Origin of the sequence: Pigmentiphaga sp. NML030171, from assembly GCF_002188635.1 — a bacterium.
Lineage (GTDB): Bacteria > Pseudomonadota > Gammaproteobacteria > Burkholderiales > Burkholderiaceae_B > Pigmentiphaga > Pigmentiphaga daeguensis.
On sequence record NZ_NINX01000015.1, the window covers coordinates 111,938 to 167,202 of the forward strand.

Consider the following 55,265-nt stretch of genomic DNA (forward strand, 5'->3'; position numbering starts at 1 on the left):
CGAGCTTCTCCAGCCCCGCCAGCGCGAACTCGTCGGTGCCGTGCGGCACGTTCAGCGAAGTCTGGTTCATCGCCTCGCGCAGGTCCCAGGTGACCAGGTTGGCGACGAATTCCCCGGTGGCGCGGACGTTGGCCAGCGTGTCCTTCTCCGGGCGGTCGCCCGCGGCGTTGCACGAGAAGATCAGCACCGGCGGCGCGGTGGAGACGAGATTGAAATGCGAGAACGGGGCGAGGTTGGCCACGCCCGTGGCGCTGAGGGAGCTGATCCAGCCTATCGGCCGCGGCGCGACGATGGCGTTGAACAGGCTGCGCTTGAAACCGGGTGCGGTCTCGGGATCGAGAAACATGGCGGCGGGATGGGGGTAGCGGGTGACGGGCGCAGCGGCGACGGTCCGCCGCGTGCGGTTCGCGAAAAATATACGAACCCGCGCGGCACGCTGTCCATCGACATTTCCCGACTTTTCTCCCAGTGGAAAGCTCGGCCGCCGCCGGGCCTTCCCCAGGCGCGGCCGCTCAGGCGGTGCCGCCCACCGTCAACCCTTCCATCCGCAGCGTGGGCTGCCCCACCCCCACCGGCACGCTCTGTCCATCCTTGCCGCAGGTACCCACGCCGGAATCGAGCTTCATGTCGTTGCCGATCATGCCGACCCGGGTCATGGCATCCGGGCCGTTGCCGATCAGCGTCGCGCCCTTGACCGGATAGGTGATCCGGCCGTCCTCGATCATGTAGGCCTCGGAGGTCGAGAAGACGAACTTGCCGTTGGTGATGTCCACCTGTCCGCCGCCGAAGTTGACGGCATACAGGCCGCGCTTGACCGAGCGCACGATTTCCTCGGGATCCTTGTCGCCGGCCAGCATGTAGGTGTTGGTCATGCGCGGCATGGGCAGGTGGGCGAACGATTCGCGCCGGCCGTTGCCGGTCACCGCCGTCTTCATCAGCCGCGCGTTCAGCGAGTCCTGCATGTAGCCGCGCAGAATGCCGTCCTCGATCAGCACGTTGCGCTGCGAGACGTTGCCTTCGTCGTCGATATTGAGCGAACCCCGGCGGCCGGGGATGGTGCCGTCGTCGACCACGGTCACGCCCTTGGACGCCACGCGCTCGCCGACGCGGCCGGAGAACACGCTCGACCCCTTGCGGTTGAAGTCGCCTTCCAGCCCGTGGCCCACGGCCTCGTGCAGCAGGATGCCCGGCCAGCCCGAGCCCAGCACCACGGTCATCTCGCCCGCCGGCGCCGGACGCGCCTCGAGGTTGACGAGCGCCTCGTGCACGGCATGGTCCACGTACTGCTGCAGCAGCTCGTCGCTGAAATAATCGAAGCCGGTACGCCCGCCGCCGCCGCCGTGGCCCACTTCGCGCCGCCCGTCCTGCTCGGCGATCACGGTCAGGGACAGCCGCACCAGCGGCCGCACGTCGGCGGCCAGGCGGCCGTCGCTGCCGGCCACCAGGACGACGTCGTATTCGGCCCCCAGGCCGGCCATCACCTGCACCACCCGCGGATCCTTGGCCCGCGCCATGCGCTCCACCCGCTCGAGCAGCGCGACCTTGTCGGGAGCCGGCAGCGAGACCAGCGGATCCTGCGGCAGGTAGAGCGAACGCCCCTCGGTGGGCCGATAGCCGCTGGCCACCTTGGCCCGGCCGGCGCCCTGGCGCGCGATGGTGCGCACCGCGCGGGCCGACGACAGCAAGGCATCCTGGGACAAGGAATCCGAATAGGCGAATGCGGTTTTCTCGCCGCTGAGCGCGCGCACGCCCACGCCCTGCTCGATGGAGAAGCTGCCGGTCTTGACGATGCCTTCCTCCAGGCTCCAGCCTTCGCTGCGGGTGTACTGGAAGTACAGGTCGGCATAGTCGACCTTGTGGGTGAAGATCTCGCCCAGCGCGCGGGAGAGATCCGCCTCGTCCAGGCCCCAGGGGTCGAGAAGCAGGGATTTGGCGATGGCCAGGGACTGGATGTTCGGTTCTACGAGTTGCATGGATGGGTGATAAGGAAATCGTTGCGAAACGCGGCGGGCGCCACGGGGTCTACAGTACACGATGGCGCAGCGCGGGCAGCGCGGCGCGCACCTCGGCGATGCGGGCGGGATCCAGCAGGCCGTCGACCACGCCGGGGCCCTCGGGCAGCACGGACTGCACCGTTCCCCAGGGATCGACCAGCATCGCGTGGCCCCAGGTCCGGCGCCCGTTGGGGTGCGTGCCGCCCTGCGCCGGCGCCAGGACGTAGCACTGGTTTTCTATCGCGCGGGCGCGCAGCAGGATTTCCCAATGCGCCTGGCCTGTGGTGTAGGTGAAGGCGGCCGGCACCAAAATCAAGTCCACCTGGCCCAGCGCCCGGTACAGCTCGGGAAACCGCAGGTCGTAGCAGGTGGACAGGCCCACCCGGCCCCAGGCCGCGTCGAAGCCCACCGGCGAGGCACCGGGGCGGATGCTCTGCGCCTCGTCGTAGGACTCGGCGCCGCGGCGGAAGTTGAACAGGTGGATCTTGTCGTAGCGCGCGAGCGTGCGGCCGTCGGGGCCGTAGACGAACGCGGTGTTGTAGACCCGGTCCGGATCCGGACACTCCAGCGGCAGGGTTCCCCCCGCCAGGTAGATGCCGTGCCGGCGCGCCTGGGCGGACAGGAACGCCTGGACCTGGCCGTGTCCCTCGCGTTCGCGGATGGCCACTTTCTCGCGGTCGCTGCGGCCCATGAAACAGAAATACTCGGGCAGGGCCACCAGGTTGGCGCCCCGGCCGGCGGCTTCGGCGATCAGGGCTTCGGCGTCGGCGAGGTTGCGCGCCACGTCGGGGGTCGAAACCATCTGGATGGCCGCCACGCGCACGGCGGGGTCGGAAGCTGTCATGGGCGGGGGTTCCTGGCTGTGTGTTGCACGGGCATGCGGCTATTGTCGCGCAGAATCACGGCGGTGGTGCCGCCGGCTCGGCCACGGGCGGTGCCGTTTCCTTGCCCGCCGCATCGACCTTGGTGCTGCCGACCTTGGCCACCTGGGGGTCGGTCCAGGTGCCGGTGACCTCGTACTGGTAGGCCAGGACCTTGGACAGCGGATCCTTCAGCAGCAACTGGGCCAGGAACACGCTCAGCCCCACCGCGGGGTTGACCGCCAGCCCGTACAGCAGCGAGGCGGCGCCGGCATCTAGCTTGGGCACCACCACCACCTGCAGGCGCTGGGTCTCGTGCGCCAGGTCGGCATCGCCGGCGATGACGACGGTGGCGTTCACGCCGTTCATCTTGAAATCGTCGGTATGGGCCACGCCGTTGGCGATGGCCGCGTGCGCCCGTATCGTGTCGTAGGCGAAGCCTTCGCTGAAGATATCGCGGAAATCCAGCGTCACCCGGCGCGGCAGCGATTGCAGCGACAGCACGCCCAGCAGCTTGGCGATGCCCGGCTCGGCCTTGAGGAACTGCCCCTTGTCCAGCGACAGCTCGACCTTGCCGGACAGGCTCGCCAGGTCCAGCGTGTAAGGCAGGCCCCGCCACGATACCTGCGCCGACATGCTCCCCGTCCCGCCCGCCATGGCGCCGTGCACGCCCATGCGCTCGAGGAACTTGCCGGTGTCGGCCAGCTTGAGCACCGCGTCGAGCGACATCGCGCGCCGGCCTCCGGGGCGGGCGCCGGTTTCCAGCTTCCAGACGCCCGAACCGTCCAGCTCGGCGTCCGGGTTTTTCACGTTCAACCGGCGCAGCCGCCATTCGCGGCCCCGGTCGGAACTCTGGGCCAGCACCTCCAGCCGTCCCAGCGCCTTGCCGAACAGTTCGAAGTGCTCGGCCACGAGATCGATTTCCGGCACGTCCTGGTCGTCGGCGGCGGGCTCGTCCAGCGCGCCGCCGCGATCCGCGTCCTCGGTCTCGCTGTCGACCACCAGCCGCGACAGCCGCGCGCTCAGGCGGTTGGGCCCTTCGCCGCCGTGGGTTTCGGCCCATGACAGGCGGCCGGCCAGCTGGGCCGACTCGACGTCGGCACGCCAGTTGGCGTTGCCGCCTGTCTCCTGCCGCACGGCGTACAGCGTGACCTTGTCGAGCTGGCGGCCATGCACGCGCAACACCGGGGTCGACAGGCTGATGCGGTTCAGGGGAATGTCCGCGCCCCCGCCCTGGCCAGCCCCCGCCGCCGGATCCCTGGGCGGCTCGAACTCCGCGGCCACCTTGCGCAGTGCGTCCACGTCGACCTCGGGCAGGGAAGCGCTCACGCTCAGCCCCGGGCCGCCGATCGTGGCCGCGCGGTTGATGCCGATGGCCCCCCGCACGGCGGCCACGGTGCCGGCGGACGCGTAGTCGCGTTCGACGTGCAGGTTGACGGCGGGCCCCAGGCTGCCGGCGAACCAGTCCATCCGGGGCTTGTCCGCCGTGGCGGCGTTTCCGCTCCATTCCAGCCGCGACGGGCGCGCCTCTTGCGCGGTCTTGCCCAGCGGCGCGGGCAGGTCGGCCGCCAACCCCACCAGGTCGGACTCCACCAGCACGGTGGGCGTCTTGCCGGGCGGGATCCGCACCGAGGCCTTGTAGGCCGTGCGGCCGGACAGCCGCGCCATGCCGGGGGCCTTCCACCAGAAGCCCAGCGCCGCGGCCGATGCGGAGCCCTCGGCCCGCAGCAGGTCCGTGCCGTCCGGCTGCGGGCCGCCGGACAGCTTCAGCGGGCCGTCCAGAGCCATGCCCGCCACGTTGCGCAGGGCGATGCCATGCTGGTCGAAGGCCACCGTCCCGGTCAGCCGCGAGAAAGGCGGCACGGCGGGCGCCAGGGAGAAATCGTTGCCCGACAGCCGGACCTCGCCCTTGACCTGCACCTCGGCATGGCCGGGATCCGCGTCATGGTGGTCGAGCGGAATGCGCAGGGACAGGGGCACCACGAAGTTGCCGCTGGCGGAGGCGTCGTCCAGCGCGCCGCCTATCATGTGTCCCACCGGCGAGCGCTTGACGAAGGCCAGGAACGCCGGCGCCGCCCCGCGCGTCTCGCCATCGATCTCCAGCAGCGGCCCATGCTCGAGGTTGGCGATGGCCGCGCGCGTGCGCCCCATGGCCACGGTCGTCGCGCGGTCCACCCGCACGCGGCCTGAGCGGACGTCCACGCCCATCGACACCCGGTCGAACACGAGATCCCCCGCGAGGTCTTCCAGCCGGGGCCAGAACTCGCCTCGCGCCAGGGGTTCGGGCAGGTAGTCCAGGGTCACGCCGCTGACCTTGCCTGCCACCCGGAACTCCCCGGACTTGTCCGCGCCGTAGGGAAAGGTGTCCAGGTCGCCGCGCAGGCGCACGGCCACGTTCTCGGCCTGTCCCGAGACCAGCGCATGCTGGAGCCAGGTCCGGACGTCCGCGCCGACCACGATGGGGATGTAGCGATGGACCTCGCGCACGTCGGCGCGCGCCAGCGTGCCCCGCAGGTCCAGGGTGCCGGCGGGCCCGCGGCCCTGGCTGCTCCAGTTGCCGCTGAAACTGCCCTCCACGCCGCGGCGGCTGAAATCCAGGCGCTCGACGTCGACCGTCCAGGCGCCGTCGGCCCCCTTGCGGGCCGCGGCCCGGACATCGAAGACATCCATGGGCAGGTCGGGCTCGGCGAACACGCCCGGAAAACGCAGCACGGCGTCGCGCGCGTGGACGTCGACGCGTCCGCCCTGCGCGTCCACCTCGATGCTGCCCCGCAGGTTGGAGAACCCCGGCCGTTGCGGATGGTGGCCATCGTTGACCGCCGGTTCCGGCGCCGCCGCGATCGACAGCCCCGAGAACGCCGCGCGCCCCGATACCCCGGTGGGCTGCGCGGGCGCCCCCTGCCAGCCCAACCGCAGTTCGTCGATCCGGCCCTCGGGCCGCAGCTCGGCCAGCTTCTCGCGCGCCGCCGCTGGCAGGGGCAGGCGGTCCGCCAGATGCAGGCCGGTCGCGAGATCGAATCCGTCCACCTCGAGCTGCGTGGCGGGCGGCGTGCCCTGGCGCCCCGGAGTCCAGGTGGCGGCCAGCCGCTGGGGATGCAGCGCCAGGCCATCGGCGGTCGCCGCGTCCAGCCCGGCCAGGTCCAGCTGGTAGCCGCCGCCGGCCACCGGGGACAGCTCGGCCCGGCCCGCCAGCCTGGCGATGTCCAGCGGCGGCAGGTCCGGCCCGAGCTGCACGCTCAGGTCGCGCAAGGCCAGGCGCGCGCTGCCGGAGCGGATTCGTCCACGGTCGTAGTCCATCCAGGCCCGCAGGTTGCCCGCGCCCTGCCGAGGCTCGCCCGGCAGGTCCAGCCAGGGCCGCCATCCCGCCAGGTCGACGCCGTCCAGCGCCGCGTACAGCGACCCCCGCCATTGCTGCGGATCGGAGGCGTCCAGCGTGAACCAGCCATGCGTGAAGTCCGCGCGCACGTCCAGCATGGACCCCAGCGCGGCGGGCGGCTCGGCCCTGAGCGCGGCACGGTGGTGGCGCCCGGTGTTGCGCATCACGAAGGCCACGTTGCCGATCTCCAGCGGCGGCGCCTCCCGCCGGGCATCGTTCCACCGCAGGCGGGCGCCGCGTACCACGACCTCGCGCTGGGACAGCAGCCAGTCCAGGCCTTCGCGCGATCCGCCCCGGGCCTGGGGATCGACTTCCCAGCCGGCGATCCAGTAGCGCCCCTGCCCATCGCGGCGCGCCTCGAGTTCGGGCGCGTCGAGCTGCAGGCGCAGCAGGCGCGGCTCCAGCACCAGCAGGCTGCGCCACGACAGGATGGCCGACACGCGAGGCAGGACCAGCCCGGACTGCCCGGAGGCATCCGACACCTGGACGGAGGACAGTTCGAAGCTAGGATGCAGGCCCAGCCATTCGGCATCGATCCGGCCTATGGTAACCGAGGCCCCGATCGCGCGGCCGACCATGCGCTCGATGCCCGGCCGGTAGTCGTCGATAGCGGGCAGCACGGCGTAGCGCACGACCACCAGGGCAACCGCGAACAGGAAATAGGCGGCCAGGATCACCCAGACCAGGGGCCGCACCACGAGGCGATAGAGATAGGCTAGGTCGATATGCACGAAGAAACGGCGGAACGCAGTCGTTCCGTCGAAGCGGCCGCTGTGGCCTGGATGGATGAATCGGGAAAATGAAAGCTTATACCGCCCCGCATGTCTTATGCTGGCTTATGCGCAAAACTTCTTCGTGGCGCACAATTCTGTAACGTACTGCCACAACTTTCGCCATGACAGACACTTCGCTGCTCACCCCCGCGCTTTCCTGGTCGGGCCACCTGCGCCGACGCATAGACGCCCAGCCCGACTACGGACGGTGGCTGGCCGACGCGATGACCCGGCCGGTCGACGTCCAGGCCCTGGCCGCCTGGTTCGACGAATTGTGCACGGCCCGGGGCGTGGCCGCGGCCGGCCCCCTCCCGGTGGCGGACTGCCGCGCGGTGCTGCGCAGGCTGCGCGAGCGCGTGTTCTGCACCGTCATGGCCCGCGACCTGGCCGGCCTGGCGCCGCTGGAGGAGGTCGTGGGCGCCATGACCCGCCTGGCGGACCTGGCCATCGAGCAGGCCTACCGCAGCGTGGCGGCCGAACTGGCCGAGGTGCACGGGATCCCGCGCGAGGCCGCCTCCGGCCTGCCGCAGGAAATGCTGATCGTGGGCATGGGCAAGCTGGGCGGCGAAGAACTGAACGTCTCGTCCGACATCGACCTGGTCATGCTGTACGGCGACGAGGGCGAGACCGACGGGCGCAGGCCCATCTCCCATCACGAGTTCTACGGCAGGCTGACGCGGCGCATGATGCCGGTCATCTCCGAGATCGACGCCGACGGCCACGTGTTCCGCACCGACCTGCGGCTGCGGCCCGACGGCGATGCCGGGCCGCTGGCCTGGAGCCTGGACGCCTTCGAGAACTACCTGGTCTCGCAGGGACGGGAATGGGAACGCTATGCCTGGCTGAAGGCGCGGCGCATCGAGGCCCAGGCGTTCGAGGGCAGCGACCCCGCCAGCCAGGCGGCGCAACTGGAGGCGCTGCGGCGGCCTTTCGTCTACCGCAAGTATTTCGACTTCGATGCGCTGGCGGCGCTGCGCGCGCTGCGCGAGCGCATACGCGAGGACTGGAACCGCCGCTCGTACAACGGCACGGGCAGCCAGGCCACGCAGGCCGACAACGTCAAACTGGGCGAAGGCGGCATCCGCGAGATCGAATTCGTGGTCCAGCTCTCGCAACTGATACGCGGCGGCCGCACGCCGACGCTGCAGGAGCGCGGCCTGCTGGCCGCGCTGCATGCCGAGCGCGAGGCCGGCCTGGTCCAGCCGGAGGATGCCGTGCGCCTGGAGGCCGCCTACCGCTTCCTGCGGCGGGTCGAGCATGCCCTGCAATACCGCGAGGACCAGCAGACCCACCTTCTGCCCCAGGACGACGAACGGCGCGCCGAACTGGCCCGCGCGCTGGGCTTCGACGATCCCGCCGGCTTCGAGCGCACGCTGACCGCGCACAGGGAATTCGTCGAAACCACCTTCCGGGGCGTCTTCGGCCAGAACGAAGGCGATCAGTCACCGGGGGACCGCGGCGCGGCCGACCCCGAAGACGAACTGGTCGCGCGCATACGCGCGACCCTGCCGGCCGAGGCCGACAGCCTGCTGCCGCGCGCCTCGGCGCTGCTCGACAGCCCTCGCATACGCAGCCTGCCCGACAACAGCCGGCGGCGCCTGGCCGCCCTGCTGCCGGCCGCCGTGGACGCCTGCGCCGGCACCAAGGCGCCCGCCGCCGCGCTGGTCCGCATGTTCGGGCTGATCGAGCACATCGCCCAGCGCAGCGCCTACATGGCGCTGCTGGCCGAGTATCCCGACACGCTGGCGCGCGTGGCCCGCATCTTCGCGGCCAGCGACTGGGCCGCGGGCTACCTGACCCGGCATCCGCTGCTGCTGGACGAGCTGCTGGACTGGCGCACGCTCATGGTGGAGCCCGACCTGCCCGCCATGGCCCGCAAGCTCAGCGACGAACTGGATGCCTGCGTGATCGACGGCACCGGCGCGCCCGACGTCGAGCGGCAAATGAACCTGATGCGCGACACGCAGCGCCAATGGGGCTTCCACCTGCTGGCGCAGGACCTGGAAGGCCAGTTGACGGTCGAGCGGCTGGGCGACTACCTGTCCATGGTCGCCGACATCATGCTCGAGGAAACGCTCAAGCGCGTCTGGTACAGCGTGTCCAGGGACGAAGGCCGCACGCCCGCGCATTTCGCGGTCATCGCCTATGGCAAGCACGGCGGCAAGGAGCTGGGCTACGCCTCGGATCTCGACCTGGTGTTCCTGTTCGACGACCCGCGCGAGGACGCCGGCGAGATCTACGCCCGCTTCGGCCAGCGCATCCTGTCATGGCTCGGCTCGATGACCGCCTCGGGGCGCCTGTACGAAGTGGACCTGCGCCTGCGCCCCGACGGCCAGGCCGGGCTGATGGTGATCTCGACCGAGGCCTTCGAGCGCTACCAGAAGGAGCACGCCTGGCCCTGGGAGCACCAGGCCATCACGCGCGCCCGCTTCGCCGCCGGGGATCCCGAGGTGGGCAGGCAGTTCGAACGCATCCGGCGCGAGGTGCTGCTGATGCCGCGCGACGCCCGCCAACTGGCCGACGAAGTCATCGCCATGCGCCGCAAGATCAGCGAAGGCCATCCCAACCGCACGCCGGACTTCGACCTCAAGCACGATCCGGGCGGCATGGTGGACGTCGAGTTCGTCACCCAATACCTGGTCCTGCTGCACGCCCGCGAGCACGAGATCCTGGTACAGAACCTCGGCAACATCGCATTGCTGCGCCTGGCCGCCGAAGCCGGCCTGATCCCCGCCGACCTGGCGCGGCGGGTGGGCGATGCCTACCGTACCCTGCGGCGGGAACAGCACGCGCTGCGCCTGCAGGACGTGGAAAAGGCTCGCGTGCCGCAGGAGGCCCTGACGGCGGAACGTGCCGCCGTGATCGAACTGTGGGAACAGGTGCTGGGCCCCCGTTCCTGAGATCCCCGGGGGCGTCGTCCCCCGTCTTCCCCTTCCCCCGATTCCCGCCGGAAGCGGCACGCGGCCGCTCGCCCGCTGCTCCACCCTACCTAGGGTTTCACACAGGTCTTATTTTTGAGTTTTTTACGTAATATGCAAAAAACTCGAATTTCAATGGCGATTATTCGCCACATATTAGATTATATTTTCCATCATGCCCCAAAGACCCGGTCTTTCCTTCAGCCACGTCGGCATCTTCGTCACCGATATCCAGCGGATGGCCGATTTCTATTCGCAGGTCCTGGATTTCACGATCACGGACCGTGGCATGCTCGACGGCCCCCATGGCCCGATCGAACTGGTGTTCACCAGCCGCGATCCGGACGTCCACCACCAGATCGTGCTGGTGTCCGGGCGGCCCGCCGATCTCCGCTTCAACGTCATCAACCAGTTGTCGCTGATGGCCGACTCGCTGGAAACCCTGCAGCGCTACCATCGCCGCCTGGTCGGCGCGGGCGTCGCAGAACTGGCGCCCGTCACGCACGGCAACGCGCTGTCGCTGTACTGCCGCGACCCGGAAGGCAACCGGCTCGAGCTGTACATCGACACGCCCTGGTACGTGTCGCAGCCCATGCGCGTGCCCATGCCCATCGAGCTGCCGCCGGCCGAACTCATGGCCTGGGCCGAGCGGCACGCGCGCGCCCTGCCCGGTTTCCGCAGCCGCCAGGAATGGCGGGCCGACATGGCCCGGCGCATGGGCGTGGAGCAGGCGCCCGCATGACGGAAAGCGCATCCAGCCTGGGCCGCATGCTGATGCTGCTCGATGCCTACACGCACGACCGGTACGCCTGGACGGTGGACGACCTGGCCAGCCACTTCGGCTTCACCCCCTCGTCCACCTACCGCTACGTCAAGGAATTGTGCGCGGCGGGCTTGCTGATACGGCTGCCGCGCGGCATCTACGTGGTGGGCGCGCGCGTGGTCGAGCTCGAGGCCCTGATCCGCGAGACCGACCCGGTCACCCGTGCCGCCCAGCCCATCCTGCGCGACCTGGCGCAGGAAACCGGCTGCCACGTGCTGCTTTCGAACGTCTACGGCGAGCACCTGCTGAACGTGGCGCACGAAGCCGGCGTCGAGCCGCTGGAATTGACCTACATGCGGGGCAAGAGCCTGCCCTGGTTCCGCGGCGCGCCTTCGCTGTCGGTGCTGGCGTTCTGGCCGCGGGCGCGGGTACGCAGCCTGTTCGAGCAGACCCACCCGGACGCCGGCGAGCAGGCCTGGAACGCCACCTGGGCCGGCCTGAAGGCCATACGCAAGGCGGGATACGCCATCAGCCACGCCGGGCTCGATCCCGACGTCATCGGCTACGGCGTGCCCGTGATGGCCGAGGATGAAGTCATCGGAACGATCTCGCTGGTCTGTTCGAAACAGCGGGGGGAGTTCCTCAACGGCGCGGCCCTGGGGGCCGTGCTGCAACAGAAAAGCCGCGAGATCTCCGCCCGCCTGCAGGCGGCGGACTGAGCGGCCACACGCGCGCCTCGACGGGCCGCACGAAAACGGGGACGAAGAGGAGACCCACCATGCATGACACGATCACCGGCCGCCGCCAGGCCCTCGCCGCCGCCGGCATCCTGGCCGCGGTATTGGCGGGCCCCGCGCACGCGCAGACCACCTACCCCAACCGGCCGATCAAGCTGCTGGTCGGCTTCGCGGCCGGAGGCGGCAGCGACGTCGTGGCCCGGCTGGTCGGCAAGGCGCTGTCCGAGCGGGTCGGCCAGCCCGTCATCGTCGAGAACCGCGCCGGCGACGGCGGCAACATCGCCTCGGCCCAGGTCGCCAAGAGCGAGCCCGACGGCTACACGCTGGTCCTGATGACCAGCGGCCACGGCACCAATGCCGCCATGCGCAAGGACCTGCCCTTCGAGCCGGTCAAGGGTTTCAGCTGGATCTCCACGATCACGACGTATCCGTTGACGCTGGCCGTGGCGCCGTCCTCGCCGATCAAGTCCTTCGACGACTTCGTCCGCCGCATCAAGACCGAAAAAGACCGCTACACCTACACCTCGGTCGGCGTGGGTACCGCCATGCATCTCGTGGGCGAATGGATCATGGCCGAAAGCGGCGGCAGCGCGCTGCACGTGCCGTTCAAGGGCGGCGCCGGCCCGATGACCGAGCTGCTGGCCGGACGCGTGGACGTCATGATCGACACCATGACCAACACCGCGCCGCTGTTCAAGTCGCAGCGCGTGCGGCTGCTGGCGACCACCGCGCCCAAGGGCGTGCAGGCGCTGCCCGGCGTGCCGAGCGTGGCCGACACGCTGCCGGCGGTGGTCTTCGAATCGTGGCTGGGCATCGCCGCGCCCGCCGGCACGCCCGCCGACGTGGTCGCGCGCCTGAACCGCGAATTGCGCGCGGTGCTGGATACGCCCGCCGTGCACCAGCAACTGGTCGACTGGGGCGGTTCGCCGCGGGCCTCCTCGCCCGACGAATTCCAGGCCCGCGTCGAGAACGACATCCGCCGGCTGCGCGCCGTCGTGGTCCAGCGCAACATCCAGGCCGAATGAAAGGGGCGCGGGCGCTCAGCCCGCCAGCCACCTCAGCAGCCACAGCGTGACCATGCCCGCGCCTATCATGGCGATCGTGTTGCGGGTGGCCACCATGACCGCCACCGCGATCACGGCGGCCAGCGCGCGCCAGTCGAACACCGGCAGGCCGCCCGGCGCCCATGGCAGCAGGTCCGGCACGATCACGGCCGCCAGCGCCGCGGCGGGCGCATAGCGCAGCGCCCGCCTGACGCCTTCGGGCAGGGGCACGTTGTCGCCCAGCAGCAGGAAGCCGGCGCGCGTGAGCACGGTGCACAACGCCAGCGCGATGATGACCAGCCAGACGTACAGGGAATCGGATACCGGCGGCAGGGTGGACGGACTCATGCCCCCGCCTCCTTGCGGCGCTCCAGCGCCCGCTCCGTGGCCACGCCGGCCCAGACGCCCGCCACGACCGCCAGGACCAGCCCCAGCCGCAAGGGTAGCGGCTGGCCGGCCCACCCCACCAGGGATGCCGCCCCGACCGCCGCGGCCACAGGCCAGCTCGCGACCATGGGCACCACGATCGCGATCAGCGCCAGCACCGCGGCGAACTCCAGCGACCACGACTGCGGCACCACGGCGCCCAGCAGGATGCCGGCCACCGAGCACACCTGCCAGGTCAGCCAGTTGCCCACCGCCGATCCCAGGAAGAACCAGGTCTGCTCCGGCGTGCCCTTGACGGCGGCATCGCCGTAGCGGGGCATGAACAGCACGAAGCCGATGTCGCTCGTCAGGAAGCCCAGTCCCAGGCGGCGCCAGCGCGAGTAGCGGCGGAAATACGGGTGCAGCGCCGCCGCGAAGATCACGAATCTCAGGTTGACCACGCAACCCGCGGCGAACACCAGCCAGACCGGGGCGCCCGCCACGATCAGCGGCAGGGCGGCCAGTTGCGCGGAGCCGGCGTACACCAGGAAGGTCATCGCCAGCGCCAAGGTCTGGCTGAGGCCGATCTTGACCATGGCCACGCCGCTGACCATGCCCCAGACGCCGATCGCGATCGTGGTCGGGGCCAGCGCCTTCAGGCCCGCGACGACGGCCGCCCGGCGCTCCTGGGGGGACAGACCGGGCACTGCGGCGGACGGGCGCATGGCGGACATGGGATCGGGGGGGAACGGCGGCGGGCTCCCGGCGAAGGCCGGCCGGGAAGGAGTAAAGTTATGGCTCGCAGCTATTGTAAGTGATTACCCGAATCTCCCTGGATTCCCGGGAAGCGGCGGGCGTGGACCCCTGCGCGCCCGCTTCGCCGCTGGATCCTGTCGCAGATTGGTACAATATCTGGTTCATTTCGGAGATCCCCATCATGTCGATGTCAGACCGCGACGGCTTCATCTGGTACGACGGCAAGCTCGTGCCCTGGCGTGAAGCCAACACCCATGTGCTCACACACTCTCTGCACTACGGGTTGGCGGTATTCGAGGGTGTGCGTGCGTACAAGACCGACATCGGAACCTCGATCTTCCGGCTCAAGGAACACACCGACCGCCTGGTCAACTCGGCCCACATCTACCAGATGCAGATCCCGTACAGCCGGGAAGTCCTGATGGAAGCGCAGAAGGAAGTGGTCCGCGTCAACAAGCTGGAATCCTGCTACCTGCGTCCCATCGCGTTCTACGGTTCGGAAAAGATGGGCGTCTCGCCCAAGGGCGCCAAGGTCCACGTGGCGGTCGCCGCCTGGGAATGGGGCGCCTACCTGGGCGCCGAGGCCCTGCAGAAGGGCATCCGGGTCAAGACCTCGTCCTATGCCCGCCACCACGTCAACGTGACCATGCCCCGCGCCAAGCTGGCCTCCACCTACGCCAACTCCATCCTGGCGAACCTGGAAGCCACCGAGGACGGCTACGACGAGGCCCTGCTGCTCGACACCGAAGGCTTCGTGGCCGAGGGCTCGGGCGAGAACGTCTTCATCGTCAAGGACGGCGTGCTGGTCGAGCCCGAGATCGCCTCGGCCCTGACCGGCATCACGCGCTCGACCATCCACAGCCTGGCCGCCGACCTGGGCATCAAGGTCGTCACCAAGCGCCTGACCCGCGACGACATCTACATCGCCGACGAAGCCTTCTTCACCGGCACGGCGGCGGAAGTCACGCCCATCCGCGAGCTGGACCGCCGCAAGATCGGCGCCGGCCAGTGCGGTCCGATCACGGCGCGCCTGCAGCAGGCCTTCTTCGACCTGGTCGCGGGCCGCAACGCCAAGTACGGCCACTGGCTCACGCACGTCTGATCGGGAGGAACGGCCATGACCACCGAAGCCGCCAACGCCATCATCGAAGTCGATGCCGATGCGCTTCCGCTTTCGTGCCCGGGGCCGCATACTCCGCTGTGGAACATGCACCCCAAGGTATTCCTGGACATCGGGACGACCGGCGAAGCGAAGTGCCCATACTGTGGCGCCGAATACCGTCTGAAGGACGGCGCCAAGGTACATCATCACTAAATCCCCCCGGGCGCTCGCGCGCCCCTGGGGGGGACATGGCTGACGCTGCCCCGGCCCGCCGGGGTTTGCTTTTTATTCACAGGACCTCCCCGTGCAGCACAACGATTACATCCTGACGCTCGCCTGCCCCGATACGACCGGCATCGTGTACCACGTGTCGGGATTCCTGTTCGAGCGCGGCTGCAACATCCTGGACTCGCAGCAGTTCGGGGACGAGGACACCAAGCTGTTCTTCCTGCGCGTGCACTTCTCGGTGCCGGACGGCCTGGACGCCGACACCGTGCGCAAGGAATTCGCCGCCGTGGGCGAGCGCTTCTCCATGCAGTGGCAGATCCGCGACCCGCACCGGCGCGCGCGCGTGCTGCTGATGGTCAGCAAGCACGGCCACTGCCTGAACGACCTGCTGTTCCGCGCCAAGAGCGGGCAACTGCCCATCGACATTCCGGCCGTAGTCTCCAACCACCCCGACTTCGCGCTGCTGTCCGCGTCGTACGGCGTGCCCTTCTACCACCTGCCGGTGGCGCAGGGCGGCAAGGAACAGCAAGAGCGCCAGGTACTGCAGATCGCCGAGCGCGAGAACGTCGACCTGGTCGTGCTGGCCCGCTACATGCAGATCCTGTCGCCCGAGATGTGCCGGGCGCTGGCCGGCCGCGCCATCAACATCCACCACAGCTTCCTGCCCAGCTTCAAGGGCGCGCGCCCGTACTACCAGGCGCACGACCGCGGCGTGAAGCTGATCGGCGCCACCGCCCACTACGTCACGCCCGATCTGGACGAAGGCCCCATCATCGAGCAGGACATCGCCCGCGTGGACCACAGCATGTCGCCGGAAACCCTGACCCAGGTCGGGCGCGACGTCGAATGCCTGGTGCTGGCGCGCGCCGTGCGCTGGCACGTCGAGCATCGCATCCTGTTGAACGGCCACAAGACGATCGTGTTCGCGTAAATGGTGCTCAAATCCCGCGGCGCTCCGCTGTTCGCCACCTCCGAAGAAGCCGAGCAGGCGTTCTACGACGCGCTGGAACAAGGCGATCTCGCGCAGTTGATGGCCGTCTGGGCCGACGACGAAGACATCGTCTGCATCCATCCGGGCGGGCCGCGGCTGATCGGGCACGACGCCGTGATGGAATCGTGGCGCGAGATCCTGGGCAGTTCGCCGGTGCCGATACGGCCCACGCGCGTCCACGCCGTGCAAAGCATGATGAGTTCGGTCCACACCGTGGTCGAACAACTCATGGTCGACACCTCCCAGGGCAAGCAGCTCGTCAACTGCTATGCAACCAATGTCTTCCACAAGGGTCCCACAGGCTGGCGGCTGGTCTTGCACCACTCGTCGCAAGCCCCTGCCGACCTCGGCCCGACCGAGCTCCAGGACGTTCCCGACCTATTGCATTGAGTTGCCCGCCCATCTCGCATGCCCGCCTACCTGGACACGACACCCTGCCCCACTCCCGCATGGTTGCCCGAAGGACATAGCCAGACCATCTTCGCGTCGCAGCTCTCGTCGCACCATCACGCCTCGTTCCAGCGCGAACGGGTGGACACGCCCGACGGCGATTTCATCGACTTCGACTGGACCGCCCCGGGCCTCGGCCCCGATACGGTCGTCGGCCCCGAGCTGTTCGCGCGGCTGGCCGAGACGGCCGGCACCACCGCCGCGTCGCGCAACGGGCTCGTGCTGTTCCATGGTCTGGAAGGCAGCAGCGCCAGCCACTACGCGCAGGCCATCTCGCAGTATTTCCGGGCGCGCGGCTGGACCGTCGTCGTCCCGCATTTCCGCGGCTGCTCGGGCGAGCCGAACCGCCTGCCCCGCGCCTACCACTCGGGCGACTCGGCCGACGTCGGCTTCATGCTGGACGCGGTGCGGCAGCGCCTGCCACGGATGCACTGGCACGCCGCCGGCATCTCGCTGGGCGGCAACGCGCTGCTGAAATACCTGGGCGAGGCCGGCGCCACCGCCGGCTGGCTCGCCGCCGCCGCGGGCGTCTCGGCCCCGGTCGACCTCATGGCCGGCGGGCGCACGCTGGGCACCGGACTGATCAACCGCCGGATCTACACCCACATGTTCCTGCGCACGCTGAAGTCCAAGACGCTGCAGAAGGCGCAGCGCTTCCCCGGCACCATCGACGTGCTGCGCGTGGCCAACGCGCGCGACCTGTACGAGTTCGACGACGCCTACACCGCGCCCACGCACGGCTTCCGCGACGTCGACGACTACTGGACGCGCGCCTCCAGCAAGCCCCTGCTGATGGACATCGCCATCCCGACGCTGGTGCTGAACGCGCGCAATGACCCGTTCCTTCCCGGCCGCTACCTGCCGACTCCCGAGCAGGCCTCCAGCCACGTGGTCCTGCACCAGCCGGCACAGGGCGGCCACGCGGGTTTCCCCACGGGCAGCTTCCCGAGCAACCTGAACTGGCTGCCGCGCAGGCTGGCGGACTTCTTCCGGAACGGCCGCTAGCCCTGCCCGGCCCCGCATCGGGCAAGCCCCCGCTGACATCCCCGGCGTTTTCTTCGACAATGGAGAAAACCACACGGATGCTTCCATGGCCTCGACTTCCACGGTATCCAACGCCTCGGCCACCACCGGCGGCCGCCTCCTGGTCGACGCGCTGACCGCCAACGGCGTCGACCGCGTCTTCTGCGTCCCGGGCGAAAGCTACCTGGACGTGCTGGATGCCCTGCACGCCCACGCCGACATCGACGTCGTCGTCGCCAAGCACGAAGGCGCCGCCGCCAACATGGCCGAAGCCGACGGCAAGCTGACCGGGCGGCCGGGCATCTGCTTCGTCACGCGCGGCCCCGGCGCCACCCACGCCAGCATAGGCGTGCACATCGCGCAGCAGGACTCGACGCCGCTCATCCTGTTCGTCGGCCAGGTGCCCACCCGCGAGCTGGGCCGCGAAGCCTTCCAGGAAATCGACTACCAGTCCATGTTCGGCGGCATCGCCAAGTGGGTCGTCAGCATCGACGACGCCGCGCGCATACCCGAACTCGTGGCGCGGGCCTTCGCCTGCGCCACCTCGGGCCGCCCCGGACCGGTGGTGCTGGCCCTGCCCGAAGACGTATTGAGCGCCGCCTGCCCGTCCGCGCCGGCCGCGGTCGCCCCGGCAGTCGCCGGCGGCCCCGATCCCGACGCGGCCCCGCGCCTGCGCGAGATGCTGGCCCAGGCCCGCCGTCCGCTGGTCATCCTGGGCGGATCGAACTGGAGCGAGCCCGCCGCCTCGGACTTCTCGGCCTTCATCCAGGCATGGAACCTGCCCGTGGCCTGCGCCTTCCGCCGCCAGGACATCTTCGACAACCGGCGGCCCCAGTACGCGGGCCACCTCAGCCTGGGCATGAACCCCGAACTGGCCGAGCTGGTGCGCGACGCCGACCTCGTCCTGGCCGTGGGCACGCGGCTGGGCGAGATCGCCACCGGCGGCTACACGCTGCTGACGCCCCCCCGCCCGGCCCAGAAACTGATCCACCTGCACGCCGACGCGGCCGAACTGGGCCGCGTCTACCAGCCCGACCTGGCCATCCAGTCCGCCCCGGCAAAGGCCGCCGCGCTGCTGCGCGGCCTGGAAGCCCCGGCCTCGCGCGCCTGGGACGACTGGACCCGCCGCGCCGGCGAACTGCACGCGCGCTACCAGGTCGTGCCCGCGCCGCATGCCGAGGCCCGCGGCGTCGACCTGGGCCGGGTCGTCGCCCATCTGGACCGCGCCCTGCCCGACGACGCCATCGTCGCCAACGGCGCCGGCAACTATGCGGTGTGGCTGCACCGGTTCTACCGCTACCGCCGGCCGCGCACGGAACTCGCCCCCACCTGCGGCGCCATGGGCTACGGCCTGCCCGCGGCGATAGCCGCCAAGCTGCGCCATCCCGACCGCACCGTGGTCTGCGTGTCCGGCGACGGCTGCTTCCTGATGTATCCCCAGGAACTGGCCACCGCGCTGCAATTCGGCTCCGCCGTCGTCGTCATCGTCGTCAACAACGGCATGTACGGCACCATTCGCATGCACCAGGAAAAGCGCTTCCCGGGCCGGGTCAGCGCCACCGACCTGCGCAACCCCGATTTCGTCGCGCTGGCACTGTCGTTCGGCGCCCACGCCGAACGGGTGGAAAGCGCCGAAGCCTTCCCCGCCGCATTCGAGCGCGCCTGCGCGGCCGGCCGCCCGGCGCTGCTGGAACTGCGCACGGATCCCCGGCAAATCACGCCGCAGTCGTGGCTGGCGGGGCATGGATAGCGATGTCCTGGCCGCCATGGCGCGCTGGCCCGACGTGCCGGACGCGTATGGCTGGTTGTCGCTGGATGCCCGGGGCCGCTGGCGCCTGCATCCCGCCGGCGACGCCCTGGCGGGAGGGCCGGGCGTCTCCATTTCCAACACCGGGATCCTGGCCTTCATCGGACGCAACTACGGGCACGACGAGCAGGGCCGCTGGTTCTTCCAGAACGGTCCGCAACGCGTGTTCGTGAGGCTGGACGCGGCGCCGCTGATCCTGCGCCAGGCGGATGCGGCCGGTTCGCTGGCCACCCATACCGGCCATGCCGTGTCCCGCGTGGATCGCTGGGCGCTGGACGCCATGGGCAGGCTCTACGCCGCGACCGAACACGGTCCCGCCATGGTCGAGGATCGCCATCTGCCCGACGTGCTGGAACGCATGAAGCTGGCATCGGGGCAGCCGCTGCTCGATGCCCCGCCGGGCTGGCTGGCCGACACCGGCCAGGCGCCGGCCGGGGCCGCGACCCTGTCCGTGGTCTATCCGCCGGTTGGCGCCGCCGCCGCGCCGCTGGCCCCGTTGCGCGGCCCGGCCGGCCAGGCCTTCGGCTTCGTCGACAGGCCCGAGCCCGTCAGCTCTGGAAGCGCTTGAGCAGGTCGCGCTCTTCCTTCAACCGGCGCTGGTATTCGCGCACCTTCGCGTCGATCTGCGACTGCTCGTAGAAATCCCTGGAAGCCGCGCGCGCCTGCTGCAACTGCTCGACCGCGGCCGGCAGGGCGCCGGTCATCGCGTAATAGTCGGCCATGCTGCGGCGCTCGTTCACGGTGCTGCCCAGCCGCGAATAGCTGACCGCGGCCATCTGGTAGAAGCGGGGCTCGTCGCTCCACTTGAGCATCTGCTCTTTCAGGAAATCGACCGCCTCCTGGTTGCGGCCGGCGCGTTGCAGGGACTCGGCCATTGCCATGGCCAGGCCGCGCTGCTCGGGCCAGCGCGCGACGGCGCTACGCGCCAGGCTCATGGCCTGTTGCGTGTCGTTGCGCGCCAGCGCCAGGTCGATGGCCAGGTGCTCGAGCATGAAATGGGTGCGCGCGCCCGACGTGGCGGCCAGGTAGGCGTCGTTGGCCTTGCCGTATTCGCGCTGGCGCACATAGCCCAGCGCCATGCCATAGTAGGCTGCGGCACGCTCGATGCCCTGGGCCTCGGTGCTGCGGTTCTGGAAATAGCGGATGGCCTCGATGGTATCCTGGCCGCTGTTTGCCTGCAGCATGCGCATCTTGGCGCGCACGAAATAGAAATCCGAGGAACTCGGGCGGTCATGGATCACCACGCCGCGCGCCCGGTTCTGCATGTCGGACATGCGCTCGATGGACAGGGGGTGGGTGCGGGTGAAGGCCTGGCCGGTCCTTTCATTCAGCCCCGACGCCTGCATCAGCCGGCCAAAGAACGAGGCCATGCCGTTGACGTTGTAGCCGGCCGCCTCCAGCATCTGGAAGCCGGTGCGGTCGGCTTCGCGCTCGGCCTCGCGCGAGAAGCCCAGTTGCGAGTTGATCGCCGCGGCCTGGCCGAAGGCCATCGCCGCCTCGGGCGCCTGCGAGTTGCCGCGCGCGGCCACCAGCGCCGCCAGCAGGGCCGCCACCATGATCAGCGTGTCCTGCTTCTGCTGCACCAGGCCCCGGGCGATGTGCCGCTGCACCACGTGGCCGATTTCATGCGCCAGCACGCCGGCCAGCTCGGACTCAGACTGCGCGGCCACCACCAGCCCGGTGTGCACGCCTATGTAGCCGCCCGGCATCGCGAAGGCGTTGATGCTGGGATCGCGCACCGCGAACACGTTGATGTTGGGCGTGCCTGCGGGCGCCTGGGCCGACAGCTGGCGCGCCATGCCGGTCAGGTACTGGAGCAGGTCCGGATCGTCGATATAGGCCGGGTCGCGCAGTGACTCCATCATGATGGCGTCGCCCAGGCGCTGCTCCAGCCGCGGCGAGAGCTCCTGCGCCGCCGAGTCCCCCAGGTCGGGCAGCCCGACCGGCTGGGCGGGCGCCAGCGCCGGCGCGGCCGCCGCCAGCAGGGCCGGCAGCAGCAGCGCGACGGCCTTGCGGCGCAGCGACGGGGAACGTTCGGAATTCGGCATACCGGTATGATAGCCAGCTTGGGCGACGGGTTCCCGCTCCCCTGTCGAAACGTGAAAAATTTACCTATAGCGGCCGGTATCGGGCCGGCCGCACGGCAACGCTTACAGGACATGCCATGAGCCTCAGCACCCTGATTTCCGCGCAGGCGCTGCACGCGCTGCTGCAATCCCCCTCGCCGGTCGTCGTGTGCGATTGCAGCTTCGACCTGGCGGACACCGGCGCGGGCGAGCGCGCCCACGCGGCCGCGCATGTCCCCGGTGCCCGCTACGTCCACCTGGACCGCGACCTGAGCGGCGCCAAGACCGGCGGCAATGGCCGCCACCCCTTGCCGCGGCGCGAGGACTTCGCCGACTTGATGGCCCGCCTGGGCGTCTCCGACGCCACCCAGGTGGTGTGCTACGACACCGCCGGCGGCGCCATGGCCGCCCGCCTCTGGTGGCTGCTGCGCTGGGCGGGCCACGAGGCCGTCGCGGTGCTGGACGGCGGGCTGGCGGCCTGGCGCGAGGCCGGCTACCCGCTGGAGGCCGGCCAGCCCGCCGCGCCCGCCCCGGGCGCGTTCACGCTGCGGCCACCGCTGGTCGCGACCGCGACCTACGAGGACGTGCGGGCCAACCTGGACACGCGGGCGCGCCTGGTCGTCGATGCGCGCGCCCCCGACCGCTTCCGCGGCCAGAACGAGACCCTGGATGCCGTGGGCGGCCACATCCCCGGCGCCGCCAACCGCTTCCTGCGCGACAACCTCCAGCCCGACGGACGCTTCAAACCCGCCGCGCAGTTGCAGGCCGAGTTCGAGGCCGTGCTGGGCGGCACGCCCGCCGACCGGGTCATCAGCCAGTGCGGCTCCGGCGTCACCGCCTGCCACAACCTGCTTGCCATGGAAGTGGCGGGCCTGACCGGGGCGGTGCTGTACCCCGGCTCGTGGAGCGAATGGAGCAGCCGCCCCGGCTCGCCCATCGCCACCGGAGACGCATGATGGCGCAATCCCCCCTGACCCATTTCGACGCGGCCGGGCAGGCCCATATGGTGGACGTCGGCGCCAAGCCGGCCACCGCGCGCGTGGCCGTGGCGGCCGGCACGATACGCATGCAGCCGGCCACGCTGGCCCTGGTCCGCGACGGCAACGCCAAGAAGGGCGACGTGCTGGGCATCGCGCGCATCGCCGCCATCATGGCCGCCAAGAAGACCTCGGACCTGATCCCCCTGTGCCATCCCATCCCCTTGACGCACGTGGCCTGCGATTTCTTGCTGGACGAGGAAGCGAGCGCCGTGCGCTGCACCGTGCGCGCCGAGACCGTGGGCGGCACCGGCGTGGAGATGGAGGCGCTGACCGCCGTCAACGTCGCGCTGCTGACGATCTACGACATGTGCAAGGCGGCGGACCGGGGCATGGTCATGACCGACGTGCGGCTGATGGAGAAGAAAGGCGGGAAGTCGGGGACGTGGCGCGCAGAGGGTTGAGCCGGCCGCCTATGCTTCCCAATCTTCGACCCGCAACGCGGGTATGCGCGGGAACTCGCGTACATTGTGCGTGATGAGCGTCAGACCACGCGCCAGCGCCTGACCGGCGATGAGCACGTCGTACGGGCCGATCGGTGTTCCGGCAGCGTTCAGCGTCGCGCGCAGCTCGCCAGCCTGCCGCGCATCTTCCTGATCGAAGGCGAGAACTTCGAATTGCAGGGCGTCGAGTCGCGCCAGGTTCTGCGTAGTCCGCAGTCCTTTGTACGCGCCATAAAAAAGTTCGTGGGCCACGATAGCGGAGAGCGCGAAATCCGCGGGTTTGTGGCGCCGGAGTCGCTCCAGGAATCCGGGATGGCCCTTCAGAAGCGCAATGACGGCGTTGCTGTCAAGCAAGTATTTCACTTGAAGTAGTCCAGCTCGGGACGCTCCTGCTCCCGTGCCGCTTCTGTGGCGGCCCGTTCGAAATCTTCATCGACCGGCCCTATGACGGCATCGAGCCAGGCCCAGTTCTGTGCGACCGGTTCCAGGATGACGGCATTCCCCTGACGCCGAATGCGGACCTCCTCAGTGTCGAAACGGTATTCCTTGGGTAGCCGCACCGCTTGCGAACGGCCGGACCAGAAGATCTTGGCAGTATCCATGGAGATCTCCCAGAATGATATATACCAAAAAAATATACCATTCAAGCTACTGCGGGAGCAAGTTCCCCCTGAGGAGACCCTTAGACGTTACGACTCAGAAACTCGACCACGCCGGCGTCGTCATCCCCTCGGGCGTGACGGCGCTGTACACCCCGCGCGCGACGGCGCGGGCCAGCACGTCGGCGGCCAGCGCGCCCAGCCGGCAGACGATGAAGGGCCGCGGGTCCACCGGGCCTTCCATCATCGGCGCCTGGCGCTGCCCGGTGGAGATCGCGAACACGGTATCGCCGTCGAACGGCGCATGGATGGGGCGGATGGCGCGGGCCAAGCCGTCCTGCGCCATGGTGGCCACGCGCTGCAACTCGTCGGGCGACAGCGCGACGTCGGTGGCGACGCAGGCGATGGTGGTGTTGGCGCGGGGGCGGGGATCCAGCTTGGCGTATTCCCAGTTCTCGCCCTCTGCCCGGGTATTCGCCGGGCCCAGGCCGCCGAACTCGTCGCCGATCTCGAAGGCCCCGGCCCAGAAGCGCCGCCCCTGCGGCGCCACCACCGAGCCGAAACTATTGCAGGCCACGATGGCGCCCACGGTCATGCCGTCGTGCGTGACGTAGGACGCCGATCCCAATCCCCCCTTGAGCGCCCCCGCCGAGGCGCCGAAGCCCGCGCCGTGCGTGCCCAGGTCGAAACCGGGCTGGGCTTGGCGAGCGGCCCGCAAGGCCAGGTCGCGATAGGGCGGGGCCTCGCCCCATTGCTTGTCGCCGCCGTTGGCGAGGTCGTACAGCACCGCGGTCGGCACGATGGGCGAAGGCGGCACGCCGGGCTGGTGCAGCAGCGTGAAGCCGCGCCCCTGCGCCCCCAGCCAGGCGGCCACGCCGTCGCCGCTGGCCAGGCCGTAGACGGAACCGCCGGACAGCACGATGGCATCGACCGAACGCACGAGATTGGATGCGCCCAGGGTGTCGGTCTCGCGCGTGCCGGGCCCGCCGCCGCGGATGTCCACCGCGGCCATGGCCCGCTCGTCCGGCAGGATCACGGTGACGCCGGTGCAGGCCCGGGCGTCGTGCGCCTGCCCCACCCGCAGGCCGGCGACGTCGGTGATCAGGTTGCGCCCGCCCGGGCGGCCGGCCATTGCGTCGCGTGCGTCCATGCTGGAACTCCGTCGGGGAAATGAAGTGGGGGCTATTGTAGGGACCGGCCGGCGGGCCGGCCACCCGCCCGCTTCATTCCTGGTCGCTTAGTTGCCTGGCCCGGGCGATGAAACTGTCCAGCATGGTGAAGAACCTGGCCACGTCGGCCGCGGAATGCCCGTCCAGCACGTGCCGGTTCCGGGCCTGGGCGGCGGCGGTCAGTTCCGCGTGCATGGCCAGTCCCTGCGGCGTCAGCGACAGCTCCGCCTCGCGGCTGTCGCGCGCGCTGCGCGCGCGGTTGACGTCGCCCCGCGCCACCAGCGAGGACACCGCCCGGCTGATCTGGGCGGCATCGAGCATGGCGTGATAGGCCAGTTCGCGTATGGACACCGGCTGGAACACGCCCAGCAGGGTGACGACCTGCCACTCCACCTGGGACAGGCCATAGTGCGCCTTGGCGAACTGGACGGCGCTGCGGGTCAGCGCCTTGCTCAAGGTACTGACCCGGGGCGCCAGCAGGCCGCCTTCCGGGAAGGCCTGCGAGTGCCCGGGCCGGCGCGGCGGATTCGCCGATGAAGATCGTGCCATGGCCTACTCCAGCCCCGCGCGCGCCAGCGCCGCGTCGAGTTCGTCGAAGGACGGCGGCGACACGGCCAGCAGCCGGCCGTCGCGGACGACCAGGCGGTCGGACTGGGGCCGGGCCAGCAACTGGGGAATGCCGCGGGCGTCGAAAATCACGAAATCCGCCGGCTCGCCAGGTTCGAGCCGCCCCGATCCGGCCTGGCGCATCCGGGCCGCCGGGATCGCCGTCACGCTGGCGGACCAGCGGCCGGCGTGCCGGTCCAGGTGGCCGTTGCGCACGGCTTCGCGGAATACCTCCAGCATGTCGTAGTCTCCGTAGGCGTGGAATGCATCTGCGCAATTGTCGCTCGATAACGCCACGGCAATGCCACGGGCCGAGATTTCCTGCAACGGCGGCAGCCCGCGCAGCCGGGGCGTGCGGCCCGCCTTCCTGTCCTGCAGGAACAGGTTGACCAGCGGCAGGCTGACGATAGCCAGGCCCGCGTCGCGGCAGGCATCCAGCACGCGCTCGCGGGTCTCGTCCTCCTGGACGGCCAGGCTGCAGCAATGGCCGCATACGACCCGCCCGCCCAGGCCGCGCGCCTGGGTGCGCCGCGCGACCTCCAGCAGGGAATCGGCCTCGGGTTCGCAGGATTCGTCCACGTGCAGATCCACGTCCAGGCCATAGCGCACGGCCCAGTCGAACAACGCATCCAGGGCCAGCCCCAGGCGCTGCCGCGCGGCGGGCGGCGCCAGCCCGGGCACGCGCGTCACGCCGCCCAGTACGCCGCCGGTCTCGGCCACCCGGCGCACGAAGTCCTCGGCGCCGTCGCCCAGATAGGTTTCCATGGGCGCCATGGCCACCATCTGCACCCGCACCCGGTGCCTCCATCGCTCGCGCAGCCCCAGCATGACGTCCCATGCCATGCGCGCCTGCGGACCGGCCGCATCCAGGTGCGTGCGCAGGCCGGCCGTACCGTGCGCCCAGGCGCAGCGCAGGGCGAAGTCGGCGCGCGCCTCGAGCTCGGCCGGCCGCCAGCGCGCATGATCGGCCATCACGGCCTTGACCGCCCCCAGCAGCGTGCCGTCGTCATTGGGCGCGCGCGCCAGCGTGTGCGTCTTGTCCAGGTGGGTATGCAGATCATGGAAGGCCGGCCAGACCTGCCGGCCGGCCAGGATCGGCCCCGCGCCCCCTTGCAGCGTCCCGGCGGGCGCGACCGCGCCCAGGCGCCCTCCTTCGACCGCCAGGTCCACGTCCGCCAGGCCCTGGGCGTCGGCCAACCCGGCCAAGGCCGCGGGCAGCAGCGCCGCGGGCGCCCGCGCGCCGCGCAGGACGTAGGCGCCGGCCGCCCGTTCGAGCTCCGCGGCCAGCGTTTTCAAGATTCGCGCTCCATGGCGCTTTCGTGCCAGCGCCGCAGGATGCGCTGCGACACCCACGAGGTCGCCAGGAAGATCAGTACCCCGGTGCAGGAAATCATCAGCAGGGCCGCGAACATGCGCGGCGTCTTCAACTGGTAGCCGGCCTCGAGGATGCGATAGGCCAGGCCCGAGCCCTGGCCGCCCGCCCCGGCGACGAACTCGGCGACCACCGCGCCGATCAACGACAGCCCGCCCGAGATGCGCACGCCCGCCAGAAAGTACGGCATGGCCGACGGAATGCGCAGCCGGCGCAGCGTCTGGCCAGGCGTGGCGCCGTAGAGCCGGAACAGGTCGCGCAGGTTGTGGTCGGCGCTGTTCAGGCCGACGATGGTGTTCGACAGGATGGGAAAGAAGGCCACCAGCCACGCGCAGATCAGCAGGGCCGCCTGCACGTTGTCCACCCAGATGATCAGCAGGGGCGCGATGGCGACCACCGGCGTGACCTGCATGATGACCGCATAGGGGAAGAAGGTCAGCTCTATCCACTTCGACAGGCTGAACAGGATCGCGATGGCGCCGCCCACCAGCACGGCGCTGACGAAGGCCGAGGCGGTGATCTTCAGCGTGACCCACAGCGCCGCCGACAGCAGCGGCCAGTCCTCGACCAGCGCCCGGCCGATGTCGGCCGGGCCGGGCAGGATGTGGGGCGAGATGCGCAGGCCGCGCACGATCGCCTCCCAGGCCAGCAGGCAAAGAACGCCCATGACGACGGGCAGGACGATGCGCGCGGTACGGAGCTTGGGGTTCATGCGTTCATCGCCTTTTCGAGGGCTTCCGAGGCCTGCCTGCACAGGTGCGCGTATTCGGCCGAGGTGCGGAACGATTCGCCGCGTTCGGCGTCGGGAGAAATGGACAGATCGGCATGGAGCCGCCCCGGCCGCGCGGCCATGACGATCACCCGCTGGGACAGGTACACCGACTCGAACACCGAGTGCGTGACGAACACGGCGGTGAAGCGCTGGTCCTGCCACAGCCGCAGCAGGTCGTTGTTGAGCTTGAAGCGCGTGATCTCGTCCAGCGCCGCGAAGGGCTCGTCCAGCAGCAGGACCTGCGGCCGGGTCACGATGGCCCGGGCGATGGAGACGCGCATCTTCATGCCGCCGGACAGCTCGCGCGGCAGGGCATGCTCGAATCCCTTCAGCCCGACCTTCTCGAGCGCCTCGGCGGCGCGCCGCCGGGCCTCGTCGCGCGGCACGCCCGCCAGGTCCAGCGGCAGCGTGGTGTTGGACAGCGCCGTCTCCCAGGGCATCAGCGTGGGCTCCTGGAAGACGAAGCCGACCGCCCCCTTGGCCCCCTGCCGCACGACATCGCCGGCGGTCGGCTCGGACAGTCCGGCGATCATGCGCAGCACCGTGCTCTTGCCGCAGCCCGAGGGTCCGAGCAGGCTGACGAAGGTTCCCCGCGCCAGCGACAGGCTCAGGTTCTCGACCGCCAGCGTGCCGTTGCCGAAGCGCTTGGAAATGTTCCGCAGTTCCAGCACGCGGCCGGTATCCATGGCCGTTCCAGTCATCGCATGCCGACCTTCTTGTTGACGAACTTCAGCGTGTAGGCCTTGCGCACGTCCAGGCCGGAGGGCAGCACGCCCACGTCCACCATGGACCGGTAGAAATGCTCCCAGCGCGCGTCGGTCATCGCCCCGATGCCCAGGCGCTTCGCATCGCCGGAATCGATCAGGCCGCGCTCCTTCATGGCCTGGATCGCGAAGGCGATCTGCTCGTCGGTCATCTCGGGGTTGTTGCGCTTGATCAGTTCATTGCCGGGCGACGGGTCGTCGTACAGGTAGCTGTACCAGCCCTCGATGGACGCATCGACGAACTTCTGCACGAACTGCGGCCGCTTCTCGACGTTGTCGCGCGTGGTGACGATGGTGGTCATGTAGGGATCCCAGCCGTAGTCGGCCAGCAGGAAGGACACCGGGTTCTCGACGCCGGCCTTCTTCAGCGCCAGCGGTTCGTTGGTGATGAGCCCCTGCTGCACCACCTTCTTGTCGGCCAGGAAAGGCGCCAGCGAGAAGGTATAGGGCTTGACCTGGTCGTCGGTGAAGCCGAAGCGCCCGCGCAGGTAGGGCCAGAAGGTCGCCATGCCCAGCGCGCCCACCAGCACCGTGCGGTCCTTGATCTGCTCGATCCTGTCCACGCCCTGGTTGGGATGGGCGATCAGCACGCGCGGGTCCTTCTGGAAGATCGCGGCCACCGACATCAGCGGAGCGCCTTCGCGCGCCGCGTTGAGCGAGGTGCCGCTGCTGCCCGCCGTGAAATCCACGCGCCCGGCTAGCAGCATGGGCGTGGGATTGCTTTGCGGATTGCCCAGGCGGATCTCGACGTCCAGCCCGTGCTTGCGATAGATGCCCTTGGCCACGGCCTGGAAGAAGCCGCCCCACTCGGCCTCGGCTCGCCAGCCGATGAACATCACGGCTTTCTCCGGCGCGGCGCCGGACGGCTGGGCGCCGGCAAGGCCCGGCTGCGCGCAGGCCAATGCCGCGCAGAACAAGAGCGCGCGGCGAACCCTGGAACTGGACTGCTTCATGACGATCTCCCGACAGTGACTAACATCCATCCGCGCGCGGCGGCTTCGAAATCAGAAGAACTGCTCCACGTCGATGTCGTGGTCGAGCAGGCCGGCGCCGCGCAGCACGGTCACCCAGCTGCGGTACATGGCCTTGACCTCGGGATCGTCCATGCCGAAGGGGTGGAAGAGCGTGGTCTTGAACCCGATCTCGCGCAGCAGCGCGGAGTCCTGGCCGGTATGGCGGGCCATCGCGTCCAGCGCGGCCGACGGATCGGCGTACACGACGCCCACGGCTTCGGCCAGCGCATCGGCCGTGGCGGCGAACAGCCCGGGATCGCGTGCGTAGGCCGCCTGCGTGGTCCACCAGTTCGACACCAGCGACGGATTGCCGGTGCTGGCCATCGCCAGCGAGCCCTCGCCCAGCACCTCGTCCACCGCGCGGCCCAGGCCGCGCCGCAGCATCAGGGTGACCAGCGGCTCGACGCAGATGGCGACGTCGATCTCGCCCGCGGCCAGCGCGTCCGGCATCTTGTGGAAAGGCATCGGCACCCACTGCACGCGCGAGACGTCGACGCCGTGCAGGTTGAACAGGTGCAGCGGCGCCGAGTGCGTGATACCGCCGTCCAGCGCGAAGGCACCCAGGCGCTTGCCTTCGAAGTCCGACGGCCGTTCGATGGCCACGCCGTGGCGGGCGATGAGATTCATGAAGTCGGCGCTGCGGCCGGCATAGGAGCCGCGCAGCGCGGCGGCCGACACGAAGCGGGACGGCAGGTCGAACCGCTCGCGCGCCATGATGGTAAGCGTGGGGCCGGAGAAGGTCAGGTCCATGCGGTCGGCGCGCATGTCCTCGATGGCCTGCACCGCCGACCGCTGCACGAACACGGGTTCGATGCCGCGCTTGGCGAACAGGCCGGCGTCGATCGCGGTGAACAGGGGAACCAGCCCCATCATGGGGTCGGGATGGGCATCGATTCTGAGTTTCATGTCGCTCCGGCCGCTGTGCAGGTCATGACGATTTACATGACTTTATCATGCAAATTTCGGCTGTCAATGGAACCTGGGACAGGGACAAACCCTGGGCTGGAGGACGCGTGGCGGGGACTAGGCGGAATCGACATTCATGTTCTTTACCCGGTCTTGTTGAACGGGAGAAGGAACCCTCGCTATGTCTTGATCTGCGATCGTCACTTATCACCACCGTAGTCCTTGGTCGGTGGGGCGGGGCGGCCCGCTCGGGGGGCGCATTCGGAGCCGCCGGTGAGGGTGGGCTTGGCGGGGAAGCAAGGGCGCAGCTGTTTGAGGGCGGCAGTAGGCACAGTCCGGGGGACTGTGCCCGCCCGAGTTCTGCGCCCACCCCGCCAAGCCTGCCCTCGCCGGGCAGTCCCGCGCAGCGGGACCGGCTTCGCTGCGCCCCCCGAGCGGGCCGCCCCGCCCCACCGATCAAGGACGGTTCAAGAACTCAATCCCCGCCACTGAGGACACCCCCCATGCATGGCGATTCAGCCTAGTGCAGCTTGACCCGGGGCTGCGAGCGGCGGCTCAGGAAGCGGCTCAGCGAGCGCACGCTGGCGCCCCACCACCCCAGTACCGCGGCGTAGTGCGACCAATGCGTGCCGGCATACATCATGCGGGCGATCCAGCCTTCCACCAGCAGCTTGCGGCCGGAAAGATTGCCCATCAGGCTGCCCACCCCCCCGGCATGGCCGATCGACACCAACGAGCCGAAGTCGCGGAAGCGGAACGGCGCCGCGAAGGCCGACTCCCCGCGTATGCGGGCGGACAACAGCGGCAGCAGATACGAGGCCTGCTGGTGCGCGGCCTGGGCCCGCGCGGGCACGGTCTTGCCGGTCTCGCGCCACGGCGCCGCGGCGCAATCGCCCAGGGCGTAGATGTCGGGGTCCTGGGTGCGCAGCGTCTCGTCCACCTGCACCTGCTGCATCGGGTTCAGCGGCAGCCCCAGCCGGGACAGCAGCGACGGCGCCTTGATGCCCGCCGCCCAGACGCACAGGTCGGCGTCGAACACTTTGTCCTGGGCCACCACGGTATGCGGCGTGACCTCGGAGACGCGGCAGTCGGCCACCACCGTCACGCCCCGCTCCACCAGCAGCTCCTCGGCCGCCTTGGCGACGCGCTCGGGCAGCGGCCCGAGTATGCGCGGACCGCCCTCGATCAGCGTGATGCGCAGGTTCTGGCGCGTCATGCCGGGCAGCCCGTAGGCGGAGATCGTATTGCCCGCCTCGTGCAATTCGGCGGCCAGCTCCACGCCGGTGGCGCCGCCCCCCACGATCACGACGTTGACGACGCCCGGCGTGGCCTCGTCGATGCCGGCCGAGGCGCGTGCCATGGCCTTGAGCAGCGCGAGCCGGAAACGCTCGGCCGCGTCAGTGGTGTCCAGCGAGATCGCATACTGGTCGGCGCCGGGCGTATTGAAGAAATTGCCCAGGCTGCCCACGGCCAGCACCAGCGTGTCGTAGGGGACCTTCCGTTCGGGCAGGATGGCCGTGCCGTCGGCGTCGCGCAGGGCCGCCACCCGCACGTCGCGCGCCTGGCGGTCGACGTCCTGGATTTCTCCCAGCACGAAGCGGAAACCGTTGTCGTGCGCGAGCATCGCATAGGAAAGCCCGTCGCGGTGGATGTCCACCGTGCCCGCGGCGACCTCGTGCAACGAAGGCTTCCAGATGTGGAAGGGCGTGGCGTCGATCAGCGTGACGTGCTCGGGACCATGGCGCCGCCCCAGGCGTACCGCCAGCTCGAGTCCACCCGCGCCGCCGCCGGCGATGACGATGCGATGCAAAGGCCGTGCGTTCATAGGCTCTCCTGAGTGACGCATGGAACGCCGGGCCATTCGCTCCGGCGGCACATCTTTCAGCACCCGGCGTGCCCGCCGGCCGACACCAGGGCCTGTTCACGCGAAAAGGAGCCCCGCGCAGGCCCTAGCGTCCGGCGATCGACATTTCCGGCAACAGGATGGACCCGGTCGTCTTGGTGCCGCGCGTGAGCGTGTCCGCCCCCACGGCAGCAATGCTGCCGAACATGTCCTTGAGGTTGCCGGCGATGGTGATTTCCTGCACGGCATGCTGGATCTCGCCGTTCTCGACCCAATAGCCGAACGCGCCGCGGGAATAGTCGCCGGTCACGTAGTTGATGCCTTGTCCGATCAGCTCGGTCACCAGGAGGCCGGTGCCCAGCTTGCGCAGCATGGCACGGAAATCGTCGCCCCGGCGCGTCGTGCGCGAGGCCAGCACCAGGTTGTGCGAGCCGCCGGCGTTGCCGGTCGTGACCATGCCGAGCTTGCGGGCCGTGTAGCTGGACAGGAAATAGCCCTGGACCACGCCGCCGTCGACGACCTTGCGCGCCTGCGTGCGCACGCCTTCGTCGTCGAACGCGGCACTGCCCTGGGCGCCCTTGATGGCGGGATCCTCGAGCACGTCGATGTGCCCCGGGAAGATCTGCCGGCCCAGGCTGTCGACCAGGAAGCTGGATTTGCGGTACAGCGCCCCGCCGCTCAGGGCCTGCGTGAGCGAGCCCAGCAGGCCGCAGGCCAGGGGCGCCTCGAACAGCACGGGATATTTGCCGGTGGGGATGCGACGCGCGGACAGCCGGGACAGCGCCCGTTCCGCCGCGTAGCGGCCGACGCTGGCCGGGTCGGCCAGCCGGGCCCAGTCGCGGTCGCTGGTGTACCAGTCGTCGCGCTGCATGTTATTGCCCCGCCCCGCAATCGGCGATACCGACAGCGAATGGCGCGAGTACGGATAGCCGTTCAGGAAACCGCGGGTGTTCCCCATCACGAAGTGTCCTTCGTACGAGGACACCGACGCGCCGTCGGAATTGGTGATGCGCCGGTCGGTGGACAGAGCCGCGCGCTCGGCCCGCAGCGCCAGTTCGGCCGCGGCCTCGGCCGGCAGATCCCACGGGTGGTAGAGATCCAGGTCCGGGAATTCGGTGGCCAGCAGGTCGGCGTCGGGCAGGCCCGCGGCCGGGTCCTCGGCGGTATGGCTGGCGATGTGGAAGGCGGCCTGGACGGTGTCGCGCACCGCCTGGTCCGAGAAATCCGAGGTCGAGGCCGAGCCACGGCGCTGCCCGACGTACACGGTGATGTCAAGGGACCGGTCGCGCGTCTGTTCGACCGTCTCCAGCGAGCCCCGGCGCACCGACACGGCCAGCCCCTGGCTTTCGGACACCTCGGCCGCGGCGTCGGTGGCGCCGACGCGCCTGGATTCGTCCAGCACCCGTTGGATCAACTGGCGGAAGGCGGCGGGATCGGTATCGAGCGCGGGACGGGCCGGCGCGGCGGTCGTTTTCTTGCGGGACGGGGATGTGGCCATGGAATTTCTTCGGGAAGGAGGCGGCCCGGGCACGCGGGCAAGGCGGCCCGGGCGGGAAGGCAAGGCTTTATGATAGCTGGTGTCAGCCTTCTTACCGTCGAAGCACGTCATTTTCCATGTCCCGCTCCAAACGTAGTCCATCGCCCCTGGTCCCGGCGCAAGAAGCCGATCCGGACGGCGAATACCAGTCCCCCAGCAAGTCGCAGCTCAAGCGGCAGATGGCCGCCCTGCAGGACCTGGGGGAACGCCTGGTCGGGCTGCCCGACGCCAAGCTGCGGCAACTGCCCCTGGCCGAACGCCTGTACGACGCGATACGCGAGGCGCAGCGCATCACCTCCCACGAAGGCAAGCGCCGGCAATTGCAGTATGTCGGCAAGCTGATGCGCGAGGCGCACGTCGAGCCCATCCAGGCCATGCTGGCCGAGTGGGACGGCGAATCCATGGAGCAGATCGCCGCCTTCCACCAGCTCGAACTGTGGCGCGACCGCCTGCTGGCCAGCGACGAACACTTCACGGGCTTCATGGACCTGTACCCCCACGCCCAGGCCCAGCCCCTGCGGGCACTGATACGCGCCGCCCGCAAGGAACAGGCCGCCAACGCCGCCCTGCTGCCCGGGCGCGAACCGCAGCGCAAGCACTACCGCGCGCTGTTCCAGGAAATCAAGCGGCTGCAGGCCGCTCCCGATGCCGGGTCGCCGTCCCCCGACGACGACGAAGACGACAACTGATCCCACCGCCGCCATGACGACTTCCGCCAAGCGCCTCGTGCGCAACCATCCCGACGAACTGCTGTGCGGCCTGGTGTCCGTCAGCGACCGCGCCTCCAGCGGGGTCTACGCCGACGAGGGCATCCCCTCGCTCAAGGCCTGGCTCGACGGCGCCCTGCGCACGCCGGTGCGCTACGTCGAGCGGCTGATCGCCGATGACGCGCCGGCCATCTCGGCCACGCTGACGGAACTGTGCGACGAACTCGGCTGCGACCTGATCCTGACCACCGGCGGCACCGGCCCGGCGCGGCGCGATGTCACACCCGAAGCCACGCTGGCCGTGGCCTCCAAGGAAATGCCCGGGTTCGGCGAGCAGATGCGCCAGATCTCGCTGCGCTTCGTGCCCACCGCCATCCTGTCGCGCCAGGTCGCCGTCATCCGCGAACGCGGCACGTCGGCGGCGGACGGCGCCGCCCTCATCATCAACCTGCCCGGACAACCCAAGGCCATACGCGAGACCCTGGAAGGACTGCGCGAAGCCGACGGCAAGCTGGTGGTCCCCGGCATCTTCGCCGCCGTGCCCTACTGCATCCAGCTCCTCGAGGGCCCCTACGTCGAAACCGACGAAACCGTGTGCAAGGCGTTCCGCCCCAAGACGGCGATCCGTCCCGCCTCTTAGCGCCGGCCCCTCAATCATCGAGAATGCCATGACCGATACCCTGCTCGACTGCGTCCAGACCGAGACCGGCCCGAACCCCACCCGCGCCGTGATCTGGCTGCACGGCCTGGGCGCCGACGGCCACGATTTCGAGCCCATCGTCCCCGAACTGGACCTGCGCGGCCTGCCACCCGTGCGCTTCGTCTTCCCGCACGCCACCGTGCAGCCCGTGACCATCAACGGCGGCATGGCCATGCGCGCCTGGTACGACATCATCGTCAGCGACCTCGTCCGGCGCGAGGACGATGCCGGCATCCGCGCCTCGCAGCGCCTGGTCGAAAACCTGATCGCGCGCGAGAACCAGCGCGGCATCGCCACCGAACACATCGTGCTGGCCGGCTTCTCGCAGGGCTGCGCGATGACCCTGCACACCGGGCTGCGCCTGCGCGACAAACTCGCCGGCCTGGTGGCCCTGTCCGGCTACCTGCCCCTGGCCGCCAGCTTCGCCGCGGAACGCAGCCCCGCCAACGCCGGCACGCCCATCTTCATGGGCCACGGCACCGCCGACCCTATCGTCATGCTCGACCGTGCCACGGCCTCGCGCGACCTGCTGCGGCAGGAAGGCTACGACGTCGAATGGCATGCCTACCCCATGCCCCATTCGGTCTGTGCGCCGGAACTCGGGGACATCTCGGCCTTCCTGCGCAAGGTACTGGCTTGATGCCGATCAAGACACAGCCGCCCAAGATGTGGTGTACTGCGCGGTAACGAAAACGCCCGCGCACCGCACCGGCGTTCGAGCGGTCATCTTCGTGATCTTCAAGGAGAAAACGTCATGTTCAAGAAAATCCTGATCCCCACCGATGGCTCGCCGCTGTCCGCCCAGGCCGCCAACGCCGGCGTCAGCTTCGCCCGCTCGGTGAACGCCGAAATCGTGGCCCTGCACGTCACCCAGCCCTTCGCCGCCACCATCGGCTTCGACGGCATGGCCGCCGCCTACGCGATCACCGACGACGCCTACGAGAAGGCCTCGGCCGAACAGGCCGCCAAGTACCTGGACGCCGTCACCAGCCGCGCCGACACCGCCGGCGTCAAGAGCACCGCGCTGTCCGTCTCCAACTTCAACGTCGCCGACGGCATCGTCCAGGCCGCCGCCGAAACCGGCTGCGACCTGATCTTCATCGGCAGCCACGGCCGCAGCGGCCTCTCGCGCCTGCTGCTGGGCAGCGTCACCGCCAAGGTCCTGTCCCTGGCCCACGTCGCCGTCCTGGTCTACCGCGTGAAAGAAGAGAAAGAAAAGAAGGGGCCCCCCCCTACGCGCTGACGCGCGCCCAGAATGGTGGGCCCCCAGCCGCTACGCGGCAGCCCCCCAAGGGGGCCGGGACCCGCCTTGGGGCGGCCCGGCGCCGGGTCCCGTGGGCGATGCGGGTGGACCGGCGAAGCCGGATCCACCGCATCCTGGGGCCGATACGCTCCGGACGCCGCCGTCTCAAGAACTCAGGGCTCCCCCTGCCCCCTGACCACCTCCCTCAGACACTCCAACGCCACCTCCACCCCCGCCGGCCGCAACGCGTCATTGCGCCAATACATTTCCACCGACCCGAACCCCGACAGCCGCAGCGGCACGATCCGCACCGCGTTCATCGTCACCAGCCGCATCGCCGCCCGGTGCGACGCCACCCCCACCATGTCGCTGTGGGCCAGCAGCGTCATGTTCAACGTGGCCGAGTTCGACTCCACGTAATCGACGGGCAGGCTGCGTCCCGCCGCCGCCAGCGCCGCATCCAGCGCATTGCGTATGGGCGTGCCCCTGGGCCACAGGATCCACCGATACCGCGCCACCGCATCCCAGGTCGGCTCGCTTGCCTCGAACAACGGATGCAGCGGCCGAACCACGAAATGGATGGGCTCCAGATACAGCGCCTCCGACCGGATCGCCGGATCGTGCAGCTCGGGCGCCGAACGCCCCACCACGATGTCCAGATCGCCGCGCGCCAGTTGCTCCATCAGTTGGTCCATGGTGCTTTCCACCACCCGTATCCGGGCCTGCGGCATGCGCCGCAGCAGGGCCAGCATCGCCAGGGGGACCGTGTCCGGCGCCGCCGCGCCCGAGGTGCCGATCAACACCTGCCCGCTCCCCCCTTCGCGCATGGCTTCCATGTCACTGTGGGCACGGTCAAGCTGGGCCTCGATGCGCCGGGCATGGGCAATCAGCGCCTCGCCATAGGACGTGGGCCGCAGCCCGCGCGCATGCCGCTCGAACAGCGGCAGCCCGATGTCGTCCTCCAGCTCGCGCAGCCACTTCGACAGCGCGGGCTGCGTGGTGTTGAGCGCGGCGGCCGAATGGCTGATGTTGCGGGTCTGGGCAAGGCTGAGCAGCATCTGGAGATTGCGCAGCCGCAGGCGGTGGGTCCAATCCATGGGCGAAAACCGGGAACGAAAGCGTCACCCCAGCCATATCGTGCTGGATATGGATGAGAATAAAAATTCATTTTCCAAAGCATATCGCTTTCCGCATACTGCCAGGAGACCACACCAAGGAGACATCGAGATGCCGAGACCCCTGCGCGCGCTGGGCGCCCTTGCCCTGGCCTGTTCGTGCGCCAGCGCCTACGCCTGGCCCGACCGCCCCATCACCTTCATCGTCCCCTACACCCCCGCCACCGGCATCGACCTGGTGGCTCGCCAGCTCTCCACCCAGCTGGGCAAGACCCTGGGCCAGCCCATCGTGGCCGAGAACGTGGCCGGCGCCAGCGGCAACATCGGCAGCGAGCGCGCCGCCCGCGCCGCCCCCGACGGCTACACCTTCATGGTGCAGGTCAATACCCTGGTCATGAACCGCAGCCTGTACAAGTCGCTGCCCTACGACCCGGTGGCCGACTTCGACCCCGTGGCGCTGACCTCGTGGGGCACGCTGCTGCTGGTGTCGCCCACGTCGCGCAAGCCCGGCACGGTGGCCGAACTGGTGGCCGCGGCCAAGGCGGCCCCCGGCAAGCTGACCTACGCCACCCCGGGCGTGGGCACGCCCCACCACCTGTCCATGGCGCTGTTCCTGCAACAGACCGGCGCCGAGATGATGCACGTGCCCTACAAGGGCACGGCGGGCGCCGTCACCGACATCCTGGGCGGACGCATAGACGCGATGTTCCTGCCCGTGCACGTGGCCCTGCCGCAGATCAAGGGCGGCAAGCTCAAGGCCATCGCCACCGGCAGCGCGAAACGCCTGGCGCAGTTGCCCGGCGTGCCGACCCTGGAGGAAGCGGGCATCAAGGGCGGCAACGTGGACATGTGGTACGGCGTCTTCGCGCCCAAGGGCACGCCGCCCGAGATCATCGCCCGCATGAACAAGGAAATCTCGCAGGCGCTGCAATCGCCCGCCACGGCCTCGGCATTCGAGTCCCAGGGCATGGTGCCGGCCACCTCCTCGCCGGCCGAATTCGGCAAGCTCGTCGCCAAGGACGCCCAGCGCTGGGCGGACGTGGTGAAGGCGGCGCACATCACCGCCGAATGAACCGCCGGGCGGCCGGGAATGCCGCCCGTGGCCTGTGGTATGGTGGGCCGGCGCGGGCCGAAATCCCCCACGGTCCTTGGGCTTGTTTCGGCCGCGAACGCCCCTATCCTCTCCTAGAGAATCATCCGGGAGGCCCACTTGGCCGATCTACAGACGCTGCTCGTGCTCTACGGGGCATGGCTGGTCTTCTTCAACGTGCTGCTGGAACAGGCGGGGCTGCCCATACCCGCCTATCCGCTGCTGGTCGTGGCCGGCGCGCTGGCCGCGCAGGACCAGCTTTCGTGGCCGCTGATCCTGGCCGGCACCGTGGCGGCCAGCCTGATCGCCGACAGCGCCTGGTACGCGGCCGGCCAGCGCCACGGCGCACGGCTGCTCAGCACCATCTGCCGCATCTCCCTGTCGCAGGACTCCTGCATACGCCAGACCCAGAGCCGCTACCTGCAGGTGGGGCCGCGCCTGCTGCTGGTGGCCAAGTTCCTGCCCGGCGCCGGCGCCCTGAGCACCGTGATGGCCGGCCTGACCCGCGCGCCCTACCGCACTTTCGTCGGCTACGAGATCGCCGGCACGCTGATCTGGGGCGGTTCGGCGGTCCTGCTGGGCGCGCTGTTCCATCCCGTGGTGGCGGACATCCTGCTGGCCATCGACCAGTACGGCCAGATGGGCCTGCTGTTCCTGGGCACGCTGCTGGCGCTGTACATCGCCTATCGGCTGGTCCAGCGGTGGCGGGTCATCAAGTACCTGCGCACCGTCCCCCGCCTGCCCGTGGACGAACTCGCGTCCTGGGAACGCGAGGGCCGGCGGCCGGTGCTGCTGGATGTGCGGCCCCAGCCCGAAGATCCCCTGCCGGGCGCCATCGCCGTCGACGTGCACGCGCCCCTCGACCAGTTGCAGCTCGGTCCCTACGACACCGACATCGTGGTGTACTGCGCCTGCCCCAACGAAGTCTCGGCGGCTTTGCTGGCGACCAAGCTGCGCGCGGCGGGCTATACCAATACCTGGGCGCTGCTGGGCGGGCACGATGCCTGGCGGGCCTACCGCGAAACGCCCGAATCCCCACTCGCTTCCCCGGCCACGGAGCAATCATGAGCGTACACGTCAAATCGAACATGCCCGGCGGCATGCGCTACACCATCTCCCTGGGCGCCCACGACGTGCCTCTGGACATGCCGGTCCCCAAGGGCGAAGGCCCGTCCCCGCACGACTACTTCGACGCCGCGCTGGGCGGCTGCAAGGCGCTGACGCTGATGGTGTACGCCAAGGGCAAGAACATCCCCCTGGACGGCGTCGAGGTGGAAATCGTGCGCGACGACAAGGACGAGCGGCGCGGGGAATACCGGTTGACCGCCCGCCTGGCGCTCAGCGGCGACCTGACCGACGAACAGGTGGCCGAGCTGCACGCCGTGGCCGACCGCTGCCCCGTCCACAAGCTGATGACCACCACCACGATCAAGATCGATACCGAGGTCGCGCGCGCCTGACCGGCCGGCTCAACTGGCGGCGATCCCCGCCCGCTTCAATAGTTGCCGCTGCTCGGCCTGCGCCACATCCTGCAGCCAGGCGACGAACGACTGGGCGGCGGGCCCCGCGTCGGGCGCGATGCCGTAGTAGTAGCGGTCCAGCGCCAGCCGCAGGTCCGGCAGGGGCGCCGCCAGGCGGCCCCTGGCCAGGTCGTGGCCCAGCAGCGACACCGGAGCCAGCGCCAGCCCCAATCCATCCAGCGCCGCCTGCATCACGAAATGCAGGTGATCGAACTGCAGCGTCTGCTGCTGCCGCGCACGCGGCCGGCCGACCTGCGTGAACCACGCCTCCCAGTCCGCGCGGCGGGAACGGGAATACAGCAGGACATGTCCGGCCAGGTCGGCGGGACGCCCGATCGGCCGTGCCCGCAACAGCTCCGGCGCTGCCACGACCAGGCCTTCGTCCTGCATGAAGGCGCGCGCCTCGATCGACGGGGGCCAGCCGCGGCGGCCGCGCCGGATGGCCACGTCGAAGCTCTCGAGCGCCTTCTCGGGCGCCAGGGTGCTGGTCACCACTTCCGGCTTGACCTGCGGATGGCGGGCCACGAAATCCGGCAGGCGCGGAATCAGCCAGCGCACCGCGAAGCTGGGGCGCACGTTGATCCGTACCGCCCGCGGCGCGCTGCGCCCGACGAAGACTCCGGCGGCGGCCGAGATGCTGGCCAGCGCGGGCGCGGTATCGGCCAGGAACTGCGCGCCCGCCGCCGTCAGCACGATCTGCCGCGTCCGGCGCTCGAACAGTTCCACGCCCAGGTAGTCCTCCAACTGGCGGACCTGGCGGCTGACCGCGCCATGGGTCACGCCCAGTTCCTGCCCGGCGCGGGTGAAACTCAGGTGGCGGGCGGCGGCGACGAAGGCCCGGACGGCATTGAGAGGCGGCGGACGATGGAGCATGCGTGCAATTTTCTCACGTGTCGCGCCAGTTTAAATCGTTTGTCGCCCTGTCACGCGAACGTCACCATGTCGGCCTATGTCCGATCCCGACACCGCCACCGCCGATCGCCATTCGCGCGACGCCTCCATCGTCCTGGGCCTGTGCCTGCCCGCCGATACCGTCCTCTATCTGCTGCTTCCCGTCCACGCGGGCCAATTCGGCATAAGCCTGGCGCAGGCCGGTGTGTTGCTGGCCGCCAATCGGCTGGTCCGGATAGCCGGCTATGGCTGGGTCGCCAGGCTGTACGCCGAGCGCGGCGATCGCGCCGTCTGCACGCTGGCGGCGCTGGCCTCGGCCTGCTGCGCGCTGGGCTATGCGCTGTTCCCGGGCTTCTGGCTGCTGCTGGCCGTCCGGCTGCTGTGGGGCCTGTCCTACGCGGCGCTGAACCTGTCCACCCTGGCGCTGGCCACCGCCAGCCTGTCCGGATCGGCGCAGCGCACCGGCCGCTCGCGCGCCCTGATCGCCGCGGGCCCCATGCTGGCCCTGCCGGCGGGCGCATGGCTGGCGGACCTGGCCGGACCGCGCTTCATCTTCTTCATTCTGGCCGCCCTCGCCCTGCTGGCCCTGCCGCTAGCGCGCCGCCTGCCCGCCCACCGCCGGCCCCGGAGCGCGCCGCAGCCCGCGCGCCGCATACGGCCACCAGGCAGCCTGGATGCCTGGTCCTTCATGGAAGGGCTGACGCTGGACGGCCTGTTCATCATCGGCCTGTCGCTGCTCGCGCAGGACGCACTGCCCGACTGGGCCCTGCTGGCGGCCGGCGTGCTGATGGCGCTGCGCTACCTGTCGGAGATCCTGCTCAGCCCGCTGGGCGGGCGCATCGCCGACCGCCTGGGCGCCGAACGCATGCTGGTGGTCCTGTCGCTGGCCACCTCGGCCGCGCTGGTGGGTTTCGGCGCCGGCTGGCTGTGGGCCTGCGCCTTCCTCATCGTCGTGCTGCGCGCCCTGCAACTGCCGCTGCTGGCCCCCATCGTCGCGCATCGCCACCCCGGCAACGAACGCATCCAGGCACTGGCCTCGCGCGCGGTCTGGCGCGACATCGGCGCAGGCACGGGGCCGATGCTGGCCGGCCTGCTGCTGCCGGCCGCCCCCGCCGTGCTGGTCTACGGCGGGGCCGCCCTGCTCTTGTCGGCCGCGGCGCTGGCCTGCCTGCGCCGCCCCTGATCCGGCGCGGCCCGCATCAATCGATGCGGATGCCCGTCTGCCGCACGATCTGCCCGTAGCGCTCGACCTCCCGGGCCATCATGGCCGCCAGGTCGGCCGGCGTGCCGGTCTGGATCTCGAAGCCCTGCATGGCGAATTTCTGCATGACGTCCGCATCCCGCAACGCGCGGTTCATCGCCGCATTGATGCGCGCGACGGTCGCCTCCGGCGTCCCCGCCGGGGCGAACAGGGCCAGGCCGCTCGGCACGTCGACGCCCGGCATGCCGGCCTCCGCCATGGACGGCACGCCCGGCACCAGCGCCGACTCGGCCGCCGTCGTCAGCGCCAGCGCGCGCAGCTTGCCCTCGCGGATCTGCGGCACGACGGCGACGTCGGCGATCATGAAGTCCACCTGGTTGCCCAACAGCGCGACCACCGCCGGCCCTACGCCCTTGAACGGCACGTGCGTGAACGACACGCCGGCGGAGCGCGCGATGATTTCGGTTACCAGGTGGGGCGCGGCGCCGTTGCCGCTGGAGGCATAGCTCAGCCGCCCCGGCTGCCTGCGCGCCGCCTCCAGCAGGTCCTTCAGCGACTTCGCCGGCGAGGCGGGATGGACCACCACGATGAACGGCGAGACGGTCATGTTGCCGACCGGCGCGAAACCGCGCAGCGCGTCGTAGGGCAGCTTCCTGTAGAGCGCCTGCGAACTGGCGTGGGTGATCGGCCCCGTCACGTACAAGGTGTAGCCGTCGGGCGCGGAGGAAGCGACGTAGGCGGCGCCGATCGTGGTGCCGGCGCCGGGCTTGTTCTCGACATAGACCGGCTGGCGGAACTCGTCGGCCAGCCTGGCCGCGAGAATGCGGGCCGCCACGTCGGTCGAACCACCCGGCGGAAAGGGCACCACGATCTTGACAGGCTTGGCCGGATATTCCTGGGCGTGAAGACCCGCCATCGGCAACAACGCGGCCAGCGCCAGCGCCGCGATGCGGCGCGCGCCCATCATGCCTGCCTCCCGGCGGCGTCCATCCGGGTCTGCTCCCGGACCACCTCGATGCCCGCCCCGCGCAGCAACTGGTCGATGCGGCGGATCTCTTCGACGCGCGGCTCGGGCATGGGCGGACGCATGCGCGGCGACTCGATCAGGCCCCGCAGCCAGGTCGCGATCTTGTAGCGCACGTGCAGCCGGCCGGGCTCGGCGTAGATGTATTCGTGCAGGCGCGCCAGGCCCGCGTCCCAGATGCGGCGCGCGGCGACGAGGTCATTGGCGCGCATCGCCTCGATGTGGTCCAGCATGGGCTCCAGCGCATAGTTCCACGAGCCGCTGATGGTGCCGTCGAAATTGCCGCTGGCCAGGTACTCGTGGAAGAAATGCGCGCTCGAGCACAGCAGCGCGACGCCGGGCGCCTGGTCGCGCATGGCCCGCGCAAGGATGCGGTGGCCCTGGTAGGCGTAGGTCGTCTTCCAGCCCACGATGTTGGGCACCTCGCGGCAGAATTTCAGCGTGGGTTCCAGGGGCAGGCCCAGTCCCCAGGGCTGCGACGCGTTGGTGATGGGGTGGGTGAAGATGGGCAGGTCCACGGCCTCGTCCTGCGCCTTGATCTGGTCCAGCCACACCTCCGGATAGCGGACCGAGTCCCAGGCGATGGCCACGTCCATGGAACCGGCCGGCGGCACCACGAAGATGCCCTGGGCACCCAGCGCCTTCGCGTCGAGCGCCGTCTGCACGGTCTCCGCGGTGGTCCAGGCGAAGGTGCCGGCCAGCACCGGCATCCGGCCCGCGGCTTCCTCCATCACGATTTCCAGCACCCGCCGCTTTTCCTCGCGGGTCAGGTAGAAGGCTTCGCCCGCCTCGGGATTGGCGATGAGGCCGCCCTCGGCGGCGAACCTCGGTTGTTGCAGGTAATAGCGCACCAGCCGGCGCAGGCCCGGCTCGTCGATGCCGAGGTCGTCCCGCAGCGGCAGGACCAGCGCCGTGTAGAGGCGGCGTGCGATGGGATGGAGGGAGGTGTTGCTCAACGGAAGCTCCTGAAAGAAAGAATGGGACGGTGCATCATTCGGGGGTGATGCCCGCATCGGTGATGATCTGTTTCCACTTGCGCCGGTCGCGCGCGACGCGTTCGGCGAAGGCCGCGCTGGTGCCGCCCGCGGGGTCGGCCGCCAGGCTGGTGATCTCGGTGCGCAGGTCGGGCGACGCGATCGCGGCGTTGAGCACGCCGTTGAGCCGCTCGACGATGGGCGCGGGCGTGCCCGCCGGCGCCCACAGGCCGAAATAGGCTTCCATGTCGAAGCCCGGCACGCCGGCCTCGATCAGCGTCGGCACCTCCGGTAGCACCGGCGTGCGCTTGCGCCCGGCCACGGCCAGCGCGCGGATGCGCCCGCCCTTGAGCACCGCCAGCGCGGACACGGCGCTGTCGAACATCATCGTCAACTGGCCGCCTATCAGGTCCTGCACGGCCAGCGACATGCCCTTGTAGGGAATGTGCGTCATCTCGACGCCGGCGGCGCGCTTGAAGGCCTCGCCGTTCAGGTGCGCCAGGGTGCCCACGCCGGCCGAACCGAAATTGTTGTCGGCGCCGCGGCTTTTCATCAGCTTGACCAGCGAGGCCACGTCCTGGATGCCCGAAGCGCTGGATACCAGCAGCACGCTCTTGCCGTTGGCGATCTCGACGATGGGCGCGAAGCTCTTCTCGGGATCGTAGGGCAGCGAGGACTTGATGGCGGCGGCCAGGGAATGGGTGCTGGTGGTGGACAGCAGCAGGGTGTAGCCATCGGGCGCCGCACGGGCTACCGCCGCCGCGCCGATGATGCCGCCCGCGCCGGGCTTGTTCTCGACCGCCACCGGCTGGCCCAGCGATTCGCTCATCTTGCGTGCGACCAGCCGCGCCATCACGTCGGCCGCGCCGCCCGGCGGGAACGGCACCTGCAGCAGGATGGGCCGGACGGGATAGGCATCGCCGCGCGCCACGGCCGGCGCGAGCAAGGCTCCGCCCGCGACCTTCAACAATTGACGTCGATCCATGTTCGTTTCCAAGAAGGAAGAAGAAAGGTGGGCCGGCCGCGCCGGCCCCGGTCACTTCGGAGGCTGCCTGCCGCTCTGCTCCAGCGTGCCGCCGTGGCCCCAGGTGCTCTCGTAGTCGGGGCGGCTGCCCTCGGCCAGGAACCGGCGCTCCAGCTCCATCACTTTCGGGATGCCGGACAGGGTCTTGTAGTCGGCCGGCCCGTCCGGGCAGGCGTTGACCTGGGCGGCCCAGTCGGCCAGCGCCGCCTGGCCGCGCCGGCGGAAATCGTGCAGCACGCGCCAGGCGGCCTGCATCCCCGACGAGGCCGCGATGGTCGGGTACAGCACCACCCGCAGGCCGAGATCGCGGTACTCCTCCAGCGTCGGCGCCGGCCCCTGCCCGCCCCAGATGGTCAGCACCGGGACGGGAATCTCGCGGCAGGCGATCTTCAGTTGCTCGCGGCTTTGCACCGAATTGAGCCAGACCAGATCCACGCCGCCCTGCTCGGCATAGGCGACGCAGCGGTTCAGCGCGGACTCGAAGGTCTCGCCGGCGGCCCCGAGCGCGTCGCAGCGCGCGCACACCACGAATTCCCTGTCGATCTCGTCGCGGGCGGCGACGGCCGCGCGGTACTTGCCCACGGCTTCGTCCACCGGAATGCAGCGGCGGCCGGCACTGGTCCCGGACTTCTTGGGCGCCTCCTGGTCCTCGATCTGCAATCCCGCCACGCCGGCCCGCACCGCTTCCTGCACCGCATACCAGACGTTGACCGCATTGCCGAAGCCCGTGTCGAAGTCGAGGAAGATGGGGATGTCGGTCCGGGCCGCCACGTGCCGCGCATGATCGACCACGTCGCGCATGCCCATCACGCCGGTGTCGGGATATCCGTACAGGAACGCGCACAGTTGCGAGCCGGCGATGAAATAACTTTCAAAGCCCGCGTCCTGCGCGATGCGGGCCAGCAGGGGGCTGAAGCCGCCGGGCATGACCAGTAGTTCGTCCCTGGCCAGTAGTTCGCGGAATTGGCGCCGCTTGGCTGTCGCCTCGTTCATCGTCCCGTCTCCCGTCGCCCCGTCCGGCCTGGCCGGCGGGTGCATTTGTGCTGCTTGCGGGAAATTCTAGGAACAGCCTTTTAATTTGTCTAATATATCTCTTATATCTATTGATTTAGGTTACTTATGAATCTCTCGATCCGGCATTTCAAGGCTTTTCTTTCCGTGGTGCATACTCGCAGCTTCACGCGCGCGGCGGAGCAGATGCACATCAGCCAGCCCGGCCTGAGCCTGATGATGCAGGACATGGAGGGCCAGCTGGCGTGCCGGCTGTTCGAGCGCACCACGCGTTCGGTCCACCTGACCGCGGCCGGCCAGCGGCTGGTGCCCGTGGCCCAGCACGTGGTGGACGAAGTGGAAACCATCGCCCCCGTCCTCAGCCAGCTCTCGGAAGAGCGGCGGCGCACGCTGCGCGTGGGCGCCACGCCCATATTCTCCGCCAGCGTGATGCCGCACGTATACATGAAGCTGCGCGTCACCCAGCCCACGCTGGACCTGCATGTGTTCGACCTGCCCAAGCCCGAGGTCGAACGCCGCGTGCGCAGCGGGGAACTCGATTGCGGGCTGGGCATCTTCCCGCGGCACGTGCCCGAGGTCTCGCGGCGCCCGCTGTTCGAGTTCGACTTCCTGTACGTGGAATGCCGCAACGCCCCGCTGCGCCTGAAGGCGCAGGGCAGGGCCCGGCGCATACGTTGGGACGACCTGCCCGACGTGCCCTTCGTGGAGCTGCACCCCACCTCGGAACTCCAGCAACTGATCGACAAGCGCAAGGCCGCGTCCAGGCGCCTGCGGCCGGAGGGCGGCATCCGGATGAACAATCTGGAATCGCTGATCGGCATGGCGGCGGCCGGCGTCGGTCCCACCATCGTTCCGTCCTTCGCCGCGCCGGTCGGACCCGACGTGCCGGTCGTCACCGCGCTGCTGACCGACCCCGTGCTGTCGCTGGGCTTTCACCTCATCACCAAGCGCGGAAGGGAACAGCCTGCGGTCCTGGAGGCGTTCACCGGCACGCTGCTGGAGGTGATCGCCGAACGCGGGGAACGCACTTACGGGACGCCGGAAAACTGACGTTCCGCTGAACGGCCGGAGGAACGGAAACTCGACATCCCTTCAACGAAAATTCGACGCACGCCCGACCATACTGGCGCCGTTCTGTCGTTCCCTCCGAGTGTTCCATGGATGTCCAACACGATCTGGATGGCTTCGGCCCGGCGCTGCCCGGCGTGGTCCTGCCTCTGCCCGAGGCAGCCGCGCCCAGGGATTCCGCCTTCCACGATGCCCATGTCAGCTGCGTCCTGCCCTGCCTGAACGAAGCCCGCAACCTGCGCGAACTGCTTCCCCTCTTGCGAGCCCGCCTCGACACGCTGTGCCGAAGCTGGGAGATCATTGTGGTGGACGACGGCAGCACCGACGAGACCCCTGAACTCATGGCCCGCTGGAGCCAGGTCCCCGGCTTCCGCTACCTGCAGCTGTCGCGCAACTTCGGCAAGGAAGCCGCGCTCAGCGCCGGGCTGGAATCGGCGGACGGCGACGTCGTCATCAGCATGGACGCCGACCTGCAGCACTCGCCCGACCTGATCGACAGGATGCTGGTCAAGTGGGCCGCCGGCGCGGACATGGTCTACGCGGTGCGCAGCCATCGCGACGACGAGCCGGCGCTCAAGCGCCTGGGCTCGCGGCTGTTCTACCGGCTGCTCAGCTCGCACGGCCGCGTCAACGTCCCGGCGCATGCCGGCGACTTCCGGCTGATGGACCGCCGCGTCGTCGACGCCCTGATCGCCCTGCCCGAACGCACCCGCTTCATGAAGGGCCTGTACGCCTGGGTCGGGTTCAAGGCCGAGCCGCTGCCCTACGTTCCCGCCGACCGTGCCCACGGCAGCAGCCACTTCCGGCCGCTGCAGCTCGGGCGCCTGGCCCTGGACGGGCTGACCGCCTTCACCACCTGGCCGCTGCGCATGGCGAGCCTCGTGGGTGGGCTCTTCGCGGCGCTGTCCATCGCCTATGGCTGCTACGTGGTGGGTGAATACCTGGTCAAGGGCAACATCGTCGCCGGCTGGACCACCATCGTCGCCGCCTTGCTGTTCTTCGCCGGCCTGAACCTGATCTCGCTGGGCATCGTGGGCGAGTACGTCGCCCGCATCTTCGACGAGGTCAAGGGCCGGCCGCTGTACGTGGTCCGCTCGCGCCGGGGCACGGGGACGCGCAGCCGCCGCGCAGGCATGCGATGAAAAACGGCCCCCACGCTTGCCGCTGCGCGGCTGCGCTGCCCCCCAAGGGGGCGTTTTCATCTTGGGGCGGCCCGGCGATGAAAAAAACCAGCCTGTTCTTCGCCGCCATCGCGGCCTGGCTCGCCATGCTGTCCTGGGTGCGGCCGCTGATGCTGCCCGACGAGGGGCGCTATGCCGGCGTCGCCTGGGAAATGTTGCGCAGCCACTCCCATGCCGTGCCGCTGTTGAACGGCATGCCCTATTTCCACAAGCCGCCGCTGTTCTACTGGCTGGCCGAGGCCTCGTTCTCGGTGTTCGGACTGAACGAGTTCGCGGCGCGCCTGCCCTCGGTCCTGGCGGCCTGGCTGGCGGCGGCGGGCCTGTACCTGTTCGTGCGCCGGCGGCGCGACGCCGGCACCGCCGCGGTCGCCACGCTGATCCTGGTCACCCTGCCCTTCTTCTACGGCGCCGCGCAGTTCGCCAACCTGGACATGCTGGTGGCCAGCCTGATCTCGCTGTGCATCCTGGCCGGCGCCGAAGCGCTGCTGCGCGCCCGCGAAGGTGCCTCGCCCCGCGGCATGATGCTGGCCTGCGCGGTGCTGGCCGGCCTGGCCGTGCTGGCCAAGGGCCTGATAGGCGTCGCGCTGCCGGCGGCCGTGCTGGTGCTATGGGTGGCGTCGGCGCGCCGCTGGAAAGACCTGCTCGTCCTGCTGTGGCCGCCCGCCATCGGCGTCTTCCTGGCCGTGGCGGTGCCGTGGTTCTGGCTGATGCAGCTGCGCTATCCGGAGTTCTTCCACTACTTCTTCATCTACCAGCAGTTCGAGCGCTTCTCCGCCGGCGGCTTCAACAACGTACAGCCGGCCTGGTTCTACCTGCCGGTGCTTGCCGCGCTGGCGCTGCCCTGGTCGGCCTGGGCGGCCGGCCTGTTCGACAAGCGCTTCTGGAGCACGCCCGACGGCGGACTGCGACGGCTGATGCTGGTCTGGCTGGCCGTGATCCTGGCCTTCTTTTCCATCCCCAGTTCCAAGCTCATCGGCTACATCGTGCCGGCGCTGCCCGCCTTCGCCTTCCTGCTGGCCGAGGTCGTCATGTCGGTCCGGCGCAGCGGCCGCAGCCTGCGCTGGCGGCGCCTGTTCCCCTTGTCCGTCATGGGCGCCGCCACGCTGTGCGGCGCCGCCATGGCCGCAGCCGCCGCCTATTCGCACCAGGCGCCCAAGTCCCTGGCCACCGATATCGGCACGCGGCTGCGGCCCGGCGACACGCTGGTCGCGCTGCACGAGTACCCCTTCCAGCTACAGCTCTATTCCCGCTCCCCCGCCCCCATCTGGGTCGTGGACGACTGGCTGGACCCGCAGATTCCCTTGCGCGACAACTGGCGCAAGGAACTGTACGACGCCGCGCATTTCGACCCGGTCCAGGGCCAGCAGGTGCTGCTGTCGGACCGGCTGCTGCGCGAACGCCTGTGCGCGGCGCCCGCCGGGGAACGCTACTGGATCTGGGGCGGCGCCGACGACGCCGCGCGCAAGCCATTCCTGGCGAACCGGCAGCCCGTGCTGAGCGAAGACCGCAGCCGGGTATGGCTGGTCGAGGCCGGCGACGGGCTCATGCGCCAGGCGTGCGGCGAAACGCCCATAGCCGGCTTGCAATGAAGGTACCCACGGCAATCCCCGCCAACACCGCTGCCAGCAAGACGTCATACCGCACCGAGGACACATGGAGCAGCCAGGCATAGGCCATTTCGTTGACTGCGAAGCCGCCCGCGGATACGAGAAAGAATCTCGCCGCGGCGCGCTGCCACGCATGCAGCGGATGCCGGAATGTGAACAGCAGATGGCCCGCGAACGACACGCAGAAAGCGGCCAGCCAGCCCACCACGTTGGCCCGCAGGGGCGCGAGGCCCAGCATTTCGACGCAGGCCACGGCCACGACCCAGTGGGTCGCGGCGGCCAGGCAGCCGACGGCGACGAAGCGGAGGATCTGTCCGGCAAGCAGGCGCATGAAGAGCCATCCAACGGATACGTGATGAACGGAACGCCATTATCCGGCAGGCGGATCGTCGTGTGTGCGGACGACTTCGGCATGGACGCATCGGTCGACCTGGCCATCCTGGCCCTGGCCGCGCACGGGCGCGTCAGCGCCGCCAGCTGCATGACGCTGGGCCCCAGCTTCGGCGCCCATGCCGGGCTGCTGGCCGGCTCGGGCATCGAGACCGGCCTGCATGTGGACTTCACGGCCTTTCCTGACACGCCCGCCGAGCGGCTGTCCCTGTCCGTGCTGATTGCCCGCGCCTATGCGGGCCTGCTCGACGGTGGCTGGATCGACGCAAGGCTCGCCCGGCAGTTCGACGCCTTCGAACGGGCCTTCGGCCGCCCGCCCGACTACGTCGACGGCCACCAGCACGTGCACCAGTTGCCCCACATCCGCGCCCGCCTGGTCGCGCTGCTGGCGCGGCGTTATGGCGACGCCCCGCCGTGGCTGCGCGCCACGCGCGCCGCGTCCCTGCCCGGCATGCCGCACCCGCCGCGCCTGAAGGCGCACGTGATCGCCGCGCTGGGCGCCGCCGGGCTGGCCCGCCTGGCGCACGGCCATGGCATGCGAACCAATGCCCGCCTGCTGGGCGTGTACGGTTTCCAGGGCGGAGAACAGCACTATGCCGCGCTGGTGCGCAACTGGCTGCGGCACGCGGGCGACCGGGACGTGCTGATGTGCCATCCGGCCGTCGCCCCGGTGCCCGACGATCCTCCCGGCGGGCAGCGCGTGGCCGAATACCGGGTGCTGGCCGGCCCGGCCTTCTCGCGCTGGCTGGACGAGGAAGGCCTGCGCGTGGGGCCGCTGGCCTGAGCGGACGCCTCCCGGCTCAGTGTCTGGCAAACGGCAGGCTGCGCGAGGCCGCGCTGGCCGACGACAGCGGCGAACGGCTCGCCCGGCAGCTCTCGGGCATCGCGCAGCAGGCGTGAGCATGAGGTCTAATTGAAAGCTGCGGCCATTCCGGCGCCCGCCCGTTCCATCCATCGAGGAAACCGCATGGTAACCATCCATGTCATGCCGGTCGAGATCGGCTTCAAGCACTGCGATCCCGCCGGCATCGTGTTCTATCCACGCTACGTCGAGATCCTGAACGACACCGTCGAACACTGGCTCCGGCACGGCCTGGAAACCGGCTTCGCCGCCCTGCATGGCGAGCGGCACATCGCCATTCCCATCGTCAACCTGCAGGTCGACTTCCTGGCTCCCAGCCGGCTGGGAGAAGACATCGTCTCGGCGCTGCGCATCGACGGCGTCGGACGCACCTCGCTGAAGATCGCCATCGAACTGAGCCGCGCCGGCGACGACCAGCCGGTGCGCCTGCGCGCCGCGCTGGTCCTGGTGTTCATCGACATGCACACCATGCGGCCCATCGAGGTGCCCGAGGACGTGCGCCGCGCCATCGAAGCGGGCGGCTATTGGCGGGGCTGAGCGGCCCGTCAATCGACCGTGATGCCCTTGGCCTTGATCAGGCGCCCCATGATCTCGGTCTCCTTGCGTATGGCCGCGGCCGCATCCGCCGGCGTGGTCGCTATCGGCTCCAGTCCCGCTTCGGCGATCATCCGCTGCATGCCCGCGGAATGGGTAACGGCCTGGATCTCGCGGTTCAGGCGCTCGACGATGGACACCGGCGTTCCGGCCGGCACCCAGAAGCCGAGCGACGTGAAGATCTCCACGCCCGGGTAGGACTCCGAGACGGTCGGTACGTCGGGCAGCGCCGCGCTGCGGCGATTGCCCGTATAGGCAATCGCGGACAGCTTGCCCGACCGGATGGCCGGCAGCGCCGAGACCGGCGGCTCGAACCCCAGCATCACGTGCCCCGCCATGACGTCCGGCAGGGCCGCCCGCTTGTACGGAACATGCAGCAGCCGTACCCCTGACGCATCCTGCAGCAGTTCGAACCCCAGGTGGGCGGTGCTGCCCGACCCGTACGAGGCGTAGCTGATCCTGCCCGGCTCGCGGCGCGCCGCGGCCACCAGGTCCGGCACGCTACGAATCGGCACCGCGTTGTTGGCGACGATGAATGATCCCCCGCGCAGCGCCTGGGTCACCGCGACGAAGTCGGCCTGCGGATCGTAGGGCAGGCGGCTGAACAGAAAAGGCGTGATGGCGAACGGATTGCTGGTCGAGAACAGCAGGGTATAGCCGTCCGGCTTGGACTTGGCCACCGCGTCGGTCCCGGTCACCGATAGCGCGCCAGGCTTGTTCTCAACATATACCGGAGTGTTCAACGCCTCCGACAGGCGCTCGGCATAGGCTCGCGCGAAAAGATCGGAGCCGACGCCCACCGGACTGGGCGTGATGATCTTGATCGGATGGCTGGGCCAGGGTGCCTGCGCCAGCGCGGAAGTCGCGACAGCCTGAAGAATGGCGGCCAGCAGGAACGGAACGAATGCACGCATGGGAGTCTCCTGATGTCGGTTGTCTAATAGGCGCAGCCGTCCAGCCCCGGCACGACGACCCGCGCCGGATCGTTGTCGTGGGCCTGCAACTGGTCGACCGCGTAGTCGGCCACACACCCCGACAACAATTGCCGGGGGTCTTCCAGCACCACGCGCAAGCGCGTGTTCATCGCCCACCAGTCGTCGGGCCCGGCGATCGCCGGCAGCTCGGCCACCTCGGTGGTCTCGGGCGTCAGGCGGGGATGCGCGGCCGCCGCCGGCGCGAAGCGCGGATAGCCGTCGTACATCAGCGGCCCCAGGTCGCTGACCGTGCGCGTGCGCGACCACAACTGCCGCAGCGGCGACTCGAACGCGCGCGCCGCCGCGACGGCCTGCTCCGGATCGGCCGGCAGTTCCGGGCTGGGCACGTGGGGGGCGATCAGCACGCGCTCGAGCGGCAGCCGGTAGCGCGAGGCCGCGCGTATCGATGCGCACACCGAATTGGAGGTCCACGTGACGCCGGCGGTGGGCCTGCCCTGCTTGCCGACGATCAGCGCCATGCTGCGGTCCCAGTCGATATCGTGCCGGTCGAACCAGCCGATGATGCGATGGCCGGTGTCCAGTCCAACCAGGAAGAAGGTCGCGATCATGACGGCGTTCATGGGCACGGTCGCACCTATGGCGCCGCCCTTGGCCTCGAGATACTGCTCGCGCATGTCCCGGGCGGTGAAGCAGGACGGCTCGCGCAGCGCGCGCTCAAGGTAGCGCAGCGTCATGGCGCACGCGTAGTCCACCATGCCGGCGATGGCCTGCTCGCGCCCCCGGTACGCCGCCACCGCGATCTCGTCGCGCCACAGTGCCGCCGAGTTGGCGGCCCGGACCGCGCGGGTCGCGTCCATCATGCGCCGCGCCTCGCCCTGCCACGCCTGGCCGTCGGGATCCAGCTCCCGCATCTTCAGCAGCGACGCCACGGCCGGCCCCAGGTGGGAGACGGCGGCCAATTCCTTGAAACCCCGGTTGAACAGGCGATAGCCCTGGACTTCGGGAGCGCGCCCGGCGCCCGGATACAACACGATGTCGGTGCTGGTGGCGACGATCAGCGGATCCCCCGCCAGGGCGGCGCCCATCATGGCGGCCAGCTTGGCGCCCAGGCTGTCGGCCGCGGCCGTGTAGGTTTCATACAGGCGCAGGAAATCCGGATTCTGGTAGGCGGGATTCATGTCGTTTCCTTTCCATCGCCGCCCGGCACGGCCGGGTCGAGCTCGTAGATGCGGGTCGGCGTGCGAAAGCGCACCTGCGGCGACAGGCTGTTCGCCACCACGAGATAACGTTTGCCATCGTGGCGGAAATACGCCGCGTCGGTAGCGCCGTGGGTGGGGAACGACATGGCGGGAACCAGCCTGTCGTCGGCGAACCGGTAGATGACCGACTCCAGGTCGGTGATGGGCGCCTCGCGGGTGCCGCGCAGGAAATTCACTACTACCAGCGCCTGTATGTCGTCCAGCCATGCAAACTCCCTGCCGCCGGGGCCTGAGACCGTCTGGTGCGGCACGAAGCGGCCGTCCGACCACCTGTACAGCAGCGTGTCGCCGAGCAGATTGCAGAAGGCCAGCCAATGCCGCCCTCGCGTCTCGAAATGGCAGAAGGCGCGCCCGCTGTTGCCGTCCAGGTCCTGGAAGTGCTCGAACGACGAGCCGTTCCAGCGCAGCAGCCGTGACGGCCGGACATGGTCGGCATAGGCCAGCAGCCGGTGTCCGTCGACGTCGATATCGGCCCAGTTGTAGCCCCAGGCGGAGTCGATGTGCTGAAAGGGCGAGAAATCCCGGCCAGTCCATTCATACAGGGTCGACATGTCCTGCCGGGCCGGCGTCTCTCCCGGCGCAGCCACGCACTGGGCCAGCGCCAGAAAGTGGCGAGTTCCGACCGCGAGGTACTTCCATTGCTTGGCCGCGAAGCTCGGTACCTGCTGCAAAGGCAGGAAACGTCCGGCGTGCAGTTCGAAGATGGTCGATCCCGGGCGCATGTCGTAGGGGCCGGCGCCGTGGCGAAGGCTGGCCACGGCCAGGAAAGCGCGTTCGCCGATGCGGAAGAACTCCGCGTCCTCGCCGCCCGGGGCGTCCAGGGCCGCGTCCGGCACGAAGCGGCCGCCTTCCCAACGGTAGATCAGCGTCTGCGTATCGCTGTTCCCCGCCGTCATGTCGGCGGGCGTTCCTTCGACGTCGCGCGCCAATTGCGGCACGGCCAGGTAGCGCGCCCCCTCGTGCTCGAACGTGGCCGCGGCCCGTGCTCCCGACGTATCCAGTTCCTGGATGCAACGCAGGCCGATCATGGCCGCCTCGCCTCGGGAAAGCCGAACAGCCTGGCGGGATTCTCGACCAGGATGCGTTTTCGCCCCTCCGGCTCGGGCACCCAGTCCGCCAGCAGGTTCAGCAGATTGCCCGTATCCAGGGCGCCGTCGGGAATATGCGGCCAGTCGCTGCCCCAGATCACGCGATCGGGCAGGGTCTCGACGATGGCGCGGGCCAAGGGCCGCAGCCGGACATAGTTCCTGTCCTTGGCCAGGCGATAGGGACCGGACAGCTTGAACCAGCCGCGCCCCTCGTGCGCCGCCCGCAGCAGGCGGTCGAAATCCTCGCGGGTCAGGCCGTCGGTCTCCAGCATGTAGCCCATGTGATCGATGACGAAATCGGCCCCGATCGACGGCAGGAACGGAATCAGGTCGCGCACCACCCATCCCGGGGTATAGAACTGCACGTGCCAGCCCAGGCGCGAGGCGCGGCTCACGCTGCGTTCGATGTAGGCCCGCAGTTCCCGGCCCGGCAATTGGGCGCGCAGGAAGAGATCCAGCCTGAGCGC

General features: G+C 69.7%; 55 protein-coding genes (2 of these 55 running past the window's edge). 26 read left to right on the top strand and 29 right to left on the bottom strand.

Features of this window, described 5'->3' with window-relative positions; all coding sequences use genetic code 11:
* The 4 genes from CDO46_RS03050 to CDO46_RS03065 form a co-directional block, all read right to left on the bottom strand.
* On the bottom strand, positions 1–346 hold the 5' portion of the coding sequence (locus CDO46_RS03050) for a flavin reductase family protein (protein WP_087837092.1). It extends 281 nt beyond the left edge of the window; 346 of the gene's 627 nt are visible here — the first part of the coding sequence; it begins with the start codon at positions 344–346; the stop codon falls past the left edge of the window.
* Positions 347–512: 166 nt separating this feature from the next.
* A complete protein-coding gene (gene tldD / locus CDO46_RS03055) occupies positions 513–1,973 on the bottom strand; it encodes a metalloprotease TldD (protein ID WP_087837093.1) in 1,461 nt (486 codons plus the stop codon).
* 49 nt (positions 1,974–2,022) lie between these two features.
* Complete coding sequence (locus tag CDO46_RS03060; RefSeq protein ID WP_087837094.1) at positions 2,023–2,838, bottom strand: carbon-nitrogen hydrolase family protein; 816 nt, start codon at positions 2,836–2,838, stop codon at positions 2,023–2,025.
* Positions 2,839–2,893: 55 nt separating this feature from the next.
* Positions 2,894–6,961: a YhdP family protein gene (locus CDO46_RS03065; protein WP_176400649.1), complete on the bottom strand. Its 4,068-nt coding sequence runs from the start codon at positions 6,959–6,961 to the stop codon at positions 2,894–2,896.
* A gap of 164 nt (positions 6,962–7,125) precedes the next feature.
* On the opposite strand from CDO46_RS03065, the gene glnE reads away from it, so the two are divergent.
* The 4 genes from glnE (at position 7,126) to CDO46_RS03085 (ending at position 12,446) form a co-directional block, all read left to right on the top strand.
* On the top strand, positions 7,126–9,903 hold the full coding sequence (gene glnE / locus CDO46_RS03070; protein ID WP_087837096.1) for a bifunctional [glutamate--ammonia ligase]-adenylyl-L-tyrosine phosphorylase/[glutamate--ammonia-ligase] adenylyltransferase: 2,778 nt from the start codon (positions 7,126–7,128) through the stop codon (positions 9,901–9,903).
* A 193-nt stretch (positions 9,904–10,096) separates the two neighbouring features.
* Positions 10,097–10,663, top strand: coding sequence for a VOC family protein (locus tag CDO46_RS03075; RefSeq protein WP_087837097.1), 567 nt, complete (start codon positions 10,097–10,099; stop codon positions 10,661–10,663).
* Positions 10,660–11,403 (top strand): IclR family transcriptional regulator, encoded by a 744-nt coding sequence (locus tag CDO46_RS03080; RefSeq protein WP_087837098.1) that lies wholly within the window; start codon positions 10,660–10,662, stop codon positions 11,401–11,403. Before CDO46_RS03075 ends, CDO46_RS03080 begins: the two co-directional genes overlap by 4 nt.
* Positions 11,404–11,462: 59 nt before the next feature.
* The gene (locus tag CDO46_RS03085) at positions 11,463–12,446 is read left to right on the top strand and encodes a tripartite tricarboxylate transporter substrate binding protein (RefSeq protein ID WP_087837099.1); all 984 of its coding nucleotides are present in this window, start codon (positions 11,463–11,465) and stop codon (positions 12,444–12,446) included.
* A 15-nt stretch (positions 12,447–12,461) separates the two neighbouring features.
* Here the strand turns inward: CDO46_RS03085 and CDO46_RS03090 are convergent, their stop codons facing one another.
* Entirely contained in the window at positions 12,462–12,812 is a 351-nt protein-coding gene (locus CDO46_RS03090; RefSeq protein WP_087837100.1) for an AzlD domain-containing protein, read from the bottom strand.
* Complete coding sequence (locus tag CDO46_RS03095) at positions 12,809–13,564, bottom strand: AzlC family ABC transporter permease (protein ID WP_243724405.1); 756 nt, start codon at positions 13,562–13,564, stop codon at positions 12,809–12,811. The genes CDO46_RS03090 and CDO46_RS03095 overlap by 4 nt, the downstream gene beginning before the upstream one ends.
* Before the next feature lie 203 nt (positions 13,565–13,767).
* Here CDO46_RS03095 and CDO46_RS03100 point away from each other — a divergent pair, with 203 nt between their 5' ends.
* The 7 genes from CDO46_RS03100 (at position 13,768) to CDO46_RS03130 (ending at position 19,755) form a co-directional block, all read left to right on the top strand.
* The gene (locus CDO46_RS03100; RefSeq protein ID WP_087837282.1) at positions 13,768–14,688 is read left to right on the top strand and encodes a branched-chain amino acid transaminase; all 921 of its coding nucleotides are present in this window, start codon (positions 13,768–13,770) and stop codon (positions 14,686–14,688) included.
* 15 nt (positions 14,689–14,703) lie between these two features.
* Positions 14,704–14,901 (top strand): zinc-finger domain-containing protein, encoded by a 198-nt coding sequence (locus CDO46_RS03105; RefSeq protein WP_087837101.1) that lies wholly within the window; start codon positions 14,704–14,706, stop codon positions 14,899–14,901.
* A gap of 91 nt (positions 14,902–14,992) precedes the next feature.
* The gene (purU, locus tag CDO46_RS03110; RefSeq protein ID WP_087837102.1) at positions 14,993–15,847 is read left to right on the top strand and encodes a formyltetrahydrofolate deformylase; all 855 of its coding nucleotides are present in this window, start codon (positions 14,993–14,995) and stop codon (positions 15,845–15,847) included.
* A 27-nt stretch (positions 15,848–15,874) separates the two neighbouring features.
* Positions 15,875–16,297 carry a nuclear transport factor 2 family protein gene (locus CDO46_RS03115; protein WP_087837283.1) on the top strand — a complete coding sequence of 141 codons (423 nt, stop codon included), beginning with the start codon at positions 15,875–15,877 and terminating at the stop codon, positions 16,295–16,297.
* Positions 16,298–16,315: 18 nt separating this feature from the next.
* Positions 16,316–17,362: a YheT family hydrolase gene (locus tag CDO46_RS03120; protein ID WP_087837103.1), complete on the top strand. Its 1,047-nt coding sequence runs from the start codon at positions 16,316–16,318 to the stop codon at positions 17,360–17,362.
* Between the two features lie 85 nt (positions 17,363–17,447).
* Positions 17,448–19,130, top strand: a complete 1,683-nt coding sequence (locus CDO46_RS03125; protein ID WP_087837104.1) for a thiamine pyrophosphate-binding protein — start codon at positions 17,448–17,450, stop codon at positions 19,128–19,130.
* Complete coding sequence (locus tag CDO46_RS03130; RefSeq protein ID WP_087837105.1) at positions 19,123–19,755, top strand: DUF2946 family protein; 633 nt, start codon at positions 19,123–19,125, stop codon at positions 19,753–19,755. Before CDO46_RS03125 ends, CDO46_RS03130 begins: the two co-directional genes overlap by 8 nt.
* On the opposite strand, the gene CDO46_RS03135 is transcribed toward CDO46_RS03130, so the two are convergent.
* A complete protein-coding gene (locus tag CDO46_RS03135; RefSeq protein ID WP_087837106.1) occupies positions 19,736–21,235 on the bottom strand; it encodes a M48 family metalloprotease in 1,500 nt (499 codons plus the stop codon). The two genes, CDO46_RS03130 and CDO46_RS03135, sit on opposite strands and share 20 nt — an antisense overlap.
* A gap of 116 nt (positions 21,236–21,351) precedes the next feature.
* On the opposite strand from CDO46_RS03135, the gene CDO46_RS03140 reads away from it, so the two are divergent.
* Together CDO46_RS03140 and moaC are read left to right on the top strand one after the other, a co-directional pair.
* Complete coding sequence (locus CDO46_RS03140) at positions 21,352–22,209, top strand: sulfurtransferase (RefSeq protein ID WP_087837107.1); 858 nt, start codon at positions 21,352–21,354, stop codon at positions 22,207–22,209.
* Positions 22,209–22,694, top strand: coding sequence for a cyclic pyranopterin monophosphate synthase MoaC (gene moaC / locus CDO46_RS03145; RefSeq protein WP_087837108.1), 486 nt, complete (start codon positions 22,209–22,211; stop codon positions 22,692–22,694). The genes CDO46_RS03140 and moaC overlap by 1 nt, the downstream gene beginning before the upstream one ends.
* Positions 22,695–22,703: 9 nt before the next feature.
* Here the strand turns inward: moaC and CDO46_RS03150 are convergent, their stop codons facing one another.
* The 11 genes from CDO46_RS03150 to pmbA form a co-directional block, all read right to left on the bottom strand.
* Positions 22,704–23,096, bottom strand: a complete 393-nt coding sequence (locus CDO46_RS03150; protein ID WP_087837109.1) for a type II toxin-antitoxin system VapC family toxin — start codon at positions 23,094–23,096, stop codon at positions 22,704–22,706.
* Positions 23,093–23,335, bottom strand: a complete 243-nt coding sequence (locus CDO46_RS03155) for an antitoxin (protein WP_087837110.1) — start codon at positions 23,333–23,335, stop codon at positions 23,093–23,095. The genes CDO46_RS03150 and CDO46_RS03155 overlap by 4 nt, the downstream gene beginning before the upstream one ends.
* A gap of 94 nt (positions 23,336–23,429) precedes the next feature.
* Positions 23,430–24,482: a P1 family peptidase gene (locus tag CDO46_RS03160; RefSeq protein WP_207958585.1), complete on the bottom strand. Its 1,053-nt coding sequence runs from the start codon at positions 24,480–24,482 to the stop codon at positions 23,430–23,432.
* A 73-nt stretch (positions 24,483–24,555) separates the two neighbouring features.
* Complete coding sequence (locus CDO46_RS03165) at positions 24,556–25,050, bottom strand: MarR family winged helix-turn-helix transcriptional regulator (protein ID WP_087837111.1); 495 nt, start codon at positions 25,048–25,050, stop codon at positions 24,556–24,558.
* A 3-nt stretch (positions 25,051–25,053) separates the two neighbouring features.
* Positions 25,054–26,403, bottom strand: a complete 1,350-nt coding sequence (locus CDO46_RS03170) for a cytosine deaminase (protein ID WP_165963042.1) — start codon at positions 26,401–26,403, stop codon at positions 25,054–25,056.
* Entirely contained in the window at positions 26,400–27,191 is a 792-nt protein-coding gene (locus CDO46_RS03175; RefSeq protein WP_087837113.1) for an ABC transporter permease, read from the bottom strand. The genes CDO46_RS03170 and CDO46_RS03175 overlap by 4 nt, the downstream gene beginning before the upstream one ends.
* Complete coding sequence (locus CDO46_RS03180; RefSeq protein ID WP_243724404.1) at positions 27,188–27,937, bottom strand: ABC transporter ATP-binding protein; 750 nt, start codon at positions 27,935–27,937, stop codon at positions 27,188–27,190. The genes CDO46_RS03175 and CDO46_RS03180 overlap by 4 nt, the downstream gene beginning before the upstream one ends.
* A gap of 11 nt (positions 27,938–27,948) precedes the next feature.
* The gene (locus tag CDO46_RS03185) at positions 27,949–28,968 is read right to left on the bottom strand and encodes an ABC transporter substrate-binding protein (protein WP_165963041.1); all 1,020 of its coding nucleotides are present in this window, start codon (positions 28,966–28,968) and stop codon (positions 27,949–27,951) included.
* 51 nt (positions 28,969–29,019) lie between these two features.
* Positions 29,020–29,934, bottom strand: coding sequence for an ABC transporter substrate-binding protein (locus CDO46_RS03190; protein ID WP_087837116.1), 915 nt, complete (start codon positions 29,932–29,934; stop codon positions 29,020–29,022).
* A gap of 520 nt (positions 29,935–30,454) precedes the next feature.
* Complete coding sequence (locus CDO46_RS03195; RefSeq protein ID WP_087837117.1) at positions 30,455–31,759, bottom strand: NAD(P)/FAD-dependent oxidoreductase; 1,305 nt, start codon at positions 31,757–31,759, stop codon at positions 30,455–30,457.
* Between the two features lie 124 nt (positions 31,760–31,883).
* A complete protein-coding gene (gene pmbA / locus CDO46_RS03200; RefSeq protein ID WP_087837118.1) occupies positions 31,884–33,275 on the bottom strand; it encodes a metalloprotease PmbA in 1,392 nt (463 codons plus the stop codon).
* 116 nt (positions 33,276–33,391) lie between these two features.
* Here pmbA and yjgA point away from each other — a divergent pair, with 116 nt between their 5' ends.
* From yjgA to CDO46_RS03220, 4 genes are all read left to right on the top strand, one after another.
* Positions 33,392–34,003, top strand: a complete 612-nt coding sequence (yjgA, locus tag CDO46_RS03205; protein ID WP_087837119.1) for a ribosome biogenesis factor YjgA — start codon at positions 33,392–33,394, stop codon at positions 34,001–34,003.
* 13 nt (positions 34,004–34,016) lie between these two features.
* On the top strand, positions 34,017–34,661 hold the full coding sequence (mog, locus tag CDO46_RS03210) for a molybdopterin adenylyltransferase (protein ID WP_087837120.1): 645 nt from the start codon (positions 34,017–34,019) through the stop codon (positions 34,659–34,661).
* A 28-nt stretch (positions 34,662–34,689) separates the two neighbouring features.
* Positions 34,690–35,361, top strand: coding sequence for an alpha/beta hydrolase (locus CDO46_RS03215; protein WP_087837121.1), 672 nt, complete (start codon positions 34,690–34,692; stop codon positions 35,359–35,361).
* Between the two features lie 114 nt (positions 35,362–35,475).
* A complete protein-coding gene (locus CDO46_RS03220) occupies positions 35,476–35,964 on the top strand; it encodes a universal stress protein (RefSeq protein WP_087837122.1) in 489 nt (162 codons plus the stop codon).
* A 173-nt stretch (positions 35,965–36,137) separates the two neighbouring features.
* Here the strand turns inward: CDO46_RS03220 and CDO46_RS03225 are convergent, their stop codons facing one another.
* Positions 36,138–37,061 carry a LysR family transcriptional regulator gene (locus CDO46_RS03225; RefSeq protein WP_087837123.1) on the bottom strand — a complete coding sequence of 308 codons (924 nt, stop codon included), beginning with the start codon at positions 37,059–37,061 and terminating at the stop codon, positions 36,138–36,140.
* Between the two features lie 130 nt (positions 37,062–37,191).
* On the opposite strand from CDO46_RS03225, the gene CDO46_RS03230 reads away from it, so the two are divergent.
* From CDO46_RS03230 to CDO46_RS03240, 3 genes are all read left to right on the top strand, one after another.
* On the top strand, positions 37,192–38,151 hold the full coding sequence (locus CDO46_RS03230; RefSeq protein ID WP_087837124.1) for a tripartite tricarboxylate transporter substrate binding protein: 960 nt from the start codon (positions 37,192–37,194) through the stop codon (positions 38,149–38,151).
* A 138-nt stretch (positions 38,152–38,289) separates the two neighbouring features.
* Positions 38,290–39,237: a DedA family protein/thiosulfate sulfurtransferase GlpE gene (locus CDO46_RS03235; protein WP_087837125.1), complete on the top strand. Its 948-nt coding sequence runs from the start codon at positions 38,290–38,292 to the stop codon at positions 39,235–39,237.
* Positions 39,234–39,629: an OsmC family protein gene (locus CDO46_RS03240; protein WP_087837126.1), complete on the top strand. Its 396-nt coding sequence runs from the start codon at positions 39,234–39,236 to the stop codon at positions 39,627–39,629. The genes CDO46_RS03235 and CDO46_RS03240 overlap by 4 nt, the downstream gene beginning before the upstream one ends.
* A 9-nt stretch (positions 39,630–39,638) precedes the next feature.
* Here CDO46_RS03240 and CDO46_RS03245 read toward each other — a convergent pair whose 3' ends face one another.
* On the bottom strand, positions 39,639–40,562 hold the full coding sequence (locus CDO46_RS03245; RefSeq protein ID WP_087837127.1) for a LysR substrate-binding domain-containing protein: 924 nt from the start codon (positions 40,560–40,562) through the stop codon (positions 39,639–39,641).
* A 76-nt stretch (positions 40,563–40,638) separates the two neighbouring features.
* Between CDO46_RS03245 and CDO46_RS03250 the strand changes: the two genes are divergently transcribed.
* Positions 40,639–41,763: an MFS transporter gene (locus CDO46_RS03250; protein ID WP_087837128.1), complete on the top strand. Its 1,125-nt coding sequence runs from the start codon at positions 40,639–40,641 to the stop codon at positions 41,761–41,763.
* Between the two features lie 16 nt (positions 41,764–41,779).
* On the opposite strand, the gene CDO46_RS03255 is transcribed toward CDO46_RS03250, so the two are convergent.
* From CDO46_RS03255 to CDO46_RS03270, 4 genes are read right to left on the bottom strand one after another with little or no spacing between them, the layout of a single operon-like run.
* Positions 41,780–42,748, bottom strand: coding sequence for a tripartite tricarboxylate transporter substrate binding protein (locus tag CDO46_RS03255; RefSeq protein ID WP_087837129.1), 969 nt, complete (start codon positions 42,746–42,748; stop codon positions 41,780–41,782).
* A complete protein-coding gene (locus tag CDO46_RS03260; RefSeq protein WP_243724403.1) occupies positions 42,745–43,761 on the bottom strand; it encodes a dihydrodipicolinate synthase family protein in 1,017 nt (338 codons plus the stop codon). Before CDO46_RS03260 ends, CDO46_RS03255 begins: the two co-directional genes overlap by 4 nt.
* Before the next feature lie 34 nt (positions 43,762–43,795).
* The gene (locus CDO46_RS03265; protein WP_087837131.1) at positions 43,796–44,764 is read right to left on the bottom strand and encodes a tripartite tricarboxylate transporter substrate binding protein; all 969 of its coding nucleotides are present in this window, start codon (positions 44,762–44,764) and stop codon (positions 43,796–43,798) included.
* 51 nt (positions 44,765–44,815) lie between these two features.
* Entirely contained in the window at positions 44,816–45,796 is a 981-nt protein-coding gene (locus tag CDO46_RS03270; RefSeq protein WP_165963040.1) for an oxaloacetate decarboxylase, read from the bottom strand.
* Positions 45,797–45,922: 126 nt separating this feature from the next.
* Between CDO46_RS03270 and CDO46_RS03275 the strand changes: the two genes are divergently transcribed.
* The 3 genes from CDO46_RS03275 (at position 45,923) to CDO46_RS03285 (ending at position 49,652) form a co-directional block, all read left to right on the top strand.
* Entirely contained in the window at positions 45,923–46,864 is a 942-nt protein-coding gene (locus CDO46_RS03275; RefSeq protein ID WP_087837133.1) for a LysR family transcriptional regulator, read from the top strand.
* Positions 46,865–46,971: 107 nt separating this feature from the next.
* Complete coding sequence (locus CDO46_RS03280; protein WP_087837134.1) at positions 46,972–48,024, top strand: glycosyltransferase family 2 protein; 1,053 nt, start codon at positions 46,972–46,974, stop codon at positions 48,022–48,024.
* 77 nt (positions 48,025–48,101) lie between these two features.
* Positions 48,102–49,652, top strand: coding sequence for a glycosyltransferase family 39 protein (locus CDO46_RS03285; protein WP_087837135.1), 1,551 nt, complete (start codon positions 48,102–48,104; stop codon positions 49,650–49,652).
* On the opposite strand, the gene CDO46_RS03290 is transcribed toward CDO46_RS03285, so the two are convergent.
* Positions 49,606–50,001, bottom strand: coding sequence for a GtrA family protein (locus tag CDO46_RS03290; protein ID WP_087837136.1), 396 nt, complete (start codon positions 49,999–50,001; stop codon positions 49,606–49,608). The two genes, CDO46_RS03285 and CDO46_RS03290, sit on opposite strands and share 47 nt — an antisense overlap.
* A 24-nt stretch (positions 50,002–50,025) precedes the next feature.
* Here CDO46_RS03290 and CDO46_RS03295 point away from each other — a divergent pair, with 24 nt between their 5' ends.
* Together CDO46_RS03295 and CDO46_RS03300 are read left to right on the top strand one after the other, a co-directional pair.
* The gene (locus CDO46_RS03295) at positions 50,026–50,844 is read left to right on the top strand and encodes a ChbG/HpnK family deacetylase (RefSeq protein ID WP_087837137.1); all 819 of its coding nucleotides are present in this window, start codon (positions 50,026–50,028) and stop codon (positions 50,842–50,844) included.
* Between the two features lie 183 nt (positions 50,845–51,027).
* Positions 51,028–51,459, top strand: coding sequence for a thioesterase family protein (locus CDO46_RS03300; protein WP_087837138.1), 432 nt, complete (start codon positions 51,028–51,030; stop codon positions 51,457–51,459).
* Between the two features lie 8 nt (positions 51,460–51,467).
* Here CDO46_RS03300 and CDO46_RS03305 read toward each other — a convergent pair whose 3' ends face one another.
* The 4 genes in view from CDO46_RS03305 to CDO46_RS03320 are tightly spaced (at most 23 nt apart) and all read right to left on the bottom strand, a layout consistent with a single transcriptional unit that may run on beyond the window.
* Complete coding sequence (locus CDO46_RS03305; RefSeq protein ID WP_087837139.1) at positions 51,468–52,430, bottom strand: tripartite tricarboxylate transporter substrate binding protein; 963 nt, start codon at positions 52,428–52,430, stop codon at positions 51,468–51,470.
* 23 nt (positions 52,431–52,453) lie between these two features.
* Positions 52,454–53,629 (bottom strand): DUF5624 domain-containing protein, encoded by a 1,176-nt coding sequence (locus tag CDO46_RS03310; protein ID WP_087837140.1) that lies wholly within the window; start codon positions 53,627–53,629, stop codon positions 52,454–52,456.
* A complete protein-coding gene (locus CDO46_RS03315) occupies positions 53,626–54,738 on the bottom strand; it encodes a hypothetical protein (RefSeq protein ID WP_087837141.1) in 1,113 nt (370 codons plus the stop codon). Before CDO46_RS03315 ends, CDO46_RS03310 begins: the two co-directional genes overlap by 4 nt.
* Positions 54,735–55,265 carry the 3' portion of an amidohydrolase gene (locus CDO46_RS03320; protein WP_243724401.1) on the bottom strand. Its footprint extends 354 nt past the window's final position, so 531 of the gene's 885 nt are visible here — the last part of the coding sequence; its start codon lies off the right edge, out of view; the stop codon is at positions 54,735–54,737. Before CDO46_RS03320 ends, CDO46_RS03315 begins: the two co-directional genes overlap by 4 nt.

Coding starts and splice junctions, on each gene's coding strand:
- tldD (WP_087837093.1), bottom strand. CDS start 1,973: ATGCAACTCGTAGAACCGAACATCCAGTCCCTGGCCATCGCCAAATCC.
- CDO46_RS03060 (WP_087837094.1), bottom strand. CDS start 2,838: ATGACAGCTTCCGACCCCGCCGTGCGCGTGGCGGCCATCCAGATGGTT.
- glnE (WP_087837096.1), top strand. CDS start 7,126: ATGACAGACACTTCGCTGCTCACCCCCGCGCTTTCCTGGTCGGGCCAC.
- CDO46_RS03075 (WP_087837097.1), top strand. CDS start 10,097: ATGCCCCAAAGACCCGGTCTTTCCTTCAGCCACGTCGGCATCTTCGTC.
- CDO46_RS03080 (WP_087837098.1), top strand. CDS start 10,660: ATGACGGAAAGCGCATCCAGCCTGGGCCGCATGCTGATGCTGCTCGAT.
- CDO46_RS03085 (WP_087837099.1), top strand. CDS start 11,463: ATGCATGACACGATCACCGGCCGCCGCCAGGCCCTCGCCGCCGCCGGC.
- CDO46_RS03090 (WP_087837100.1), bottom strand. CDS start 12,812: ATGAGTCCGTCCACCCTGCCGCCGGTATCCGATTCCCTGTACGTCTGG.
- CDO46_RS03095 (WP_243724405.1), bottom strand. CDS start 13,564: ATGTCCGCCATGCGCCCGTCCGCCGCAGTGCCCGGTCTGTCCCCCCAG.
- CDO46_RS03100 (WP_087837282.1), top strand. CDS start 13,768: ATGTCGATGTCAGACCGCGACGGCTTCATCTGGTACGACGGCAAGCTC.
- CDO46_RS03105 (WP_087837101.1), top strand. CDS start 14,704: ATGACCACCGAAGCCGCCAACGCCATCATCGAAGTCGATGCCGATGCG.
- CDO46_RS03120 (WP_087837103.1), top strand. CDS start 16,316: ATGCCCGCCTACCTGGACACGACACCCTGCCCCACTCCCGCATGGTTG.
- CDO46_RS03125 (WP_087837104.1), top strand. CDS start 17,448: ATGGCCTCGACTTCCACGGTATCCAACGCCTCGGCCACCACCGGCGGC.
- CDO46_RS03130 (WP_087837105.1), top strand. CDS start 19,123: ATGGATAGCGATGTCCTGGCCGCCATGGCGCGCTGGCCCGACGTGCCG.
- CDO46_RS03135 (WP_087837106.1), bottom strand. CDS start 21,235: ATGCCGAATTCCGAACGTTCCCCGTCGCTGCGCCGCAAGGCCGTCGCG.
- CDO46_RS03140 (WP_087837107.1), top strand. CDS start 21,352: ATGAGCCTCAGCACCCTGATTTCCGCGCAGGCGCTGCACGCGCTGCTG.
- moaC (WP_087837108.1), top strand. CDS start 22,209: ATGGCGCAATCCCCCCTGACCCATTTCGACGCGGCCGGGCAGGCCCAT.
- CDO46_RS03155 (WP_087837110.1), bottom strand. CDS start 23,335: ATGGATACTGCCAAGATCTTCTGGTCCGGCCGTTCGCAAGCGGTGCGG.
- CDO46_RS03160 (WP_207958585.1), bottom strand. CDS start 24,482: ATGGACGCACGCGACGCAATGGCCGGCCGCCCGGGCGGGCGCAACCTG.
- CDO46_RS03165 (WP_087837111.1), bottom strand. CDS start 25,050: ATGGCACGATCTTCATCGGCGAATCCGCCGCGCCGGCCCGGGCACTCG.
- CDO46_RS03175 (WP_087837113.1), bottom strand. CDS start 27,191: ATGAACCCCAAGCTCCGTACCGCGCGCATCGTCCTGCCCGTCGTCATG.
- CDO46_RS03180 (WP_243724404.1), bottom strand. CDS start 27,937: ATGGATACCGGCCGCGTGCTGGAACTGCGGAACATTTCCAAGCGCTTC.
- CDO46_RS03185 (WP_165963041.1), bottom strand. CDS start 28,968: ATGAAGCAGTCCAGTTCCAGGGTTCGCCGCGCGCTCTTGTTCTGCGCG.
- CDO46_RS03190 (WP_087837116.1), bottom strand. CDS start 29,934: ATGAAACTCAGAATCGATGCCCATCCCGACCCCATGATGGGGCTGGTT.
- CDO46_RS03195 (WP_087837117.1), bottom strand. CDS start 31,759: ATGAACGCACGGCCTTTGCATCGCATCGTCATCGCCGGCGGCGGCGCG.
- pmbA (WP_087837118.1), bottom strand. CDS start 33,275: ATGGCCACATCCCCGTCCCGCAAGAAAACGACCGCCGCGCCGGCCCGT.
- yjgA (WP_087837119.1), top strand. CDS start 33,392: ATGTCCCGCTCCAAACGTAGTCCATCGCCCCTGGTCCCGGCGCAAGAA.
- mog (WP_087837120.1), top strand. CDS start 34,017: ATGACGACTTCCGCCAAGCGCCTCGTGCGCAACCATCCCGACGAACTG.
- CDO46_RS03215 (WP_087837121.1), top strand. CDS start 34,690: ATGACCGATACCCTGCTCGACTGCGTCCAGACCGAGACCGGCCCGAAC.
- CDO46_RS03220 (WP_087837122.1), top strand. CDS start 35,476: ATGTTCAAGAAAATCCTGATCCCCACCGATGGCTCGCCGCTGTCCGCC.
- CDO46_RS03225 (WP_087837123.1), bottom strand. CDS start 37,061: ATGGATTGGACCCACCGCCTGCGGCTGCGCAATCTCCAGATGCTGCTC.
- CDO46_RS03230 (WP_087837124.1), top strand. CDS start 37,192: ATGCCGAGACCCCTGCGCGCGCTGGGCGCCCTTGCCCTGGCCTGTTCG.
- CDO46_RS03240 (WP_087837126.1), top strand. CDS start 39,234: ATGAGCGTACACGTCAAATCGAACATGCCCGGCGGCATGCGCTACACC.
- CDO46_RS03245 (WP_087837127.1), bottom strand. CDS start 40,562: ATGCTCCATCGTCCGCCGCCTCTCAATGCCGTCCGGGCCTTCGTCGCC.
- CDO46_RS03250 (WP_087837128.1), top strand. CDS start 40,639: ATGTCCGATCCCGACACCGCCACCGCCGATCGCCATTCGCGCGACGCC.
- CDO46_RS03255 (WP_087837129.1), bottom strand. CDS start 42,748: ATGATGGGCGCGCGCCGCATCGCGGCGCTGGCGCTGGCCGCGTTGTTG.
- CDO46_RS03265 (WP_087837131.1), bottom strand. CDS start 44,764: ATGGATCGACGTCAATTGTTGAAGGTCGCGGGCGGAGCCTTGCTCGCG.
- CDO46_RS03270 (WP_165963040.1), bottom strand. CDS start 45,796: ATGAACGAGGCGACAGCCAAGCGGCGCCAATTCCGCGAACTACTGGCC.
- CDO46_RS03275 (WP_087837133.1), top strand. CDS start 45,923: ATGAATCTCTCGATCCGGCATTTCAAGGCTTTTCTTTCCGTGGTGCAT.
- CDO46_RS03280 (WP_087837134.1), top strand. CDS start 46,972: ATGGATGTCCAACACGATCTGGATGGCTTCGGCCCGGCGCTGCCCGGC.
- CDO46_RS03285 (WP_087837135.1), top strand. CDS start 48,102: ATGAAAAAAACCAGCCTGTTCTTCGCCGCCATCGCGGCCTGGCTCGCC.
- CDO46_RS03290 (WP_087837136.1), bottom strand. CDS start 50,001: ATGCGCCTGCTTGCCGGACAGATCCTCCGCTTCGTCGCCGTCGGCTGC.
- CDO46_RS03295 (WP_087837137.1), top strand. CDS start 50,026: ATGAACGGAACGCCATTATCCGGCAGGCGGATCGTCGTGTGTGCGGAC.
- CDO46_RS03300 (WP_087837138.1), top strand. CDS start 51,028: ATGGTAACCATCCATGTCATGCCGGTCGAGATCGGCTTCAAGCACTGC.
- CDO46_RS03305 (WP_087837139.1), bottom strand. CDS start 52,430: ATGCGTGCATTCGTTCCGTTCCTGCTGGCCGCCATTCTTCAGGCTGTC.
- CDO46_RS03310 (WP_087837140.1), bottom strand. CDS start 53,629: ATGAATCCCGCCTACCAGAATCCGGATTTCCTGCGCCTGTATGAAACC.
- CDO46_RS03315 (WP_087837141.1), bottom strand. CDS start 54,738: ATGATCGGCCTGCGTTGCATCCAGGAACTGGATACGTCGGGAGCACGG.